At 67.7% G+C, this 56,855-nt stretch carries 51 protein-coding genes (1 of these 51 running past the window's edge); 24 read left to right on the top strand and 27 right to left on the bottom strand.

The genetic code is table 11. From position 1 onward, the window contains the following. On the bottom strand, window positions 1-332 hold the 5' portion of the coding sequence (locus ACFXKN_RS02960) for a helix-turn-helix domain-containing protein (RefSeq protein WP_358072240.1). 238 nt of this gene lie to the left of the window's left edge; the window shows 332 of its 570 coding nt (coding positions 1-332); it begins with the start codon at window positions 330-332; its stop codon lies beyond the left edge, outside the window. Between the two features lie 131 nt (window positions 333-463). Next, window positions 464-3,277, bottom strand: a complete 2,814-nt coding sequence (gene acnA / locus ACFXKN_RS02955) for an aconitate hydratase AcnA (protein ID WP_379432269.1) — start codon at window positions 3,275-3,277, stop codon at window positions 464-466. Between the two features lie 283 nt (window positions 3,278-3,560). Between acnA and ACFXKN_RS02950 the strand changes: the two genes are divergently transcribed. Both ACFXKN_RS02950 and ACFXKN_RS02945 read left to right on the top strand, forming a co-directional pair. Continuing rightward, on the top strand, window positions 3,561-4,112 hold the full coding sequence (locus tag ACFXKN_RS02950) for a DUF6676 family protein (RefSeq protein ID WP_379432268.1): 552 nt from the start codon (window positions 3,561-3,563) through the stop codon (window positions 4,110-4,112). Window positions 4,113-4,377: 265 nt separating this feature from the next. Beyond that, complete coding sequence (locus tag ACFXKN_RS02945; RefSeq protein WP_378945903.1) at window positions 4,378-5,802, top strand: NlpC/P60 family protein; 1,425 nt, start codon at window positions 4,378-4,380, stop codon at window positions 5,800-5,802. Between the two features lie 8 nt (window positions 5,803-5,810). Here the strand turns inward: ACFXKN_RS02945 and ACFXKN_RS02940 are convergent, their stop codons facing one another. Continuing rightward, entirely contained in the window at window positions 5,811-6,413 is a 603-nt protein-coding gene (locus tag ACFXKN_RS02940) for a TetR/AcrR family transcriptional regulator (protein WP_379432267.1), read from the bottom strand. A gap of 91 nt (window positions 6,414-6,504) precedes the next feature. Between ACFXKN_RS02940 and ACFXKN_RS02935 the strand changes: the two genes are divergently transcribed. The 9 genes from ACFXKN_RS02935 to ACFXKN_RS02895 all read left to right on the top strand — a co-directional run bounded on the left by ACFXKN_RS02935 (window position 6,505) and on the right by ACFXKN_RS02895 (window position 14,776). Beyond that, on the top strand, window positions 6,505-7,623 hold the full coding sequence (locus tag ACFXKN_RS02935) for an FAD-dependent oxidoreductase (protein WP_378945919.1): 1,119 nt from the start codon (window positions 6,505-6,507) through the stop codon (window positions 7,621-7,623). A 216-nt stretch (window positions 7,624-7,839) separates the two neighbouring features. Then, window positions 7,840-9,000: an AAA family ATPase gene (locus ACFXKN_RS02930; RefSeq protein WP_378945922.1), complete on the top strand. Its 1,161-nt coding sequence runs from the start codon at window positions 7,840-7,842 to the stop codon at window positions 8,998-9,000. A gap of 29 nt (window positions 9,001-9,029) precedes the next feature. Beyond that, window positions 9,030-9,980 (top strand): DUF58 domain-containing protein, encoded by a 951-nt coding sequence (locus tag ACFXKN_RS02925; protein ID WP_378945925.1) that lies wholly within the window; start codon window positions 9,030-9,032, stop codon window positions 9,978-9,980. Then, window positions 9,977-10,981, top strand: coding sequence for a VWA domain-containing protein (locus ACFXKN_RS02920; RefSeq protein WP_378945928.1), 1,005 nt, complete (start codon window positions 9,977-9,979; stop codon window positions 10,979-10,981). Before ACFXKN_RS02925 ends, ACFXKN_RS02920 begins: the two co-directional genes overlap by 4 nt. Before the next feature lie 85 nt (window positions 10,982-11,066). Beyond that, window positions 11,067-11,783 carry a 3-oxoacyl-ACP reductase FabG1 gene (gene fabG1 / locus ACFXKN_RS02915; RefSeq protein ID WP_378945932.1) on the top strand — a complete coding sequence of 239 codons (717 nt, stop codon included), beginning with the start codon at window positions 11,067-11,069 and terminating at the stop codon, window positions 11,781-11,783. Window positions 11,784-11,857: 74 nt separating this feature from the next. Then, window positions 11,858-12,694, top strand: coding sequence for an NADH-dependent enoyl-ACP reductase InhA (inhA, locus tag ACFXKN_RS02910; protein WP_378945935.1), 837 nt, complete (start codon window positions 11,858-11,860; stop codon window positions 12,692-12,694). Next, on the top strand, window positions 12,694-13,743 hold the full coding sequence (locus ACFXKN_RS02905; protein ID WP_378945938.1) for a ferrochelatase: 1,050 nt from the start codon (window positions 12,694-12,696) through the stop codon (window positions 13,741-13,743). The genes inhA and ACFXKN_RS02905 overlap by 1 nt, the downstream gene beginning before the upstream one ends. Before the next feature lie 87 nt (window positions 13,744-13,830). After that, on the top strand, window positions 13,831-14,226 hold the full coding sequence (locus tag ACFXKN_RS02900; protein ID WP_378945941.1) for a hypothetical protein: 396 nt from the start codon (window positions 13,831-13,833) through the stop codon (window positions 14,224-14,226). A 103-nt stretch (window positions 14,227-14,329) separates the two neighbouring features. After that, window positions 14,330-14,776 carry a hypothetical protein gene (locus ACFXKN_RS02895; protein WP_378945946.1) on the top strand — a complete coding sequence of 149 codons (447 nt, stop codon included), beginning with the start codon at window positions 14,330-14,332 and terminating at the stop codon, window positions 14,774-14,776. 72 nt (window positions 14,777-14,848) lie between these two features. Here ACFXKN_RS02895 and ACFXKN_RS02890 read toward each other — a convergent pair whose 3' ends face one another. Further along, on the bottom strand, window positions 14,849-15,661 hold the full coding sequence (locus tag ACFXKN_RS02890) for a hypothetical protein (protein ID WP_379432266.1): 813 nt from the start codon (window positions 15,659-15,661) through the stop codon (window positions 14,849-14,851). Between the two features lie 112 nt (window positions 15,662-15,773). Continuing rightward, window positions 15,774-16,598, bottom strand: coding sequence for a DUF3097 domain-containing protein (locus tag ACFXKN_RS02885; RefSeq protein ID WP_379432265.1), 825 nt, complete (start codon window positions 16,596-16,598; stop codon window positions 15,774-15,776). Between the two features lie 106 nt (window positions 16,599-16,704). Between ACFXKN_RS02885 and ACFXKN_RS02880 the strand changes: the two genes are divergently transcribed. Both ACFXKN_RS02880 and ACFXKN_RS02875 read left to right on the top strand, forming a co-directional pair. After that, window positions 16,705-17,136 carry an NfeD family protein gene (locus tag ACFXKN_RS02880; protein WP_378945957.1) on the top strand — a complete coding sequence of 144 codons (432 nt, stop codon included), beginning with the start codon at window positions 16,705-16,707 and terminating at the stop codon, window positions 17,134-17,136. A 2-nt stretch (window positions 17,137-17,138) separates the two neighbouring features. After that, a complete protein-coding gene (locus tag ACFXKN_RS02875) occupies window positions 17,139-18,380 on the top strand; it encodes an SPFH domain-containing protein (protein ID WP_378945960.1) in 1,242 nt (413 codons plus the stop codon). A gap of 80 nt (window positions 18,381-18,460) precedes the next feature. Here the strand turns inward: ACFXKN_RS02875 and ACFXKN_RS02870 are convergent, their stop codons facing one another. The 3 genes from ACFXKN_RS02870 to ACFXKN_RS02860 all read right to left on the bottom strand — a co-directional run bounded on the left by ACFXKN_RS02870 (window position 18,461) and on the right by ACFXKN_RS02860 (window position 22,628). Continuing rightward, complete coding sequence (locus tag ACFXKN_RS02870) at window positions 18,461-19,669, bottom strand: molybdopterin-binding protein (RefSeq protein ID WP_379432264.1); 1,209 nt, start codon at window positions 19,667-19,669, stop codon at window positions 18,461-18,463. Between the two features lie 310 nt (window positions 19,670-19,979). Continuing rightward, window positions 19,980-21,053 (bottom strand): tartrate dehydrogenase, encoded by a 1,074-nt coding sequence (locus ACFXKN_RS02865; RefSeq protein ID WP_379432263.1) that lies wholly within the window; start codon window positions 21,051-21,053, stop codon window positions 19,980-19,982. Window positions 21,054-21,062: 9 nt separating this feature from the next. Continuing rightward, complete coding sequence (locus tag ACFXKN_RS02860; protein WP_378945969.1) at window positions 21,063-22,628, bottom strand: NAD-dependent succinate-semialdehyde dehydrogenase; 1,566 nt, start codon at window positions 22,626-22,628, stop codon at window positions 21,063-21,065. 106 nt (window positions 22,629-22,734) lie between these two features. On the opposite strand from ACFXKN_RS02860, the gene ACFXKN_RS02855 reads away from it, so the two are divergent. Together ACFXKN_RS02855 and ACFXKN_RS02850 are read left to right on the top strand one after the other, a co-directional pair. Then, window positions 22,735-23,976: an aspartate aminotransferase family protein gene (locus ACFXKN_RS02855; RefSeq protein WP_378945972.1), complete on the top strand. Its 1,242-nt coding sequence runs from the start codon at window positions 22,735-22,737 to the stop codon at window positions 23,974-23,976. A 170-nt stretch (window positions 23,977-24,146) separates the two neighbouring features. Continuing rightward, on the top strand, window positions 24,147-24,641 hold the full coding sequence (locus tag ACFXKN_RS02850) for a DUF3830 family protein (RefSeq protein ID WP_378945975.1): 495 nt from the start codon (window positions 24,147-24,149) through the stop codon (window positions 24,639-24,641). Between the two features lie 61 nt (window positions 24,642-24,702). On the opposite strand, the gene ACFXKN_RS02845 is transcribed toward ACFXKN_RS02850, so the two are convergent. After that, complete coding sequence (locus ACFXKN_RS02845) at window positions 24,703-26,097, bottom strand: amidase (RefSeq protein ID WP_378945978.1); 1,395 nt, start codon at window positions 26,095-26,097, stop codon at window positions 24,703-24,705. A gap of 12 nt (window positions 26,098-26,109) precedes the next feature. Next, complete coding sequence (locus tag ACFXKN_RS02840) at window positions 26,110-27,075, bottom strand: D-2-hydroxyacid dehydrogenase (protein WP_378945983.1); 966 nt, start codon at window positions 27,073-27,075, stop codon at window positions 26,110-26,112. 86 nt (window positions 27,076-27,161) lie between these two features. Here ACFXKN_RS02840 and ACFXKN_RS02835 point away from each other — a divergent pair, with 86 nt between their 5' ends. The 4 genes from ACFXKN_RS02835 to ACFXKN_RS02820 all read left to right on the top strand — a co-directional run bounded on the left by ACFXKN_RS02835 (window position 27,162) and on the right by ACFXKN_RS02820 (window position 30,330). Then, a complete protein-coding gene (locus ACFXKN_RS02835) occupies window positions 27,162-27,902 on the top strand; it encodes an Asp/Glu/hydantoin racemase (RefSeq protein WP_378945986.1) in 741 nt (246 codons plus the stop codon). 124 nt (window positions 27,903-28,026) lie between these two features. Next, window positions 28,027-28,758, top strand: coding sequence for a maleate cis-trans isomerase (locus ACFXKN_RS02830; protein ID WP_378945989.1), 732 nt, complete (start codon window positions 28,027-28,029; stop codon window positions 28,756-28,758). Further along, window positions 28,745-29,401: a GntR family transcriptional regulator gene (locus ACFXKN_RS02825; protein ID WP_378945992.1), complete on the top strand. Its 657-nt coding sequence runs from the start codon at window positions 28,745-28,747 to the stop codon at window positions 29,399-29,401. The genes ACFXKN_RS02830 and ACFXKN_RS02825 overlap by 14 nt, the downstream gene beginning before the upstream one ends. 74 nt (window positions 29,402-29,475) lie before the next feature. Continuing rightward, window positions 29,476-30,330 (top strand): isocitrate lyase/phosphoenolpyruvate mutase family protein, encoded by an 855-nt coding sequence (locus ACFXKN_RS02820; protein ID WP_378945995.1) that lies wholly within the window; start codon window positions 29,476-29,478, stop codon window positions 30,328-30,330. Between the two features lie 143 nt (window positions 30,331-30,473). Here the strand turns inward: ACFXKN_RS02820 and ACFXKN_RS02815 are convergent, their stop codons facing one another. Together ACFXKN_RS02815 and ACFXKN_RS02810 are read right to left on the bottom strand one after the other, a co-directional pair. Continuing rightward, window positions 30,474-31,100 (bottom strand): DUF305 domain-containing protein, encoded by a 627-nt coding sequence (locus ACFXKN_RS02815; protein ID WP_378945998.1) that lies wholly within the window; start codon window positions 31,098-31,100, stop codon window positions 30,474-30,476. Continuing rightward, a complete protein-coding gene (locus tag ACFXKN_RS02810) occupies window positions 31,097-32,752 on the bottom strand; it encodes an LVIVD repeat-containing protein (protein ID WP_378946003.1) in 1,656 nt (551 codons plus the stop codon). The genes ACFXKN_RS02815 and ACFXKN_RS02810 overlap by 4 nt, the downstream gene beginning before the upstream one ends. A 227-nt stretch (window positions 32,753-32,979) precedes the next feature. On the opposite strand from ACFXKN_RS02810, the gene ACFXKN_RS02805 reads away from it, so the two are divergent. After that, a complete protein-coding gene (locus tag ACFXKN_RS02805; RefSeq protein ID WP_378946008.1) occupies window positions 32,980-34,728 on the top strand; it encodes a BCCT family transporter in 1,749 nt (582 codons plus the stop codon). Here ACFXKN_RS02805 and ACFXKN_RS02800 read toward each other — a convergent pair. Continuing rightward, a complete protein-coding gene (locus tag ACFXKN_RS02800) occupies window positions 34,725-35,645 on the bottom strand; it encodes a 3-methyladenine DNA glycosylase (protein WP_378946011.1) in 921 nt (306 codons plus the stop codon). The two genes, ACFXKN_RS02805 and ACFXKN_RS02800, sit on opposite strands and share 4 nt — an antisense overlap. A gap of 46 nt (window positions 35,646-35,691) precedes the next feature. Then, entirely contained in the window at window positions 35,692-35,898 is a 207-nt protein-coding gene (locus ACFXKN_RS02795) for a hypothetical protein (protein WP_378946014.1), read from the bottom strand. Window positions 35,899-35,919: 21 nt separating this feature from the next. Between ACFXKN_RS02795 and ACFXKN_RS02790 the strand changes: the two genes are divergently transcribed. Next, window positions 35,920-36,762 carry an acyl-CoA thioesterase domain-containing protein gene (locus ACFXKN_RS02790; protein ID WP_379432262.1) on the top strand — a complete coding sequence of 281 codons (843 nt, stop codon included), beginning with the start codon at window positions 35,920-35,922 and terminating at the stop codon, window positions 36,760-36,762. A 100-nt stretch (window positions 36,763-36,862) separates the two neighbouring features. On the opposite strand, the gene ACFXKN_RS02785 is transcribed toward ACFXKN_RS02790, so the two are convergent. After that, window positions 36,863-37,513 (bottom strand): TetR family transcriptional regulator, encoded by a 651-nt coding sequence (locus ACFXKN_RS02785; RefSeq protein ID WP_378946022.1) that lies wholly within the window; start codon window positions 37,511-37,513, stop codon window positions 36,863-36,865. A gap of 123 nt (window positions 37,514-37,636) precedes the next feature. Between ACFXKN_RS02785 and ACFXKN_RS02780 the strand changes: the two genes are divergently transcribed. Further along, window positions 37,637-38,425: an SDR family oxidoreductase gene (locus ACFXKN_RS02780; protein WP_378946025.1), complete on the top strand. Its 789-nt coding sequence runs from the start codon at window positions 37,637-37,639 to the stop codon at window positions 38,423-38,425. Window positions 38,426-38,649: 224 nt separating this feature from the next. Then, window positions 38,650-40,254 carry an FAD-binding protein gene (locus tag ACFXKN_RS02775; protein WP_378946032.1) on the top strand — a complete coding sequence of 535 codons (1,605 nt, stop codon included), beginning with the start codon at window positions 38,650-38,652 and terminating at the stop codon, window positions 40,252-40,254. Window positions 40,255-40,596: 342 nt separating this feature from the next. Here the strand turns inward: ACFXKN_RS02775 and ACFXKN_RS02770 are convergent, their stop codons facing one another. The 10 genes from ACFXKN_RS02770 to ACFXKN_RS02725 all read right to left on the bottom strand — a co-directional run bounded on the left by ACFXKN_RS02770 (window position 40,597) and on the right by ACFXKN_RS02725 (window position 52,001). Beyond that, entirely contained in the window at window positions 40,597-41,661 is a 1,065-nt protein-coding gene (locus tag ACFXKN_RS02770) for a hemolysin family protein (RefSeq protein WP_378946035.1), read from the bottom strand. Then, window positions 41,654-43,009, bottom strand: a complete 1,356-nt coding sequence (locus ACFXKN_RS02765) for a hemolysin family protein (protein ID WP_378946038.1) — start codon at window positions 43,007-43,009, stop codon at window positions 41,654-41,656. The genes ACFXKN_RS02770 and ACFXKN_RS02765 overlap by 8 nt, the downstream gene beginning before the upstream one ends. Window positions 43,010-43,290: 281 nt before the next feature. Further along, complete coding sequence (locus ACFXKN_RS02760) at window positions 43,291-44,727, bottom strand: GuaB1 family IMP dehydrogenase-related protein (RefSeq protein ID WP_378946041.1); 1,437 nt, start codon at window positions 44,725-44,727, stop codon at window positions 43,291-43,293. Window positions 44,728-44,779: 52 nt separating this feature from the next. Beyond that, the gene (locus tag ACFXKN_RS02755) at window positions 44,780-45,640 is read right to left on the bottom strand and encodes a DMT family transporter (protein WP_378946044.1); all 861 of its coding nucleotides are present in this window, start codon (window positions 45,638-45,640) and stop codon (window positions 44,780-44,782) included. A 120-nt stretch (window positions 45,641-45,760) separates the two neighbouring features. Continuing rightward, complete coding sequence (locus tag ACFXKN_RS02750) at window positions 45,761-47,224, bottom strand: DEAD/DEAH box helicase (RefSeq protein WP_379432261.1); 1,464 nt, start codon at window positions 47,222-47,224, stop codon at window positions 45,761-45,763. A gap of 255 nt (window positions 47,225-47,479) precedes the next feature. Further along, window positions 47,480-48,418: a M56 family metallopeptidase gene (locus ACFXKN_RS02745; RefSeq protein WP_378946051.1), complete on the bottom strand. Its 939-nt coding sequence runs from the start codon at window positions 48,416-48,418 to the stop codon at window positions 47,480-47,482. 64 nt (window positions 48,419-48,482) lie between these two features. After that, window positions 48,483-48,872, bottom strand: coding sequence for a BlaI/MecI/CopY family transcriptional regulator (locus tag ACFXKN_RS02740; protein WP_279537543.1), 390 nt, complete (start codon window positions 48,870-48,872; stop codon window positions 48,483-48,485). A gap of 62 nt (window positions 48,873-48,934) precedes the next feature. Beyond that, complete coding sequence (locus ACFXKN_RS02735) at window positions 48,935-49,759, bottom strand: ABC transporter ATP-binding protein (RefSeq protein ID WP_379432260.1); 825 nt, start codon at window positions 49,757-49,759, stop codon at window positions 48,935-48,937. Next, the gene (locus ACFXKN_RS02730) at window positions 49,756-50,877 is read right to left on the bottom strand and encodes a FecCD family ABC transporter permease (RefSeq protein ID WP_379432424.1); all 1,122 of its coding nucleotides are present in this window, start codon (window positions 50,875-50,877) and stop codon (window positions 49,756-49,758) included. The genes ACFXKN_RS02735 and ACFXKN_RS02730 overlap by 4 nt, the downstream gene beginning before the upstream one ends. 77 nt (window positions 50,878-50,954) lie before the next feature. Further along, window positions 50,955-52,001, bottom strand: coding sequence for a FecCD family ABC transporter permease (locus ACFXKN_RS02725; protein ID WP_379432259.1), 1,047 nt, complete (start codon window positions 51,999-52,001; stop codon window positions 50,955-50,957). Window positions 52,002-52,111: 110 nt separating this feature from the next. Between ACFXKN_RS02725 and ACFXKN_RS02720 the strand changes: the two genes are divergently transcribed. Beyond that, entirely contained in the window at window positions 52,112-52,810 is a 699-nt protein-coding gene (locus ACFXKN_RS02720; RefSeq protein ID WP_378946060.1) for a hypothetical protein, read from the top strand. Window positions 52,811-52,899: 89 nt separating this feature from the next. Here the strand turns inward: ACFXKN_RS02720 and ACFXKN_RS02715 are convergent, their stop codons facing one another. Both ACFXKN_RS02715 and ACFXKN_RS02710 read right to left on the bottom strand, forming a co-directional pair. After that, window positions 52,900-54,330, bottom strand: a complete 1,431-nt coding sequence (locus ACFXKN_RS02715; protein ID WP_379432258.1) for a wax ester/triacylglycerol synthase family O-acyltransferase — start codon at window positions 54,328-54,330, stop codon at window positions 52,900-52,902. Next, window positions 54,327-55,352, bottom strand: a complete 1,026-nt coding sequence (locus ACFXKN_RS02710; protein WP_378946068.1) for an alpha/beta hydrolase — start codon at window positions 55,350-55,352, stop codon at window positions 54,327-54,329. The genes ACFXKN_RS02715 and ACFXKN_RS02710 overlap by 4 nt, the downstream gene beginning before the upstream one ends. Window positions 55,353-56,855: the final 1,503 nt, after the last annotated feature.

The following is a 56,855-nucleotide window of genomic DNA, read 5'->3' as shown; positions in this document are numbered from 1 at the left end:
TCGGGGTCGGTGCGGACTCGGCGGGCGATCTCGAGGCGGGTGCCGAGCCAGTTGAATTCCTCCGGGCGGGCGAGCATATCGCGCATCACCTGGACGATGCCCTGATTGGCGGCGACTTCGGCCATGCGTTCGGCGTCGTCTTTGGCCAGGGCGAAGAAGAGGGCGTCCTTGTCGCGGAAATGGTGGAAGATCGCGCCGCGAGACAGGCCGATGGCCTCTTCCAGGCGGCGCACGGTGGCGCCGTCATAGCCGTATTCGGCGAAGCAGCGTCGTGCACCGTCGAGGATCTGGCTGCGGCGGGCGGCGAGGTGGTCGTCGCTGACCTTGGGCATGATTCCTCCAACTAGCGGATACACGGACCCCCGCCCCGGCGAACCGAGACGGGGGCTGTCGCATTATTCATGGGCAAACGAATGCCCTTATGGCGCAACACCTTACGATGTCGCGCCATCGGGTCGAACAACTAGCCGCGGATCATGTTGCGCAGCACGTACTGCAGGATGCCGCCGTTGCGGTAGTAGTCGGCCTCACCGGGGGTGTCGATGCGGACGACCGCGTCGAACTCGGTGACCTTGCCGTCTTCCGCGGTGGCGGTGACCTTGACGGTCTTGGGGGTGACACCCTCGTTGAGGGCGGTGATCCCCGCGATGTCGAAGGTCTCGGTGCCGGTCAGGCCCAGCGACGCGGCGGACTGCCCGGCCGGGAACTGCAGCGGCACAACGCCCATGCCGATGAGGTTGGAGCGGTGGATGCGCTCGAACGACTCGGTGATGACGGCCTTCACGCCCAGCAGGCTGGTGCCCTTGGCAGCCCAGTCGCGCGAGGAGCCCGAGCCGTATTCCTTGCCACCGAGCACGACCAGCGGGATGCCCGCGGCCTGGTAGTTCTGCGAGGCGTCGTAGATGAACGCCTGCGGGCCACCGTCCTGGGTGAAGTCGCGGGTGTAGCCACCCGAGACGTCGTCCAGGAGCTGGTTGCGCAGCCGGATGTTGGCGAAGGTGCCACGGATCATGACCTCGTGGTTACCGCGACGCGAGCCCAGCGAGTTGTAGTCCTTGCGGGCCACACCGTTGGCGTCGAGGTACTGCGCGGCGGGGGTGCCGGGCTTGATCGGGCCTGCCGGGGAGATGTGGTCGGTGGTGACCGAGTCGCCGAGCAGTGCCAGCACGCGAGCGCCGGAGATGTCGGTGACGGGGGAGGGATCCATCGACATGCCGTCGAAGTACGGCGCCTTGCGCACGTAGGTCGACTTCTCGTCCCACGCGAAGGTGTCGCCCTCGGGGGTCGACAGTTCCTGCCAGCGCTTGTCACCGTCGAAGACGGTGGCGTAGGAGTTGCGGAACATGTCCTGGCTGATCGACGTCTTGATGGTGTCGTCGATCTCCTGGGCGGACGGCCAGATGTCCTTCAGGAAGACGTCGTTACCGTCGGTGTCCTGACCCAGCGCGTCGGTCTCGAAGTCGAAGTCCATCGTGCCCGCGAGCGCGTACGCGATGACCAGCGGCGGCGAGGCCAGGTAGTTCATCTTCACGTCGGGGGAGATGCGACCCTCGAAGTTGCGGTTGCCCGAGAGCACCGCGGTGACCGAGAGGTCGTTGTCATTGATCGCGGCCGAGATCGCCTCGGGCAGCGGACCGGTGTTACCGATGCAGGTGGTGCAGCCGTAGCCACCGACGAAGAAGCCGAGCTTCTCGAGGTAGGGCCACAGACCGGCCTTCTCGTAGTAGTCGGTGACGACCTGCGAACCCGGCGCCATGTTGGTCTTCACCCACGGCTTGGTCGCGAGACCCTTTTCCACCGCGTTGCGGGCCAGCAGGGCGGCGCCCAGCATGACCGACGGGTTGGAGGTGTTGGTGCAGGAGGTGATACCCGCGACCACGACGGCACCGTGATCGAGCACGAACTTGTTGCCGTCTTCACCGACGACCTCGATCGGCTTGGACGGACGGCCGTTGGCGCCCTTGGCGGCCGAATGGGCCGGGGTGTAGGTGTCGTCGGCGGCGTTGGCCGACACGGCAACCGAGTCCGACGCGGGGAAGGATTCCTCGCCGGCCTCGTCCAGCGCGGTGAGCTCACCTTCGCCGACGTAGTTGACGATGTCGGAGCGGAACGCGTTCTTGGAGTCGCTGAGCAGGATGCGGTCCTGCGGGCGCTTCGGGCCTGCGATGGACGGCACGACAGTGCCCAGGTCCAGCTCCAGGTACTCCGAGTACGCGGGCTCGGAGTCGGCGTCGTGCCACATGCCCTGTTCCTTGGCGTACGCCTCGACGAGCGCGAGCTGCTCGTCGCTGCGGCCGGTCAGGCGCAGGTAGTTGATGGTCTCACCGTCGATCGGGAAGATCGCCGCGGTGGAACCGAACTCGGGGCTCATGTTGCCGAGGGTGGCGCGGTTGGCGAGGGGAACCTCGGCAACGCCTGCACCGTAGAACTCGACGAACTTGCCGACGACGCCGTGCTTGCGCAGCATGTCGGTGACGGTGAGCACCACGTCGGTGGCGGTCACGCCGGGCTTGATCTCACCGGTCAGCTTGAAGCCGACGACGCGCGGGATCAGCATGGAGACCGGCTGGCCCAGCATCGCGGCCTCGGCCTCGATGCCACCAACGCCCCAGCCCAGCACGCCGAGGCCGTTGACCATGGTGGTGTGCGAGTCGGTGCCGACACAGGTGTCGGGGTAGGCCTGACCGTTGCGGGTCATGACCGTCGGCGCCAGGTACTCGATGTTGACCTGGTGGACGATGCCCATGCCCGGGGGGACGACCTTGAAGTCGTCGAAAGCGCCCTGGCCCCAGCGCAGGAACTGGTAACGCTCGCCGTTGCGCTCGTACTCGAGCTCGACGTTGCGCTCCAGCGCGTCGGCGCGACCGAAGACGTCCAAGATCACCGAGTGGTCGATGACCATGTCGGCGGGGGAGAGCGGGTTGACCTTGCTCGGATCGCCACCGAGGACGGTGACGGCCTCACGCATGGTGGCGAGGTCGACGATGCAGGGCACGCCGGTGAAGTCCTGCATGATCACGCGCGCGGGGGTGAACTGGATCTCGACGCTCGGCTGTGCCGAGGGGTCCCAGTTCGCGATCTCGCGGATGTGATCGGCGGTGATGTTGGCGCCGTCCTCGGTGCGCAGCAGGTTCTCTGCCAGCACCTTCAGGGCGTAGGGCAGCTTCTCGGTGCCGGGAACAGCCGAGAGACGGAAGATCTCGTAGGAGTTGCTTCCGACCTCGAGCGTGCCTTTGGCGCCGAAGGAATCAATCTTCGTCACGTCAGCTCCACTCATGTGTGAGGGTGTGCCGCCGGCGGGGCTGTGCCGGCGGCTCGCGTCTTCGGAGGGGGTATCCGGCGCCGTGAAGCGCCGGTTTCCTCGCCGTACGAGTCTAACAGTACGCTTGTCCTATGAAATACGCGGGGGCCATCGGTGGTGCCGTGCAGACGTAGTCGAGCGGTACGTCGCGTACTGTGCCTGACGAGCGAAGTCGGGGAAGACGCAGTGACGCTCACCTTGGCAGTGTTGGACGCCCGTCGCGACACCGGCGATCGTGGCTCGACAGACCGGATGGAACATGACCACTTTTGCGCCGATGGCGGCCGAACTGCCGCCGAACACCGTGCTGAGCAGCGTCGCGTCCGACCTCGCCGACAATCACGTCGCGACCCCCAAGGGTCAGGATCAGGAGAAACTGGCGGCGATCGTCGCGCAGGCGCGATCCGAGGGGATCCCGCTCAGCGTCGTTATCGTTCCCGGTAATCCCGGCCACGACTCGAGCCTACGTGATCTGGCAACCGAGGTCGGCGAGAGTACGCACGGCACCGTCGCGGTGTTCAGCGACGACTGGGTCGGTACCTACAGCGACAGCATCAGCCGGGTTCGGCTCGAGTGGGCCGAGGACTCGGCCAAGTACAAGGGCAACCATCCCGAACAGGCCGTGCAGGCCTTCGTCGACCGGCTCGAGCAGCCGGAGGGTGTCTCCTGGGGCGTCATCACCACGGTGCTGCTGACTCTCATGGCGCTGGTGATAGCCGGGCTGTACCTGGTCAAGGTCCGCCGCGGTCCCGATGCGGACGTGCAGGCCGTCGTCACATCGCCGCGCATCGACGCGAGTTCCACCAACTAACTGGTTTCACTCCAGTCACATTTCCAGACCATCGGTCTGTTTTTCGGGGTAGAAGACTGTCCCGTGTCAGGCAAATTCTGAGCAATCGATGAATTGTTGCCGCGCGCCACTGTGGCAGTTGTTTCCTTTGGGAACTATGTGTCGTACGGTGGCGGTGATCGCGATTGTGAATGCGGTGGTACAGGGGGCATTGGTCGACTCTTGTGGTCGGTGTTTCGGCTGATGCGCCGGTGGCGTATGTCGAGTCGAGATACTCGGAGGTGCCGTGCGCGGTACGGGCAGGCAGGACGAACCAGGTCTATTACGGATAGCGATCGGTTTGCTGGCGGTGCTGGTTGTTCTCGGCAGCGCGGGACCGGTCGCGGCGGTACCACCCCCGCCACCCAATCCGTCCGACGGCGAGATCGCCGGCGCGGGAGCCCAGGTCGACGCGCGGGTGAGCGAGATCGGCGTGCTGATCAATCGTGTCGCCGCGGCCGACCAGCAGTTGCGCGAACTCGACGACGAGCTCGCGGGCAAACGGGAAGCGGTCAACCGGGCGCTCGTCGACCTGCAGACCGCGCGCGACGCCGCCGACGCGGCCGCGGCCGCCGTCGCCGACAGCCAGACCCAACTGGCCGACGCGGGCGTGAAAGTCGGTGCGGCACGCCATGATTTCGATCAGGTCGCCACCCAGGCCTACGTGCGCCCCGCCACCAGTTCGGTCGTCACCTACCTCGCCTCCTCGACCCCGGATGCCGCGATGGACCGCGCGCAGGTGCTCGGGATGGTGTCGAGGAATCAGCGACAGGTCCTCGACGATCTGCGCCGCGCCCAGGTGGCCCAGGCCAATCAGAATTCCGCGGCCCGCCAGGCCAAGGTCGACGCCGACACCGCCGCGGCGGGCGCGGAGCAGAAGCGCGATGCCGCCCAGACCGCGGTGAACATCGCTAAATCCGAGTTCGACACCCAGGCCGTGGCCCGCGACGGCCTGCGCCGCGACCGCAGTGCCGCGCAGTCCGCCCTCGACGTCGCCCGCTCGACCGTAGCCGGGCTCCAGAGCCAGCGCGAGATCTTCCTGAACTGGGACGACCAACGGGAAGCCGAGGTGCTGGCCCTGCTGGCCGCGGCCAACGCCGCCGCCGCGCGTGCCGCCGCCGACAAAGCTGCCCGCGACCGCGCCGCCGAGCTCAACGAGGGCAGCCGCCCGCACACCGACCTCGAGTCGACCCCGGCGTCGCCGCGCAGAACCAAGCCACGCCCCTCCCAGCCGCAGGTCACCGGTTCGGCCGCGATCGAGACGGTGGTCGACCGCGCGATGTCGCAGCTCGGCGTCACCTACGCCTGGGGCGGCGGCGACGAGGACGGGCCGACCCTCGGCATCCGCGACGGCGGCACCGGCGACGCACACGGCGACTTCGACAAGGTCGGTTTCGACTGCTCGGGCCTGATGCTCTACGCCTTCGCCGGTATCGGCGTCTCGCTGCCGCACTACAGCGGCTACCAGTACAACGCGGGCACCCGGGTGAACGTCGAGGATCGCGAACGCGGGGACATGCTCTTCTGGGGCCCCGGCGGCAGCGAGCACGTGGCGATGTATCTGGGCAACGGCAAGATGATCGAAGCGCCCCAGTCCGGCGACATCGTTCGGATCTCACCGGTCCGCGAAGACGGCATCATGCCGTACGCGGTCCGCATCGTCACCGACTGAGCCGGTATTCAGCCCTGTGCGAGATGCGCGACGAGGGTGGTCGCCTGGTGGGCGTACTCGGTGGCGAAGTCGGCATTGCCGACATCCAGATCGAGCGCGCGGGCGATCTGTGGGAACACCGCCGGCGCGGCGGCCAGCCCGAACAGGGCGAGCGCGGCGTAACGCGGATCGAGGTCGGCCGCGAGTTCGCCGTCGACCTTGCGGCGACGGAAGTCGTCGAGCATCACGTGGAATCGGGCGAATTGTTCCTGCTGATCCGGAGTGCCGGCATCGTGCTCCAGGCCTTCGCGGACCAGTAGTCGCAGCAACTCGGGCTGCTCGAGCGCGGCGACCGCGTACGCCCCGACGAGCTCGGCGAGGGGCCTCTCGGGTGCGGTGACCGCCGGCTCGCCGGCCTGCCAGCGGTCGGCGACCGCCCTGTAGAGGCCCTCTTTGCCGCCGAAGTAGTACGAGATCAACTGCTTGTTGACACCGGCCCGCGCGGCAATCGCGCTCACTCGCGCGCCACGGAACCCGTGCGCGCTGAACTCGGCAATCGCCGCGTCGAGCAACTGCTGCTTACTGCGTTCGGGGTCGCGCTGGCGTTGCTCGGGGTCCGGTGATCTCCGCACCACGCCAGCCTAGCGGACTCTCACCCGGCATGGTAAATTAATCAACCAAATGGATGAATGAATCAACCCATTGGATGAAGGAGGGTCGGCAATGAAGGTCGCGATCGTGGGTGCGGGGATCGGTGGATTGGCGCTCGCGCAGGGGCTGCGCGCGGCCGGGCTCGGAGTGACGGTGTACGAGCGCGATCGCGCCTCGGAGTCTCGCCGGCAGGGATATCGGCTGCACATCAGCTCGGTGGGGGAGCGGGCGCTGGCGGTGACGCTGCCCGACGCGGTACTGCACCGGGTGATCGCGACCGCTACGCGGCCGGGTGACCTGGTCGCGGGCTTCGACGCACAACTGAACTCGCGGTTCGAGCAGGTCTTCCCGGTCTCGGTGCCCGGCGCGGTGACCTCGGTCGACCGATACGCGTTTCGGCGCGCCCTGATGACCGGGCTGGACGACGTGCTCGAATTCGGGAAGCAGTTCAGCTCGTTCCTCGAGACATCCGACGGCGTCGAGATAACTTTCGCGGACGGGACATCGGCGGCGGCCGACGTCCTGGTCGGGGCGGACGGCTGGGGTTCGCAGGTGCGTGCTCAGCTGGTGCCCGGCAATGACATCGTCGACATCGGAGTGCGTTGCGTCTACGGGAAAGTGCCGTTGACCTCGGCCGTTCGCGAGCTGGCGCCCGCTGCGTTCCTGCGCGGGTTCTGTTTCGTCAGCAATGACGCGGGAGTCGGCCTCGCTGTCGCGCCGGTGCTGTTCCGGGAGCCGCCGCCGGAGTACGGCGACTATCTGATGGCGGTACTGACCGGGACGAACGACAAGCTCGGTGTCTGCGACGATGACCTGTTCGCGAGGAGTCCCGAGCGATTGTGGGCGATGGTCGCACGGTCGGTGGCCGACTGGCATCCGGCGATTCGCGCGCTGGTCGACGCGGGGGACCCGGCGGTGGCCTTCCCGATCACCTTGCGGACCTGTCTGACCGTGCGATCGTGGTCGTCGTCTCGGGTGACGCTGCTCGGCGATGCGGTGCACCCGATGACCCCGGCCGCGGGGGCGGGCGCCAACACCGCCCTGTGGGACGCGGCCCGGCTGACCAAGGCGCTGACCTCCGGCACCGACCTCACGACCTACCAGCGGGAGGTGATCGCCAACGGTCAGACGATCGTGACCGAGTCACTGCAGAACGCCGAGCGGATGTTCGACGTATCGATCGCACGCTGACCGCGGGTGGGTAACCGCGCGTCGTCGAGGCCACTGCAATGCGTTCGCCGCACTGGTCGGACCGTGTTTTCGGGGGATCGCAAGGGGGTGTGGGTGTGCTGGCGCGTCACGCCGCCCATATGACGAAATGCTGTGTAGTCCCGGCCGGTTGCGGCGCGCTGGGCGATTCAATGGAATAGTTGGTGCCGCACGCACAGGACCAAAGCGAAAGCGGGGATGTTGGTGACTTCGACGGAAGGTGTGAGCGGGCCGAAGCTGGCGAAGGACGCCGGTACGGCTACGCCGAGCACCCTGGAGCGTGACGTCCAGACTCTCGAGAAGGCGATCTACGAGGTCAAGCGGGTTATCGTCGGTCAGGATCGGCTCGTCGAGCGTTTGCTCGTCGCCGTGCTGGCCCGCGGACACGTGTTGCTCGAAGGTGTGCCGGGCGTCGCGAAGACTCTTGCGGTGGAAACCTTCGCCAAGGTCATCGGTGGCTCGTTCTCCCGGGTGCAGTTCACCCCGGACCTGGTGCCGACCGACCTCATCGGTACCCGCATCTACCGGCAGGGCCGCGAGGAATTCGACACCGAGCTCGGCCCGGTCGTCGCGAACTTCGTGCTCGCCGACGAGATCAACCGCGCTCCGGCCAAGGTGCAGTCGGCACTGCTCGAGGTCATGGCCGAGCGCAAGCTGTCGATCGGCGGCAAGACCTACCCGATGCCCGATCCGTTCCTGGTCATGGCGACCCAGAACCCGATCGAGAGCGAAGGCGTGTACCCGCTGCCCGAGGCGCAGCGCGACCGCTTCCTGTTCAAGGTCCTCGTCGACTACCCCTCGGTCGAGGAAGAGCGCGAGATCATCTACCGGATGGGTGTGAGCGCGCCCGAGCCGAATCAGATTCTCGAGCCCGAGGACATCATCCGCCTGCAGAAGGTGGCCGCCAACGTCTTCGTGCACCACGCGCTCGTCGACTACGTGGTCCGCGTGATCACCGCGACCCGCACCCCGGCCGAATTCGGCATGGACGATGTGGCGAGCTGGATCTCCTACGGCGCTTCCCCGCGTGCGAGCCTCGGTATCATCGCCGCGGCGCGCTCGGTCGCGCTGATCCGTGGCCGTGACTACGTGGTGCCGCAGGACGTCGTCGAGGTGATCCCGGACGTGCTGCGGCACCGTCTGGTGCTCTCGTATGACGCGATGGCCGACGAGGTTTCGCCCGAGGACGTGATCAAGCGGGTGCTGCAGACCGTCGGTCTGCCACAGGTCGCCCCGCAGGCCGTCAACGGTCAGGCCGCACCGCAGCCGGTACCGCAGCCGCCCGCCCAGCAACAGCCTGTTCCCCAGCCGGTGAACGGGCAGCAGTCCCAGCCCGCCGGCAACGTCGCATCCAAGTGAGTGCGCCGGAACCCGTTGTCCGCGTGCCCATGTCGTCTCACGCTCCGCCGTCGTTCCGTGCCGGTGAACTGACCGACCCGAAGCTGGCCGCCGCGCTCAAGACTCTCGAGTTGACCGTGCGGCGCCGTCTCGACGGTGTGCTGCACGGTGATCACCAGGGTCTGATCCCCGGTCCGGGTTCGGAACCGGGGGAGGCGCGGCTGTACCAGCCGGGCGACGATGTGCGACAGATGGATTGGTCGGTCACCGCCCGCACCACCCATCCGCACGTGCGGCAGATGATCGCCGACCGCGAGCTCGAGACCTGGCTCGTCGTCGACCTGTCGTCCAGCCTGGACTTCGGCACCGGCCGGGTGCACAAGCGCGACCTCGCGATCGCGGCGGCCGCGGCCATCACCCACCTCACCTCCGGCGGCGGCAACCGGATCGGCGCCGTCGTCGCGACCGGTCAGGATCTGGTGCGCATTCCCGCCCGCAGCGGGCGCATGCACGCCCAGACCCTGCTGCGCGGCATCGCGACCACCCCGCACGCCCGCGACGGTGTGCGCGGCGACCTCAAAGCCGGGATCGAATCGCTGCGCCGTCCGCAACGCAAACGCGGTCTGGCCGTGGTGATCAGCGATTTCCTCGGTGATGTCGACTGGCAGCGTTCCCTGCGCGCGATCTCCGCCCGCCACGACCTGCTCGCGGTGGAGGTGCTCGACCCGCTCGACGTCGCCCTGCCCGACGGCGGCGACGTGGTGCTGCACGATCCCGAATCGGGCCGCACCCGCGAGTTCAGCGTCACCCCCCAGCTGCGTGCCGATTTCGCGGCCGCGGCCGGAGCCCAGCGTGAGCAGGTGGCGCAGGCGCTGCGCACCTGTGGCGCGCCGGTGCTCACCTTGCAGACCGACCGGGACTGGATCGCCGACGTGGTCCGGTTCGTGTCCACCCGGCGCCACAGCCTCGGCGCCCCGAGCGGGCGGGTGCCTCGCCAGTGAGTATTTCGCATTTCACGGCCGTCGTCTGGCTCGGTTTCCTCGCGGTCGTCGCCCTGCTCGTGCTCGGTTATGTGCTGGTGCAGCGCGCCCGGCACAAGCGGATGCTGCAGTTCGGCAATATGGCCATCCTGGAGCGGGTCGCCCCGGCGCGACCGAGTCCGATGCGGCACGCGCCGATCGCGCTCATCCTGGTCGGGCTGGTCCTGCTGACCATTGCCGCCGCGGGCCCGACCGCCGTGCAGAAGGTGCCGCGCAACCGCGCGACTGTTGTTCTGGTGATGGATGTTTCGCTGTCGATGGAGGCTACCGATGTGGAGCCGAACCGGCTGCAGGTCGCGCAGAAGGCCGGTAAGGAATTCGTCGAAGGCCTGACCCCGGGCATCAACCTCGGTTTCGTCACGTTCGCCGGCACGGCCTCGGTGATGGTGTCACCGACCACCAACCGTGAAGCGGTCAAGCACTCGATCGACAACATCAAGCTGGCCGAGCGCACCGCCACCGGCGAGGGCATCCTCACCGCCCTGCAGTCGATCGACACCCTGGCCGCCGTGCTGGGTGGCGCGGAGACGCCCCCGCCCGCGCGCGTGGTGCTGATGTCGGACGGCAAGCAGACCGTGCCCGACGACAAGGACGTCGACAACCCGCGGCACGGTTTCACCGCCGCGCGCCTGGCCAAGAACAAGGGCATCCCGGTCTCGACGATCTCCTTCGGCACCGAATGGGGCACGGTCGAGATCCCGGACTCCGACGGCAAGGGTTCGCAGCGGGTGAAGGTGCCCGTGGACAACGACTCGCTGCGCGAGATCGCCGAGCTGTCCGGCGGTGATTTCTACACCGCCTCGTCGCTGGCCGAGCTCACCGCGGTCTACGACACCCTCGAGGAACAGATCGGCTACGAGACCACGCGTGGCGATGCGAGCAGGCCCTGGCTGTTGCTCGGCATGCTGGCCATCGCGGCGGGAGTCGTGGTCAGTTTGCTCTATCGTCAACGCCTGCCCTAGCTCCCTACCGCCCCGCGTTGTGAGCTGTCGCAACGGCGCGACCCTGACGCGGGGCGCACGAATCCGAACAGATAGGTTGGACCCTATGTCGAACGTCACATCCCGGTCGGTCCTGGTCACCGGCGGTAACCGCGGAATCGGTCTCGCGGTCGCGCAGCGTCTGCAGGCCGACGGCCACAAGGTCGCTGTCACCCATCGTGGATCGGGGGTGCCCGAGGGTCTGTTCGGTGTGAAATGCGATGTCACCGATAGTGATTCGGTCGATCGTGCGTTCACCGAGGTCGAGGAGCACCAGGGTGCGGTCGAGGTGCTGGTCGCCAATGCGGGCATCACCGACGACACCCTGCTGATGCGCATGACCGAGGACCAGTTCGAGCGGGTCATCGACGCCAACCTCACCGGTGCGTTCCGCTGTGCCAAGCGCGCCAACCGCGCCATGCTCAAGGGTCGCTGGGGCCGGATGATCTTCCTCGGCTCCGTGGTCGGCATGGCTGGTCAGGCCGGTCAGCTCAACTACGCCGCGTCCAAGGCCGGCGTCATCGGCATGGCTCGGTCGCTCACTCGGGAGCTGGGCTCGCGTTCGATCACCGCCAACGTGGTCGCCCCGGGCTTCATCGAGACCGACATGACCGCGGACCTGCCTGAGGATCTGAAGACCATGGCGAAGAAGTACATTCCGCTGCAGCGTCTCGGCCAGCCGGAAGACATCGCCGCTGTGGTCAGCTTCCTTGCCTCTGAGGACTCCCGCTACGTCTCCGGAGCGGTCATCCCGGTCGACGGCGGCATGGGTATGGGTCACTGATCCGCTAACGGATTGCCCTGCGCCACCGACATGGTGGCGGCACACCACACTTATCTCAGGAGAACCGAAAACTCATGGGCGGACTGCTCGAAGGCAAGACCATCCTGGTCACCGGCATCATCACCGACTCGTCGATCGCGTTCCACGCGGCCGCGATCGCGCAGGAGCAGGGCGCGAGGGTGCTCATCACCGGTATCCCCGACCGCCTGCGGCTCATCGATCGCATCGCCAAGCGGCTGCCGCAGGAAGTGCCGCCTGCCATCGGCCTCGACGTGACCAACGAAGAGGACCTGGCCGCGCTCACCGAGAAGCTGCGTGAGCTCGCGCCCGAGGGCATCGACGGCGCGCTGCACTCCATCGCGTTCGCGCCGCGTTCGATCATGGGACCCGGCGCGCTGCCGTTCCTCGAGGGCCCCGGCCCCGATGTCGCCAAGTCGTTCGAGATCTCCGCGTGGAGCTACGCCTCGCTCGCTCGCGCCGTGCTCCCCGTCATGAACGAGGGCGGTTCGCTGGTCGGCATGGACTTCGATCCGCGCGTGGCCATGCCGTACTACAACTGGATGGGCGTGTCCAAGGCCGCGCTGGAGTCGGTGAACCGTTACGTGGCGCGTGAGGTGGGTGCGGCCAAGAAGGTGCGCTCCAACCTGATCGCCGCGGGCCCGATCAAGACCCTCGCCGCCAAGGCCATCGCCGGTACCGCCACCGACGATGCCAAGCAGCTCGTCCAGCTCGACCAGTACTGGGACGGTGCGTCGCCGATCGGCTGGGACGGCAACGACCCGCGCGCGGTCGGCAAGTCGATCGTGGCACTGCTCTCGGATTGGCTGCCCGCCACCACCGGCTCGATCATCTACGTCGACGGCGGCGCCAGCCACAACATGTGGTTCCCGGAGAACATGTCCCTGAGCTGATGCCGGACGCACTGCTGCTGCTGTCCTTCGGCGGCCCCGAAGGTCCCGAGGACGTGATCCCCTTCCTGGAGAACGTCACTCGGGGCCGCGGGGTACCCCCGGAACGGCTCGCCGAGGTCGCCCAGCACTACCTGCATTTCGGCGGGATCTCGCCGATCAACGCGTTGAATCAGCAGATCATCGCCGCGCTCGAGGCCGACCTCGCAGCAGCCGGAATGGATCTGCCGGTCTATTTCGGCAATCGCAACTGGCACCCCATGGTCGAGGACACGGTCGCGCGGATGACCGCCGACGGTGTGCGCTCGGCGCTAGTCTTCCCGACCTCCGCCTGGGGTGGATATTCCGGTTGCCGCCAGTACGACGAGGACATCGGCCGCGCCCGCACGGCGGTGGGTGCGGATGCCCCCGAGCTGGTGAAACTGCGCCAGTACTTCGATCACCCGCTGCTGATCGAGTCCTTCGCCGACGCGATCACCGCTGCGGTGCAACAGATTCCGGCCGATCGCCGCGCCGGTGCGCGTCTGGTGTTCACCGCGCATTCCATCCCGGTCGCTGCCGACATCGCCGCGGGACCGCCCGCCGACGGTGGCCGCCTCTACAGCAGGCAGGTCGCCGAAGCGGCCCGACTGTGCGCTGCCGCAACAGGATTCGCCGAATACGACGTGGTGTGGCAGTCGCGCTCGGGCCCACCGCAGGTGCCGTGGCTCGAACCCGACATCGTCGACCACCTGGATGTGCTGCACGGCAAGGGCATCGACGCAGTGGTGGTGTGCCCGGTCGGTTTCGTCTCCGATCACCTCGAGGTGATCTGGGACCTCGACAACGAGGCGTCGACCCGCGCCGCCGAACTCGGCATGGCCTTCGCTCGCGCGGGGACGCCCGGCACCGACCCGCGGTTCTCCCGGATGATCGTCGAACTGATCGCCGAACGCGTGCGTGGCGGCCCCGTGCGTGAACTCGGCGAAGTCCCCGGTTACGGCTGCACCGCCGATGGTGCCCTGTGCGCTCCCGGTTGCTGCGAACTGCCCGCGCGACCGGTCCGGCGCTGAACACAACCGGATAACCATTCACCGGTGGTCCCCAGTTCGAGGAGTAGCCTTTCCACAGTTGCGCTCGACTGATCGGAGGATTTGTCGATGATCTCGACACCGCCGCACCGCGCTGCCGGGTTCGCCCTGGTACTGACCGCCGCCGCGCTCGGCCTGACCGGGTGTGGCAACGACTCCGGCTACCAAACCCAGCCCCCGCAGCCCACCGAGCCCACGATTTCGCAAGCCTCGGTGCAGGAACTGTGCGGCATCCTCGACGGTCAGAAGGGCACGTGGAAGGCACTGGGCCCGAAGGTCGCGCGGGTGGCGTTCACCGGCGCGATGAAATTGTGGACAGTGAACGACCTCGTCGCCAATGCCGCCATCTCCTACAACCGCCGCATCGTCGACACCGTCACCATCCGCACCTGCCCCCGTGTCCGTGACGCCACGTTGAAGTCGCTCGATGTCCCCGACCTGAAGACCGCCCTCGGCGGATTCTGAACTGGCACTTCCCACTTCGAGTCAGCTCTGCGTTAGCATCGCCGCGGACCTTCGCCCGAAGGTCCGGTGACGCTACGGGGAGGGCCCGATGAACTATGCCGAGATGACAGCGACCGTACGATCCCGGGGAGGTGGTCTTCTCACCGGCGATGCGGAGGCGGTGCTGGCCCGTCGTGGGGGTGGCAGCAGCGGTGGCGGTGGCGGCGCTGTCCCGGGCTGGGTCTGGCTCCTGATCATCGCCGTGATCGTGCTCATCGTGGTGATCGTGGTGATCCGCGCGAACAGCGGTTCGTCGAATCAGGCTGCGCCACATCAGATGCCGCCGAACCAGATGCCCCCGCAGCAGATGGCGCCCCAGCCGTACCCCGCCCAGTATCAGCAGCCGTACCCGCAGCAGCATCCGTCCGGCCCCGGCTATCCGCAGGCCCAGTACCCGCCGCAGTATCCGCAGGGGCAGTACCCCCAGCCGTACCCGCAGCAGCAGCCGATGCCGTACCCGCAGCAGGCCCCGTACCCGCAGCCGCAGTACCAGCAGCCCTACCGCCGCTGACGAATCGGATCCCTCGGATTCGGCGTGCGCTGCTGGACTTCGGCGAGTGCGCGCCGACCCGAGGCGGCCGGTCTAGCTGTCGCGGCGGGCGGCGGCGTGGACCGCGACGAGGCGGGCTTCCCGGATCGTGTTCCACAGCGGGCGCAACAGGGACTCGTGCGCGCCGATCGCGGTGACCGAGGTGGGTGACGACGCCGGTTCGTGCTGGGCGACAGTGAGGATCGCGGCCACGTGGTCGGCGGTATCGAGAATTCGCTTGGCGCGCAACGGGATCGAGTCCGGATAGGCGTGGCGCGAGTAAGCCGCGAGCTGCGCCTCGATCTGCTCGCGCGGATCGTCGTCACCGTTGCCGACCGAGGTGGTGTGCAGCTGCATGAGCGCGTCGGCGGCATCGCGGACCGATTCGCGCATCGTGTACTCGGCCTCACCGAGCGACATATCGTGACCCGCGATGCGGGGGAGGTCGACGCCGTAGACGGTCCACTGCAGGGTCTCGTCGTCGTCCCACTGCGGGATCAGGCCGGTGCCCGGCTCACCGGGCACACCGAGCAGCAGACCTTCCTCGGCGTCGATCGCGTCGGCCGCGAAAGCGGTGCCGATCGGCAGCCCACGGACGTCACCCGGCGCGGGCAGAACCAAGCGCAACAGCGCACCGGTCGGCGCCATCGCCTCGCGGATCACTTTGAGCAGTGGCATGGCGCCGGTGCCCGCTTCGCCGCGTGAGGTCCACGGCAGATCGGTGCGTCCGCCGGTGACCGGGTCACCCGCCGCGATGGTGTGGCGCGGCGCCCAGGCATGGAGTGCCTCCAGCACGTCGTCGGGCGCGCTGGTACCGGCCAGCCAGGAGCCGGCCCACAGCGTCAGCGTGGCACTGGGAGAGCACATAATCATCGAGCATAAAGGTTCGCCGACGATCGCGTGCGCGCACTGAGCTCGCCGATGGTGTGTACGCGGGCCGTTGTTTTCGGCGCGAGGACCTGTCTGACCTGCTGTGCGATCACTGCGGCTCGGTGACGAAGTCGATGAGCCGTTCGACGGCGCCGATGAGCGGGGATTCCAGATCCCGGAACGAGCCGACCGCATCGTAGACACGGCGCCAGCCCTGCTGTGGTGTTCCCCAACCCAGACGTGCGCAGATTCCGGTCTTCCAGTCCTCGCCGCGCGGCACCGTCGGCCAGGCGTCGATGCCGAGCGCGCCGGGGCGAACCGCCTGCCACACGTCGATGTAGGGATGGCCGGTCACGAGCACATGCGGGCCGAGGCCGGTGGTCAGGTGCGTTTCCTTCGAGCCGGTCACCAGATGGTCGACGAGCACCCCAACGCGCGCGCCCGGACCGGGTTCGAACTCGGTGAGCCGGGCACCGAGATTGTCGAGGCCCTCCAGATGCTCGACTACCACGCCCTCCACCCGCAGGTCGTGGCCCCACACCCGTTCGACGAGCGCCGCGTCGTGCACGCCCTCCACCCAGATCCGGCTGGTGCGGGCGACCCGTGCGCGCAGGCCCTCGACGCGAGTCGAGCCCGACGCCGACCGTGTCTGCTGTTTCGGCGCGGTGGCGGTGGGCCGGGTCAGCGTTACCGGTTTCCCGTCGATCAGGAAGGCCGCTTCCCGCATCGCGAACAACCGCACCGCACCGCGCCCGTCCTCGAGTTTCACGAACTCGCCGTCGTAGCTGCGGTCGAAACCGACTACGGCACCGCAGAATCCGCTCGCCGCGTCCTCCACCACCAGGTCGCGCTCGGCGCTCACTGTCGGCACCGGCTTCTTCTTGGTCCGATCATGTCCGGAATAGATATCGCCGTAGCTGTCTCGTGCACTCACGCCCCGAAACTACCGCGCACGGAACCCACTTCGCCGCACCGCCGCACCGGACCCACTGATCACGCGAGGCCGCCCGTAAACGGGTCATCAGGGCTAGGCTGGCAGTGTGGCCGCAATAGTCTGGCTGATCGCGGGCATCGTTCTCGCGGCGGCGGAAATGCTCACCGGGGATCTCATGCTGCTCACGCTGGGCGTGGCCGCACTCGGCACCGCGGGCGTCAGCGCCGCTACCGACCTACCGGTGTGGGGCGACGCGTTGGTGTTCGCCGCGATGGCCGGTGTGCTTTTTCTCGGGGTGCGCCCGTTGCTGCGGCGCAAGTTCGGCACCCCGCCGCCCACGCCGACGAATGCCGATGCGCTGCCAGGTAAGTCGGCGCTCGTGCTCGAGCAGGTCGGCGAGTATTCGGGTCAGGTCAAGCTCGGCGGGGAAGTGTGGACGGCGCGTCCGCTCGACCCGACCGAAGTGTACGAAGCCGGTGTGACTGTCTATGTGATGAAGATCGATGGCGCTACCGCCGTCGTCTGGAAGGGTCCCTAGAAATGGTTGCCTTGATCGTGGCCGCCGTCCTCGTCCTGTTGGTCGTGGTGGTGGTTTTCAAATCGATCGCACTCGTCCCGCAGGCCGAGGCGGCGGTGATCGAACGGCTCGGGCGCTATTCGCGCACCGTCTCCGGTCAGCTGACGTTCCTGGTCCCGTTCGCCGATCGCATCCGCGCGAAGGTGGATCTGCGTGAGCGGGTCGTGTCGTTCCCGCCGCAGCCGGTGATCACCCAGGACAACCTCACCCTGCAGATCGACTCGGTGGTGTATTTCCAGGTCACCAGCCCGCAGGCCGCCGTCTACGAGATCAGCAACTACATCGCCGCGGTCGAGCAGCTCACCGTCACCACCCTGCGCAATGTGGTCGGTGGCATGACCCTGGAAGAGACGCTGACCTCGCGCGATCAGATCAACAACCAGCTGCGCGGTGTGCTCGACGAGGCCACCGGCCGCTGGGGGCTGCGCGTGGCCCGGGTGGAGCTCAAATCCATCGATCCGCCGCCGTCGATCCAGGAATCGATGGAGAAGCAGATGAAGGCCGATCGCGAGAAGCGCGCGACGATTCTCACCGCAGAAGGCAACCGTGAAGCGCAGATCAAGACCGCCGAGGGCGCCAAACAGGCGGCGATCCTGACCGCCGAGGGTGGCAAGCAGTCCTCGATCCTGTCGGCCGAAGGTGAACGCCAGAGCCGCATCCTGCGCGCGCAGGGTGAACGTGCCGCCTCCTACCTGCAGGCCCAAGGTCAGGCGAAGGCGATCGAGAAGGTGTTCGCCGCCATCAAGAACGGCAAGCCGACCCCGGAACTGCTTGCCTACCAATACATGCAGACCCTGCCGATGGTCGCCAAGGGTGACGCGAACAAGGTGTGGCTGGTCCCCAGCGATTTCGGCAAGGCCCTGGAAGGTTTCGCCCAGAACTTCGCCACCAAGGGCGAGGACGGCGTCTTCCGCTACGAGCCGTCCGCCGAAGAAGCCCCGGTGAAGATCGAAGACGACGCCGATGTGGCCGACTGGTTCGAAACCGCCTCCGACCCGAAGATCGCCGAGGCCGTCCGCGCGGCGGAAGCCACCGCGCGCACCCCCGTCGAAGGTTTCGACACACCCGTGCCGCGCCCGAAAACCTCGGTGGCCAAGGCCGACCCGGAGCTGCCGACCCCGCCCCCGATCGCCCCTCAGGAACAGCTGGCCCCTCGCCCCGAGGACCCGTACGGTCGCCCCTGGCAGCCGCCGCAACACGGCTGATCCTGTCGGATCCAGCAGATTACGGCCCCGGTGCGAGTACCGCACCGGGGCCGCTGCTGTTGTGCGGCAACGCCGTTGAGTCAGTGGGGAAGGGGGAGGAGTTCCACGAGGGAGCCTCGGCCGGTGCCGGGCGGGAGGATGGCAAGGGCTTGGCAGGCGATGAGGCCGGCCAGGTGGGGGGTGTGGGCGGGGCCGGTGCTGCGCCAGACGCCGCCGGGGTGTTGCTGGACGCCGACGATGCGGGTGGCTTCGCCTTCCATGACGCCCGCGTCGGAGAGGCGGCCCCACATGGTGGGTCCAGGGGAGCGCAGGGTGAGCGCGTCGACGATGGCCGGACCGACGGCCAGCAGGGCTGCGACGGCGGCGAACGGGTTGCCGGGTAGGCCGAGCAGGACCCGGCCGTCGGGGAGCTGGGCGACCAGGGTGGAGCCGCCCGGGCGGATCGCTACGCGTTCGACGATGATGCGGGCGCCGAGGTCGGCGAGCAGGGTGCGCAGGTGGTCGGCGGCGCCGCGGCCGGTGGCCCCGACCATGACGACCAGGTCGGCGTGGGATTTCAGGGTGAGCCAGGAGCGCAGCAGGTCACGGCTGTCGGCGAGGTGCCACAGGCCGGTGCTCTCGATATCGCAGCAGCGCAGGAACTCCGGTAGCACGGGGCCGAGGGAGTCGCGGGTTTCGCCGGGGCCGAGCGGGCCGACGGCGCGGATCTCGTCGCCGGTCATCACCACATCGGCTCGCAAAGGTCCACGCACGGTGACGGTTTCGGCCTCGGCGCTGAGCGCCGCCGAAGCCAGTGCCGCCGAGACCCGGGCACCGGCGCGAGCCAATTCTGTTCCGCTGCTCCAGTGTTCGCCTTGGCGGCGGGTGTCGTCGCGCACCGGGGCGCCGGGCGCCCGCATCACGACCGGCTTGCCGGACACGGTCGTGGTCACGATGTGTTCGTCGCGCAGGGTCGCGGTGGTGCCCAGCGGGGTCGCGGCCCCGGTCGCGATCCGCACCGCCTCACCGGGCGCCAGCACCACCGAGCAGCCGCGTCCGGCGTAGCTGACCTGTTGGTGCAGCCGCCACCACGGCCCAGGGCCCGCGACCGCGTAGCCGTCCATGGCGGCGCTGTCCACCCGCGGCAGGGGAGTTCCCGCGGCGAGGGCAAGGGCGAGGGTCGCCCCGACCGCCTCGGCCACGGGTCGCTCCCGCACCGCGATCGGTTCGAGATCGGCGGCTATCTGCGCGCGCACCCGACCCAGCCCACACTGCACTGCCGGAACTACGCCCACCCGTGCGCTCGTCACCACGTCTCGCCTTCCGAGGAACCGTCACCGACACTGCGACTCATCGTGCGCACCACCGATTGCCTGCGATTTTCTTGGCAGTTGCCTCGCGATGACGTTGTGCTCACGAGCGGGCCCACCGCATGGTGCGTAATGCGGCGGGCACGCTTCGCCGAGCGCATCAGCGACGGGCCGCGTCACACTCGGTCGACGCGGCCTCGGCGATGGGCCTGCGAGTTCGGCGCCACGCTTCGGTGCGAGCGTCCGCCAACGCCACGCCACATCGGTCGGCGCCGCACCCGCGCCCGGTCAGCCATCGGCGAACTCGGTGTCAGGCCTCGGTCAGCGCGCCCGCGAGTTCGGCGGCGCGGTCGGCGATGGCGGTGCCGAGGTCGGCGGTCGTGGCCGTACCGCCCAGATCGGGTGTGCGGACCGTGCCCGCTGCGAGCACATCGCAGACCGCGCGGTCGACGGCGGCGGCCGCGGTGTGTGCGCCGAGGTGCTCGAGCAGCATCGCGCCGGCGAGTATCTGGGCGACCGGGTTGGCGATTCCCTGACCCGCGATGTCGGGTGCGCTGCCGTGCACCGCCTCGAACATCGACGGTGCGTCCGCCGCGGGGTTGATATTGCCCGAGGGCGCGAGCCCGAGTCCGCCGGTGACGGCGGCGGCGAGGTCGGAGAGGATGTCGCCGAACAGGTTCGAGCCGACGATCACGTCGAGGCGGTCTGGGTGCAGCACGATTTCCGCGGCGAGCGCGTCGACGTGCATCTGCCGTGTTCGCACGGTGGGATATTCGGCCGAGATGCGTTCGAAAACGCTGTCCCAGTAGGGCATCGAGTGGATCAGGCCATTGGATTTCGTCGCCGAGCAGAGCTTTCCCGAGCGTTCGGCGGCGCGGTCGAAGGCGTAGCGGATGATCCGTTCGCAGCCGGTCCGGGTGAACACCGATTCCTGCAGCACGAATTCATCCGGCCTGCCCGGGTTGTGGATGCCGCCGATCTCGGAGTACTCGCCCTCGGAGTTCTCGCGGACGATCAGAATGTCGAGGTCGTCGGCGGTACGGTCGCGCAGTGCCGATTCCGTGCCGGGCAGCAGCCGCACCGGCCGCAGGTTGACGTACTGGCCGAAGGCCCGCCGCAGCGGAATCAGCAAGCCCCACAGCGAAATATGGTCGGGCACTCCGGGGAATCCGACGGCGCCCAACAGGATCGCGTCGAACTCCGCGAGCTGCTCGGGCCCGTCGGCCGGCATCATCGCACCGGTCCGCAGATAGTTCTCACACGAGAAGTCGAACTCGGTCCAGCTGATTCCCGGCAGGACCCGGTCGAGCACCTTCACCGCCTCGATGGTCACATCGACGCCGATTCCGTCGCCTGGAATGGTCGCGATCCGGTATGTGCGCACAGTGTCTCCCTAAACCTTGACGCCGATGTATTTGGTCTCGAGGAATTCGTCGATCCCGGTGAATCCGCCCTCGCGGCCGAGCCCTGATTCCTTCATCCCACCGAACGGTGCGGCCGGATTGGAGACCACGCCCTGATTCAGGCCGACCATCCCCGTTTCGAGAGCTTCGCAGACGCGCAGTCCCCGTCGCAGGTTCTCGGTGAACACGTACGCGACCAGCCCGTAAGGGGTGTCGTTGGCACGGGTGATCGCCTCGTCCTCGGTGTCGAAAGTGGCGATCGCGGCGACGGGACCGAAGATCTCGGTCCGGCACAACTCGGCGGCGTCGGGGACGGCCGTGAGCACGGTCGCCGGGTAGAAGGTGCCGGGTCCGGCGATGGCCGTGCCACCGAGCAGCACCTCGGCCCCGCGCTGCCGTGCGTCGGCCACCAGATGCTCGACCTTGGCAACAGCGTCGGCATCGATGAGTGGCCCCACAACGACGCCGGGCTCGGTGCCACGGCCCATCGGCAGAGCCGCCATCCGGGCGGCCAGTCGTGCGGCGAACTCATCGGCGATGCCGCGCTGCACGAGAATTCGGTTCGCGGCGGTACAGGCCTGGCCGATATTGCGCATTTTGGCCGCCAATGCACCCTCGACCGCTTCGTCGAGATCGGCATCGTCGAACACCAGCAGCGGTGCGTTGCCGCCCAGTTCCATGGAGGTGCGCATGACGGTGCGTGCGCACTGCTCCAGGAGGAGTTTCCCGATGGCGGTCGACCCGGTGAAGGAGAGTTTGCGGGAGCGGGGATCGGCGATGAGCGGTGTCATCAGCGCGCCGGGGTCGGCGGTGGTGACGACATTGACCACCCCGGCGGACACGCCCGCATCGGCCAGTATCGCCGCGAGCGCCAGCATCGAAAGAGGCGTCTGTTCGGCGGGTTTCACGACGCAGGTGCACCCGGCGGCCAGGGCGGGCGCGATCTTGCGGGCACCCATCGCCATCGGGAAGTTCCACGGCGTGATGAGCAGGCTCGGCCCCACCGGCTGTTTCGTCACCAGAAACCGTGAACCGCCCGTCGGTGCGGGCATGTACCCGCCGTCGAGGCGAACGGCCTCCTCGGCGAACCAGCGGAAGAACTCCGCGGCATAGGCGATTTCGCCGCGCGCCTCGGTCAGCGGTTTGCCCATCTCGAGAGTCATGATCAGGGCCAGGCGTTCGGTGTCGGCGAGAAGCGCGTGGTGGGCGCGCATCAGGATGTCGCTGCGGGTGCGCGCTGGGGTGTTCGCCCAGTCCGCCTGGGCCCCGGCCGCGGCGGTGAGTGCGTCGAGTCCATCGGTCGCGGTCGCATCCGCCACCGAGCACAGCTCCACGCCTGTCGCGGGATCGAGGACGGGCAGCGTGGCGGGGGAGTCGTTCCATGTGCCGCCGATGAACAACCCCTTCGGGACGCTGTCTATCGCCGCGCGCTCGGCGGCGCTCAGGCTGTCGAGCAGCAGCGCGCTGCGCCCGGACTCTGCTGTCAGGAGCCTTTGTTCCTCGTTGGTAAGGAGCCTTTGTTCCTCGTTGGTAAGGAGCCCTTGTTCCTCGTCCATGCGGTGCCTGCCTCCCGACGCGGTGGATCACCCATTGCTGTGAACCCTGCCGCCATGTTATGCATATTGTCAACAATCCGACAATAGACAATCTGGGGAGTCTTTGATGACCGAGCTGTCTCCCGTCCTCAAGCAGGCCACGCCCGTCCACGTCGACCACGGCGCAGGCTGCTACCTCTACGACACCGACGGTCGCCGCTACCTGGATTTCACCGCCGGGATCGGCGTCACCAGCACCGGGCACTGTCATCCCACCGTGGTCGCGGCCGCGCAAGCCCAGGTCGCCAGCCTGATCCACGGCCAGTACACGACGGTGCTGCACCGGCCACTGCTGGAACTCACCGAGCGCCTCGGCGCCGTCCTGCCCGAGGGTTTGGACGCGCTGTTCTTCGCCAATTCCGGCAGCGAGGCGATCGAGGCGGCGCTGCGCCTGGTGCGCCAAGCCACCGGGCGGCCGAATGTGATCGTCTTCCACGGCGGTTTTCACGGCCGTACTGTCGCCGCCGCGACCATGACCACCTCGGGGACCCGGTTCTCGGCGGGATTCAGCCCGCTGATGTCGGGTGTGCACGTCGCCCCGTTTCCGACCGCGTTCCGCTACGGCTGGAGCGAGGAGGAAGCCACCGATTTCGCGCTGCGTGAGCTCGATTATCTGTTCGCCACCCTCACCTCGCCCGCGGAAACCGCCGCGTTCATCGTCGAACCGGTGCTGGGCGAAGGCGGTTATATCCCGGGCAACACCCGGTTTTTCCACGGTCTGCGCGAGCGCGCCGACCGGCACGGGATCTTGCTGGTCTTCGACGAGATCCAAACCGGCTTCGGCCGGACCGGACGGTTCTTCGGCCACCAGCACTTCGATGTTCGCCCCGACGTGATCACCATCGCCAAGGGTCTGGCCAGTGGCTTCCCGCTGTCGGGCATCGCGGCGTCGCGGGAGTTGATGGCGAAGGCCTGGCCGGGGTCCCAAGGTGGCACGTACGGCGGCAATGCGGTGGCCTGTGCCGCCGCTGTCGCGACACTCGAGGTGATCGAGGCCGAGGGGCTGGTCGACAACGCCGCCGTGCGCGGCACACAGTTGCTCGCCGGTGTCCGCGAGCTCGCCACCAAGGCGATCGGCGATGTGAGAGGTCTCGGCCTGCTGGTCGGCGCCGAATTCACCACGGCGACAGGTGAACCCGATACCGAAACCGCGTCGGCGGCGCAGAAGTCGGCCGTCGACAAGGGGTTGCTGCTGCTCACCTGCGGCGCGCAGATGAACGTCGTGCGCATGATCCCGCCGCTGATCGTCACCGATACCCAAGTCGAGGACGCTCTGGCTATCTGGTCGGAGGTCCTCGCCGAGCTGTAGTCCCGCCCCCTGATCCCGCCTCGGATTCCTAGCGGGATCAGGGGGCGAATCCGGGTACTCCGGAATTCGATGGGTAGTTCGCACGCTGACGCCCGCCGCGTCGGTCAGTTCACACCGGCAGGGCCCGCGGCGACCCGGCTCTGCTCGCATCGCACAGGAAGCAGGACTCGATGGCCCGCTACATGAGCATCACCCTCACCAAAGCCGGCGTCACCTGCCGCGCGCGCCTCCTCGACGACGAAGCCCCGCTCACGTGTGCCGCCGTCTGGGATGCGCTCCCGCAGGAGGGTGACGCCTTCCACGCCAAATACGCCCGCAACGAGGTCTACGCGCTGGTGCCCCGCATCACCGCATCACCGCATCGTGAGAACCCCACCGTCACACCGATTCCCGGCGACGTGTGCCTCTTCGATTTCGAACCGTGGGAAATCGGCAACCCCGCCTACGGCTACGAACCCGGCTCGGCCGCCCACCACGCCCAGGGCGCCACCGACCTGGCCCTGTTCTACGGCCGGAACAATTTGCTGATCAACGGCGACCTCGGCTGGGTCCCCGGCAGCGTCTTCGCCACCATCGAGGAAGGCCTCGCCGACCTGGCGACTGCCTGCAACGGGCTGTGGTTGCGCGGAGTCGAAGGCGAGACGTTGGCCTTCGCCCGCGCTTGAAGGCATTCTTCGGCGCAGCCGAACCGATACGGTGCCGAAATTGGCTGGTGCCCAGTCTATTTCAGGAGTTCAGTACGAATTCGGCGTGCCTGGCGACCGCGAGAACCAAGTCGTCGGAGTGCCGTGGTCCGACGATCTGTAGGCCCACCGGCATTCCGGCCCGGGTTCTGCCGACGGGGATGCTGATGGCGGGCTGCTGCGTCATGTTGAACGGGTAGGTGAACGGGGTCCAGTCGGGCCAGCCGTTCAGTCCACTGCCCGGCGGCACATCGTGTCCGGCTTCGAACGCGGTGATCGGCATGGTCGGGGTGATCAGGACGTCGTAGGCCGTGTGGAAGTTGCCCATCGTGATGCCGACTTCGGCGGCGACGTGGCGGGCGTCGAGATAGTCGATGGCGCTGACGGATTCACCGCGCGCCCACACCGCGCCCAAACCGGTATCCACCTTCTCGCGGGATCCGGCGGGGAACTTCGCCAGCATGGTCGCCGCACCCGCGGCCCACAGCGTCTCGAAAGCTTCCCGCGGATCAGCGAATCCGGGATCGACCGCGTCGATGGTCAGCTCGGCCTCGGCCAACCGCGCAACCGCGCTCGCGACGATCTCGGCGACCTCGGGGTCGACCCGCGCGTACCCGAGCGTGGCGGAGTAGCCGACCGACAGCCCACGCACATCCCGCTGCATCTGACTGCGGAAGGGCGTGAAGGTGGGCGCCAACGCGGTCGGGTCGCGCGGATCGGGCAGCGAGAGAATGTCCATCAGCAGGGCCGCGTCCTCGACGGTGCGCGTCATCGGCCCGGCGTGCGCGAGGGGTCCGAACGGGCTGGCCGGGTAGAGCGGAATCCGCCCGTGCGTCGGTTTGACACCGACGATCCCGCAGAACGAGGCCGGAATCCGGATGCTGCCACCGCCGTCGGTGCCGACCGACACCGGCGTCATCCCACCCGCTACCGCCGCCGCACTGCCCCCCGACGATCCACCGGCCGTTGTCGCGGGATCGGCGGGATTGCGGGTGACACCGGTCAGCGGGCTGTCGGTGACGCCCTTCCAGGCGATCTCCGGCGTGGTCGTCTTGCCGACGAACACCATCCCGTCCTCGCGCAGCCGAGCGGCGACCGGACTGTCCACCAGCCACGGCCCGCCCGCGTCGACACAGGTGGAACCGCGCAGGGTCGGCCACCCCTCGGTCAGAAAGATGTCCTTGATCGAAATCGGCACACCGTCGAGCAACCCGCGCGGATTGCCCGATTGCCAGCGCGCCTCGGAGTCCTTGGCCTGAACCAGCGCCCGATCCGGATCCACCAGGCAGAACGCGTTGAGCGCGCCGTCGCGGGCGGCGATGGCATCCAGGCAGGCCTGCGCGGCCTCGACGGGGGAGAGCTCCCCGGCCGCGTAGGACGAAACCAGCTGAACCGCCGTCATCGCGGTGGGATCGGTGGGGAGATCGGGCTGCGTCATGGCGGGGCTCCTTCAGCCGGGCACGTACCCGAGCGTCTTGTCGACAACGTTGTGCAGCGGCAGACCCGCTGCCCACCTGCCGAAGTTGTCGGTGAATGCGCGGACGATCTCGGTGCGCCAGCCGTGGAAATCGCCCGAATTGTGTGGTGTGAGGACCACATTCGGCAGATCCCACAGCGGATGATCGGCAGGTAGTGGCTCCGGGTCGACCACGTCCAGTGCGGCCCCGGCGATCGAACCGTTGCCGAGCGCGGCGACGAGATCGTCGGTAACCACTAGTTCCCCGCGCCCGACATTGACAAACCTGGCATGCGGTTTCATCGCCGCGAACGCGGCGGCATCGAACATGTGCCTGGTCTGCGCGGTGAGCGGCGCGATCGCGATCACGTAGTCGGCGCCGGGCAATTCGGCGTGCAGATCGTCGCTGATGGTGTCGAAATCCGGGTCCCCGGTGCGCGCACGGCGCCCGACCCCGCGCACTGTCATTCCCGCGGCGCGCAGCAGTCGCGCGATGGTCCGGCCGATCGAGCCGGTCCCCACGATCAGCGCGGTGGCGCCGGCGACACGTTCGGATTCCCGGTGCCGCCACTCGTGCCGCTGCTGCAAACGGATCGACCCCGGCAGATCCTTGGCGAACGAAATGATCTGTCCGAGAACATATTCGGCGATAGCCGTATCGAAGACATTGCGGGTGTTGGTGACCACCACATCGGATGCCCGCAGTTCCGGGAACATCACCGGATCCACGCCGACACCGCCCATGTGCAGCCAGCGCAAACGGTCGGCACTGTGCCACGCACCGGGTACGGCGCGGGTCTGGAAGTCGTAGACGAACAGCACATCGGCGCCGCGTAGCGCATCGGCGAGCCCGTCGGCCTCGGTGTAGCGCACGTCGGCGCGTTCGGCAATGGGGGCCATGAGGTCCGATTCGGGCACACTGTCACGATGTAGGACGGTGACAATCGGCCCGTTTTCCACATTGACACCGTACGATCAGATCGTATGATTGTCAACAATCCGATCGTGTTCGGAGGTCTGCCCGGCTGAGCGCGAGAGGGGCCGCAGTGGAGTTCAGCTTCCCCGACATCGACGGGCCGGTAGCCCAACGAGGCATCGGCGTGATCGCGCCGTTCGACCTCGCCCTCGAGCGGGAACTGTGGCGGTGGGCGCCCCTGGAGGTGAGTCTGCACCTGGCCCGCACCCCCTATGAGCCGGTGCCGGTGTCGCTGGCCATGGCCGAGCTGGTGTCCAACCCCCTGCACCTCACCGCGGCTACCCACGATGTGCTGCACGTGGAGCCGGAAGTCGTTGCCTACCTGTGTACTTCGGGCAGCTTCATCAACGGGCTCGCCTACGAACGATCCCTGCGGGAAACGATCTGTCTGGCGGGCGCACCCGACGCGGTGACCACTTCCGGTGCTCTGGTGGAGGCGATCAAGCACCTCAACATCACCCGGATGTCGGTGATCACGCCGTATGACGAGGTTCTCACCGGCAAGCTGCACGACTTCCTCGACGAAGCGGGATGCACCACGATCAAGTCCGATCACCTCGGGCTCGGCGGCGGTATCTGGAAGGTCAACTACCGCACCATCGCCGAACGGATACTCGGCGCCGATGACCCCCGCTCGGAAGCGATCTTCGTCAGCTGCACCAACCTGCCGACCTACGACGTGATCGAGCCGCTCGAACAGGCACTCGGCAAACCCGTTCTCACCGCCAACCAGCTGACCATGTGGGCCTGCCTCGGCCGGATGAAACTGCCGATGATGGGCCCAGGAAAGTGGCTCGTCAATGTCTTCTGAGCAGTCTGAAGTCCAGACGCGACATTCTGCCCAGGAAAGTGGCTCGTCAATGTCTTCTGAACGGGTACTGACGCGACATTCTGCCCAGGAAAGTGGCTCGTCAATGTCTTCTGAACGGAGCGAGATGTCTATGCCGACCATCGGATTCATTTACCCCGACCACGCCGCCGAGGACGACTACCCCCGCGCCGCGGCCCTGCTCGACGCCGCCTTGCCGGTGGCCCACGTCTACGGCACCGATCTGCACGCGGTCGCCGAGCTGCTCGACCTGGGCAGCCCGGAGAAGCTGCGTCACGGTGCGTCCTTGCTGGCACCCGAGGAACCCGCCGCGGTCGTATGGGCGTGCACCTCGGGCAGTTTCGTCTATGGACCCGAGGGCGCTCGCGGTCAGGTCGAGGGCCTCGCCGAGGCGGCCGGCGTGCCCGCCTCGAGTACGAGTTTCGCGTTCGTCGAAGCGGCGCGGGCGCTCGGTGTGCGGCGGGTGGCCGTCGTCGCGAGTTATCCGGAGGAGGTGGCGCGGTTGTTCGTCGACTTCCTCGCCGACGCGGGCATCGAGGTGGTGTCGATGTCGAGCGCGGGCATCGACACCGCCGCCGAGGTCGGCACCCTCACAACCGACCAGGTCCTGACCCTGGCCGTCACCAACGACCACCCCGACGCCCATGCACTGCTCATTCCGGATACGGCCATGCATACTCTCGAGGTGCTCCCGAAACTCGAAGCCGCGCTCGGCAAGCCGGTGCTCACGGCGAACCAGGTCACCATCTGGGAAGGCTTGCGGCTGGCCGGGGTCACCGCCTACGCCCCGGAACTCGGTGCGTTATTCGCGGAGGGGAGTCGGCATGTCGATCACTGATTTCGAGCCGGTCAACCAGCAGTCCACCGCGGAGATGATCGCCGACCGGCTGCGCGAGGCGATCATGCGCGGTGCGCTCGCGCCCGGCGCCCAACTCGGTGAAGCCGATCTGGCAACCAGTTTCGGCGTCTCCCGCGGACCCGTGCGCGAGGCGATGCAACGCCTCGTCCAGGAAGGCCTGCTGTTCAGCATTCGCAATCGCGGCATCTTCGTCATCGAACTCACCACCGACGACGTCATCGACATCTACCGCGCCCGCACCGCCCTGGAGGGCGGCGCCCTCGACCTCATCCTCGACGGCCGCCGCGACATCGCCTACGCCGCACTCCAACCCAGCGTCGCCGCGATGCGGCTCACCGCCGAAGCAGGCGACGCCCCCGGCGTCTCCGACGCCGACCAGGCCTTCCACGAAGCCCTGGTCACCGCCGCCGACAGTCCCCGCCTCGTCCGCGCCGCCCGCACGCTGCTCATCGAAACCCGCATGTGCCTGGGCGCACTCCAAACCACCTACCCCGACCTGCGCGAACAAGCCCGCGAACACGTCGAACTGCGCGAAGCGATCGGTACCGGCTCGCCCGAGCGTGCGCGCGCCCTGCTCGTGGAACACATGGACGACGCCGTGCGTCGCCTGCGTGCGCGCTAGGTCCTGTCGATCACTCCGGTGGTGCGGGCAGAATGGGCTCGGTAAGGACACTGGCGATTCCGGCAGGAGCTCTCGTGGACAACGAACAGCGAATACGCGCACAGGCGTTCGTCGACCTGCACCGCGCGGGTTGTTTCCTGTTGCCGAATGCCTGGGACGCGGGCAGCGCGCGGATTCTCGAGTCGGTGGGATTTCCGGCGATCGCCACCACCAGCGCGGGCGTCGCGTTTTCCTTCGGTCGTCCCGATCACGACTTCTTCACCGAGCACGGTGCGCACGGTCGCGTCGATCGTTCGACGATGATGCGCCGGATCCACGAGATCACCGGCGCCGTGCGGGTACCGGTGAGCGCCGACCTCGAGGAGGGGTACGGACCCGACCCGCAGGAAGTGGCGACCACGATCTCGCTCGCTCTCGACGCCGGCGCGGCGGGCGGCAATATCGAAGACTTCACCGGCGACCGAACCACCCCACTGTTCGACGAGGTACACGCGGTGGACCGGGTTCGGGCGGCGCGCGCGGCGGTGGCTGCCAGCGGTGCACCGTTCGTGCTCGTCGGCCGCACCGACGCTCTGCTCGTGGACGCGGGTCTGGACGAAGCGATTCGCCGCGCCAACTCCTACCTCGCCGCGGGCGCGGACTGCGCCTTCGTCCCCGGCGCCGCCGACGCGACCACGATCGCCACCCTCGTCGACGCGCTCGACGGACCACTCAATGTCGTCATGGGACTGACCGGTGGCGCCCTGTCGATGGCCGAACTCGCCGACCTCGGCGTCCGCCGGGTCACCGTAGGCGGCAGCATCGCGCGCCTGCTCTACCGCCACCTCCTCGACGCCGCCAACGAACTGGCCGACCACGGGACCTTCACTTACGGCAACAGCCAACTCACCCAATCCGTGCTCAACGACCACTTCACCGACCACACCTGACCGGTGCCAGGTCGGAGCGTTCCGCGGTCTTTCGCACAGAGCGCGGGCGAAGGCACAGGTACGACAACCTGGACGATTGATGACCAGGACTTCAGGTAAGCATCGCCCGAGAGCCGATCTGCGCCAGGGCCTGTCGATCTTGATCAGGAGGTGGGCCGGGCACCCCGGAGGTCCAGGAGCATGCCGAGGTAGCCCAGTTCCTGGCTTTGGGACTGGGCCATCGCGCGAGCGGCCTGTTTGACGGGGCCCGAGGTGAGGAGGGTGTCGGCGGCGCGGGCCATCGTGATGCCGCCTGCGTGGTGGCGGTACATCAGTTGCAGGAAGAGTGTTTCGGCGTCGGCCGCGCGGGCCGCGGCGAGGGCGTCGAGGTCGGCGGTGGTAGCCATGCCCGGCATCGTGGCCGAGGCCGTGGTCGAGTGCTGGTGGGTGTGTGCCATCCAGGTCATCGGGACGGCGGCAGTGGGTGCGGCGCGGGCGAGTTGGGTCCAGCCGAGCAGCGTGCCGATCTCCATCCGCTGGGTGTCGGCGATCTGGTCGGCCAGTCTGCGCACGGTGGGGTCGGCGGCCGGGTCGAGGCGTTCGGTGAGGATCAGCGCCTGCTGGTGATGGGCGGTCATGTCCTGGACGAAACCCAGCTCCGTCGCGGTGAGAACCGGAGCGGGCGTGGCTGTTTCGGTGACGAAGAGCGGCCGCAGGGCGGCACCGAGCGCCAGCAGGAACAGGGCGGCGGCGCCCGCGAACGCCAGGCGGATCACCCGGTTCACGGTCACGACCCGACCGTGGACTGCTGATTCGCGGGCGGTGTGTACACCTCGTTGTCGAGTTGCAACACCATGAACCCATTGTCGGAACAGGTGACATACAGCTGATCGCCACGCCACTCCGGCGGCGACAGACACCAGTCCGTGGACAGGTCACCGAACGCGATATCGCCGGCTCGGGCGGTCAGCACCTGCGCCGGATCGAACAACCCCTCGGCCATCGACCGCAGTGCCGCCGGGGCGCTCATCACCGGAATCCCGATGATCGAGGCCAGCGCGTGGGGCGAGTTCCAGATCTCGAGGTTGCGCCCGGTGCGGGCAGGCGGGTTGAAGTAGGCGATCTCGCGGATGTCGCCGGGGTCGCGGACGTCGAAAACCCGGATACCGGAGGAGATCCAGCCGCAGGCCAGCGCGGTCGGGTTGTCGGGGCGGTCGGCGGTGCAATAGTGCGATTCGTAGGCGAACGCCGAACCACCCATCGACGAACCGATACCGGCGTCGATATTGTCGGGCAGGTTGATCTCGAGTTTGATCTTCGCGGTGATGCGGGGCGCGCTGTCGTCGGACACGTCGATGAGTTTCACCCCACCGGAACCGCCCTCGTCGACGGTGAACAGATGTGCCACGCCGTCATAGGTCACGGGCACGCTGTGCTGGGTTGCCCAGCCGTCGGTCCAGAAGGTGCGGCCCAGATGCGGCACGTGCGGATTCGGGTCGCGCCGCTGCACCGCGCTCACGTCGAGCACGGTGAATCCGCCCAGCGCGGAGATATAGAGCCGGTTCCCGTCGGGACTCACGCCGAGCCCGTGTGCCTCGATCCCCGTCAGTCCCTGCCAGATCACCCGCGGATTCGCCGGATCGGTGAGATCGATCGCACTGAGAAATCCGGGCACGAGGCCCGACGCCCAGTACGTGCGTCCATCGGGTGAGAAGCCGCCTTCGTGCGTCGTGATCGGCAGTGGCATCAGCAGATTCGAGCCCGTCCCCGGATTGAGCAGCCGCGGATGTGCGCAATCGGAGATGTCGTACACCGACAGGTATCCGGCGCCGATGCCCACCGGCACGCCCGTCCCGACGAGCAGTTTGCGAGTCGTGTTGACCTTCAACGTCTCCCATGTCCCGGCCAGCATGGCGGGCTCGGCGAGCGTCGCGGTGTGCCGCGGCTCGGTGGGATCGGAGACATCGAGGACCTGGACGCCGGGGTGCTCGCTGAGCATGTTCCCAGGGAAGAAGGTGCCGACGTAGGCGCAGTGCTCGAAACTGGTGGAGGTGATGCCCGCGCCCCGGCCGGTATAGCCCCCGATCATGGACATGTTGCAGCGATAACCCTGGGTGCTGCGGCCACTGTCTCGGTCACCGGCGGGCACGTCACCCTGCAAGCCGGTCTCCGGCAGCGAACCAGGCCCGCAGTCGGCGCGTGGCACCGCCGTTCGACCCACCTCGAGAAATTCCTGCACCGCGCCGGTCAGGTCCGCGCCGAAATCCGCTGACGCACCCGACGGCAGGCCGAGCGCCACGAGTGCGGTGATCGCGGCCGCTGCCACCAGTCGCACCAGTGAATGTCGCCGGTCAGGGGGTTGCAATGTGCTTGCCCCTGGTCGGCTCGGCCGGATGGTGGCCTCGGCGTCGAACGGTGTGTCGGTGCGCGGTTCCGATGGCATCGTTGCCCTCCCGAATCAATGATGCGGACAACACAACTGGCTCAGACAGTTGTGCCATGAAACGAATGGTATGCCGGACGAATGATTGCGGAGGGGTGTTTCGGGGAACAGGGTGTTGGGCGGGCTCGTGCTTACCTAGGGTGTCCGCCGATACGCTGTACGGTTGCTCTGCACGACCAGCGTCTGTCAAGGCGGGGAGTTTCCGCGCTCGGAGAGGACTCGGATCCATGTCGAACGATGTCGTAGGAAGTTCCGGTGGCACACCGCCGCCCGGAGGATCGGTAGCGGGTTGGTCGCCAGGGAAACCCAGGCTGGATCTGCTCATCTTCTGCGCCACCGCGATCGGTGCACTCGCCTTCGTCGCCTGGGGTGTCTTCGACGACGAGAGCCTCGCCTCCGCGGCGAGCACCGCTCAGAAATGGGTCATCACCAACACCGGCTGGTTGTTCGTGCTCACCGCGACAGCGTTCGTGTTCTTCGTGATCTGGCTGGCGATCAGCCGCTACGGCCGGATTCCGCTGGGCGCCGACGACGAGAAACCCGAATTCCGCACCGTGTCATGGATCGCGATGATGTTCAGCGCGGGCATGGGCATCGGTCTGATGTTCTGGGGTGTGGCGGAACCGCTGTCGCACTTCGTGAATCCGCCGCCGCACACCGCCGAGCCCGGTTCACCGGCAGCCGCCGAGGTCGCCATGGCCACCACGCTGTTCCACTGGACACTGCACCCGTGGGCGATCTACGCCGTCGCGGGTCTGGCCATCGCCTACGGCACATTCCGAAAAGGCCGCTCGCAGTTGATCTCCGCGGTGTTCCGGCCGCTGCTCGGTCGCCACGCCGACGGCATCGGCGGCCGTGTCATCGACATGATGGCGATCTTCGCCACCCTGTTCGGCTCGGCGGCGTCCCTCGGTCTCGGGGCGTTGCAGATCGGCGCGGGCATGGAATTCAACGGCTGGATCGACAGCATCGGCAAAATCGGCCTGGTCGCGATCATCTCGGGCCTGTGCGTCGCCTTCGTACTGTCGGCGGTGTCCGGTGTCGCGCGCGGCATCCAGTGGCTGTCCAACATCAATATGGTGCTGGCCCTGGCCATCGCGGCCTTCGTATTCATCGCGGGGCCGACGCTGTTCATCCTCAATATGCTGCCGACCTCGCTCGGCGACTACATCGAGAGCCTGCCGACCATGGCTTCGCGCACCGGCGCCGGTGACGAGGCGATGCAGACGTGGCTGTCGAGCTGGACGATCTTCTACTGGGCCTGGTGGATCTCGTGGACGCCGTTCGTCGGCATGTTCATCGCGCGGATCAGCCGAGGGCGCACCATTCGCCAGTTCGTCACCGGCGTGCTGCTGGTGCCGAGCGTGGTGAGCCTGCTGTGGTTCGCGATTTTCGGCGGCGCCGGCATTGCCGAACAGACCAAAGACGGTGCGCTCACCGAAGCAGACGGCTCGGTGGACTCCAACTTCGCGCTGTTCCACCTGCTCGACCAGTACCCGATCACCTCGGTGACCACGGTCGTCGTGATGATCCTCGTCGCCATCTTCTTCGTCTCCGGCGCCGACGCCGCCTCCATCGTGATGGGCACCCTGTCCGAACGCGGCAATATCGAACCGTCGAAGTGGGTCGTCATCTTCTGGGGCGCGGCCACCGGTGCGGTCGCCGCGATCATGCTGGTGATCGCCGATTCCGACGATCTCGGCGGCGCTTTGACCGGCCTCCAGGCGTTGACCACGGTGGTGTCACTGCCGTTCCTGGTGGTGATGGTGGCGATGTGCGTGTCGCTGTACAAGGACCTGCGTGACGACCCGCTGATCGTGCGCATGGATCGAGGCATCGAACTGGTCGAGGTCGCTGTCGACCAGGGCACCGAAATGCACGACGGAGATTTCGCCCTCGTCACCGAACCGTCGGCGGAGGAGGCGGAAGGTCCGACCCTCGACAAGGGCGAGCCCCGGTCCGCTGATCGAGGCTAGTCGGTAGCGTCGAATCCGGCCTGCGCTGAGGACAACTCGGCGCAGGCCAGTCGCATGCGGTCTCGCAGTGTGTCTGCGGATTCGGCAATCGCTGCTTGGGCGCGGACGTAATCGGCTCGGCCGGTAGGGGTTTCGATGCAGACCGGTTCATAGCCGAATTCGGACAGGTCATAAGGGCTGGCGCGCATGTCGAGTTCGCGTGCGGTGCAGGCGAGTTCGAAGCAATCGAGCAGCAGATCCGAGGGGATCAGCGGGGCGAGTTTGAAACCCCATTTATAGAGATCCATATTCGCGTGCAGACACCCGGGCTGTTCGCGCGCCACTTGGTCTGCGCGCGTGAGCGGCTCGGCATTGCGCCCCACCGCCTCCGGCGTGAAGAACCGAAACGCGTCGAAGTGCGTGCACCGCAACGACATCGACTCCACCACCGCGTCGGTGCCCGCCGATCCGAGCCGCAACGGCACCTGCTGATGGCGCACCTCGTCCGTGCGGTAAACCATCGCCCACTCGTGCAGCCCGAAGCACGACAACTGTGCCGGGCGTTGTGCGGTGGCCGCGAGCAGCCGGGAGACGAACTCGATCGTCTCGCGCCGCTTCGCCAGATATGCCGGATCGGCAGTGAACACGCCCCGCTCCTGCGCAAGCTCGTAGTACCCGCGCGCCCCCTTGTAGTCGCCCGCATCGCGCAGCCCGATCCCGAACCCCGGATGCCAGCGGCGCAACTGCGCGGGCTTGTTGCCATAGTAAGTAAACAGAAAATCCACGACCGGATGGGCGGTGCCCGCCGCCCGCCGCTCGAGATACGGCCCGACCAGCCGATCGAGCCGGTCCCGGTGTGCGCGAGCCGCGGCCTGCCACTCCGTGACCGGCAATATGCGCAGGTCAGTGGGGTGGTCGAGGTAGTCGGGGGTGCTCACCTAGCCATTGTCCCGCACCGGCGAGGAACCTCTGAACCGGCCTGAATCAGGGTTCGGTGCGCGCCAGTTGCAGAAGCTGGGAGTTGTCGACTCCGCGAATGTGGACCCGGTCGGCCTCGTGCGCAACGATGATCAACTTGCGGATGCACTGGACAGGGCCAGATTCGAGCGTGCGGAAGACCTCCGCAGCCAGGCGTTCGCGCACACGATCGGGGAGGGCAAGCTTGATCGAGGCACTCGCACCTTCTCGCATGCTATTGATGGGCGGTTCACTATGACGTTGTCGCTGCAGATTCCGACCCCGCTCGGGGACGTGTGCCTCGAAGAGGACGGCTCCGGGTTCCGGTCGGAGATGCCGCCCGAATTGTGCTTCCAGGGATTGGGTTTCGGCGGGTACTCCGCGGCGGTGGCCGCGTTGGCCGGGTTCACGCGGATGCCCGGTCGCGCATTGCGAAGTATGCACGCGGTGTTCACCGCGCCCGCCAAGCCGGGCAGATTGGAGGTGGCGGCGCGCGTGCTGTCCACCGGCCGCAGCAGCGGACTGTGTGAGGTCACGCTCGAACAGGGAGGTGCCCTGGTTCTGACCGGCTTGGCCTGGTTCGTCGACCCGCGGATGATGAACGGCCCCGCGGGCACCGCCACGCAGCCGATCTCCTACGACGGCTGCGACAGCGTGCCGTGGGTCACCGAATTGGCGCCGTTTCTGAAAGGACTGAACGTGCGGGCGGTCGACTACCCGCTGACCTACGACGACTTCCATGATGGGCAGGCCCGTGTCGCGATGTGGGCGGTACCGGACGCCCCCGCTGGGGCGGATCCGCGAATCGCCGAGATCTCCGGGCGCCTGACCGACATCATGTTCTTCGATGCGTTTCTTCTGGATGCCGGAATGCGGACCGAGTCTCCGCAGACCCGCATGATCAGCCTGGATCTGTCCGTCATCTGGTCCGCAGGACATGAGGCACCCGCTCCCACTCTGTTGGAAGCCGACGGACGAATCGACCACAAACTGGCCACCATGCAAGGGACCCTGCGCGGCACGACCGGGCCCGCGCGGGCATCGGCTACCTCCCAATGCCGCGTTTTCCGGGCCCAGCGCGAAAGCCTCGATTCGTAATGCGACACCGGTAACCGTGCTCGCCGATGTCCTTGTGCAGAGGTTCGGGGCTGTGCGGGAACTGTCCACGTTGGTGGAGGTCTGCGGCGCATCGGCAATGTCATGTCATCCGAGCGCCGCGCGACACGACGCCAGGTGCGCTGACGGGAGCGGCGAGTGATCCGGCGAGCATATCGATGATTTCTCCCCAAGCCCGCGCATTCCCGGCCCGTGCGTCGCCCGCTTCCGCCGCACGTTCGTGATCGGCCAACAGTGCGAAAAGCATGGTGGTCAACGCCCGCAGCCGCCGCTCGCGCAGCCGCGGTGGCAAGGCGGTGAGCTCGCGGTCGAGGCCGGCCATGATGACGCGCACCGAAGTGCGCTCCGCAGTACCGAGATTGGCCGCATCGGAGAGCACCGGATGCGGGTGGATCTGTTCGAGAAATCGCGCGTAGTGCCGAATTCCGTGCCGCTCGCCGAGCTCGAACATCGGTACCGCGAGGGCTTCGAGTAGTCCGTGCACGCCTGGCGGCCGACCCGAACCCGCTTGTTCGGCGAGCAATTCCAGCCGCCGCACCTCCAACGTCGCCAGCCGGAACTCGACCACCGCTTCGATGAGCCCGTCGCGGGATCCGAAGTGATACTGGATCGCCGAATTGTTCCGCTGACCTGCGGCAGCGGCGATATCGCGCAGCGGTACCGACCGTCCGTGCTCCGCGATCAGGCGTTCCGCCGCGACGATGATGCGTTCCCGCGCTGCTGTTGCTGCCACAGTCCGCACAGTAGCCGTTCACCAGTAAGGATGAGAACTAGTCCTTGACAGTTAAGAGTATGCGCTTAAAACTGCTGTGTGACCGCAGCCACATGCGGCCATCTCAGAGAGGAAACTTGCGCCATGATCCTGGATGCCTTCCGACTGGACGGTCGCGTTGCCATCGTCACCGGAGCGGGCCGCGGCATCGGCGCGGCCACCGCGCTCGCGCTGGCCGAAGCCGGTGCCGACGTTGCCATCGCCGCCCGCACCCCCGAGCAACTCGACGAGGTCGCCGGGAAGATCCGGGCACTCGGCCGCCGTGCTGTCACCGTGCCGGCCGACCTTTCCGACCTGGCCGCGGTGAAAGCCTTCGCCGACACCGCTGCCGCCGAACTCGGCGGCATCGACATCGTGGTCAACAATGTCGGCGGCACCATGCCCAATACCTTCCTGACCACCTCCCCAGAGTTTCTGGAGGAGGCTTTCCGCTTCAATGTGTCCACCGCGCACGCCCTCACCCAGGCCGCGGTGCCGCACCTCTTGAAATCGGACGGCGCATCGGTCGTCAGCATCTCCTCGATGTTGGGCCGAACCGCCGGCCGTGGCTTCCTCGCCTACGGCACCGCCAAAGCCGCCCTCGCGCACTGGACCCGGCTGGCCGCCACCGACCTGTCCCCGCGCATCCGCGTCAACGCCATCGCGGTCGGCTCGGTCCTCACCTCCGCACTGGATGTCGTCGCGGAGCAACCGGAGATCAAGGCCGCCATGGAAGGCGCGACCCCGCTGGGTCGACTCGGCGAACCATGGGAAATCGCGGCTGCCATCGTCTACCTCAGTTCGCGTGCGGGCAGTTACGTCACCGGCAAGGTTCTCGAGGTGGATGGCGGCATCGAAAGCCCCAATTTCGAAATCGGCCTGCCTGACCTGTGATCCACTCCCGCACAAAGGATCTGATATGACCTACCGCGTCATCCAAGGGAGCACCTGACCGCCACCGACCTTCCCTTGACTACCGGCCGCAGGCTGATGTAGCCGGGAATCGAGGCTCGATCCGGCGACTCGACGCCTGCCGAATCTAGAACACGTTATAGTTCGACTAGAACACGTTACAGTCGGCGGCGATGCGGTCGGCCTCTGCTCGAAAGGTGATACAAGTGCGTGCCTGGGATGATGCAGCCGATGTCGTGGTCGTCGGATACGGCGGGGCGGGGGTGGCCGCGGCGCTGGCCGCGCGGGAATCCGGCGCCGAGGTCTTGGCCGTCGACCGGTATCTGGGTGGCGGTGCCACGGCACTGTCCGGTGGCATCATCTACGCGGGCGGCGGCACCTGGGTGCAACGCGACGCGGGCATCGACGACGACGTCGACAATATGCTCGCGTATCTGGAGGCTGAGGTCGGTGACGCCGTGAGCGCCGCGACGTTGCGCCGATTCTGCGAGGAATCCCCGGCGATGATCGACTGGTTGACCGAGCACGGCGTTCCTTTCCAGCCCTCGGTGTGCCCGTACAAGACGTCCTACCCGACCGATGACTACTACCTGTACTACTCGGGCAGCGAAAACTCCGGTGGCTACCGGGATCTCGCGAAGCCGCGCCAACGCGGTCACCGCGCCCACGGTCCCGGTGTCTCGGGCAAGGCGCTGTTCGGGCCGCTGGCGGAGTCGGCGGCCGGGCACGGCGTTCGCGTCCGGACCGGTACCAGGGCTACTCGGCTCGTGGTCGAGGACGGGCGTGTGACAGGGATCGAGGTGGTCACGATCGACGGCGCGCCCGCGGCGGTGCGCCGTCGTTTCGCCGCCCTCGCGCGGCTCTCGGCGAAACCTGGTGTGTATCACCAGGGTTTGCGCCGGGCGGTGGAAGCGCTGCTGGCTCGGATCGAGCGCAAATACGGCCGGCCGGTCAGGATCCAGGCGAAAACCGGCGTTGTGCTCACCACGGGTGGGTTCATCGCGAACGGGGAGATGGTCGCTCGGCACGCCCCCGCGTATCCGTGGTCGCAGGGACTGCCGCTGGGCAGCGCCGGTGACGACGGCAGCGGCATCACCATGGCGCTCGACATCGGCGCGGCGAGCGGCAAGATGGACGCGCTCTCTACATGGCGTTTCATCGCTCCGCCCAGCGCCTTTTTCGGCGCTGTCGCGGTGAATTCCCTTGGCCGCCGCATGATCGACGAATCCCGCTATGGCGCGGCTTTGGGCGCGGCCATCGCCGCCAGTCCTGGTCACCGCGCCTGGTTGCTCGTCGACGCCGAACTCGAGGCCGAGGCCCGCAGCCAGATCGGTGCACAGTCGGTGTGGTTCCAGCGAATGCAGACCGAGCGTTTGCTGCGGATCGGGCGCGTCTCCGGCAGCACCGTCGAAGAGGTTGCCGCACGTGCCGGGATCGACCAGTCCGCGCTGCGCGAAACCGTGGACGCCCACAACCGGGCCATCGAAGACGACCGCCCCGATCCGCTGGGTAAGCCCGACGACATCCGTCGTCCGGTTCGCACCGGACCGTTCGCCCTGCTCGACATCTCGTTCAAGGCGCGGGTCTCCTATCCCATGCCGATGCTCACCCTCGGCGGTCTGCTGGTGGACGAGGACACCGGGGCTGTGCGCACCGAGGACGGGGGAGTCGTCGTTGGGCTCTTCGCCGCTGGGCGTGCGGCGGTCGGGGTCTGTTCGAACTCCTACGTCAGTGGGCTGTCGCTGGCCGACTGTATTTTCTCCGGGCGCCGGGCGGGCACCCATAGTGCCCAGCCGCTACTGCGCAAGTGAGGACACCAGGGTAGGACCAGCGCCAGACCGGACGGTCGTTTTTACGAACGGCCTAGCCTGACGCACCGGTCGGCCGAGGGTCCGCAGGGACGCGGGACGAACATCGAGCCGACAGATGACGTCGATGCTGCGGCCGTACAGAGGTCGCCGTCCGGCTGGCGGACGGCGGCTACGACTACACCCTCGTCGAGGAGGACTTCGGACGCAGCATCCGGGTCACCGATCCCGACGGTGTCGTCATCCAGATCCAGGAGATCGACCCCGAAACCGTTCGCCGCTCGCAAGCTCGGCTCTGACCCGGACGTGCGGCCCGGCGCCCTGGTGCGGCGCCGGGCACGGAACTCAGTCGGCGATGCGGTGGGTTCCGTCGCGGACGGTGCCGACGAACTCCTCGATCAGGTCCTCCAGGGCGACCACACCGACGGTGTTGCCGCGACTGTCGACCACCCGTCCCAGATGGCTACTGGTGCGGCGCAATCGGGCCAGCGCTTCGTACAGCGGAGTCCCGGTGCTCACGGTGGGCAACGGGCGGATATCGGTGCGGGGGATGACGGTGTCCGGGCCCGCGTGGTCGTCGGCGACCTCGTCGAGGACGTCCTTGATGTGCAGGTACCCCACCAGGGAGCCGTCGGAGGCGCGGACCGGGTAGCGGGAGAACCCGGTTTCGGAGACCGCTGCTTCGACCTCGCCGAGGGTGGTTCCGCTGCCGATCAGTGGCACCGATCTGGCTCGGGCCAACGGCACCATCACATCGCCGACGACCTGATCGGAGGTGCCGAGGGCCTGGGTGAGCCTGCGGTGTTCCTCCTCGTCGAGGAGTCCTTCGGAGCGGGATTCGCCGATCATCTCGGCCAGTTCCACCGTCGATACCGTGGCGTCGAGTTCGTCCTTCGGCTCGATCCGCAACATCCGCAGCGTCATATTGGCGGCGAGGTTGTACAGCGCGATCAGCGGTCGGGCGATCCGCAACCACATCAGGTGGATCGGCACCAGCAGCAGCGCCGAGCGTTCCGGACCGGCGAGAGCGATGTTCTTGGGCACCATCTCGCCGAGCAAGATGTGCAGGATCACCACGATGGTCAGCGCGAGCGCGAAGCCGACCGGGTGCAGCAATTGCTCCGGCAGACCGAGCAATTCGAACGGACGCTCGATCAGGTGCGCGATCGCGGGCTCGCCGACCCGGCCGAGCAGGATCGAGCAGATGGTGATGCCCAGCTGGGCCGCGGCCAGCATCATCGACAGGTTCTCGCCTGCCTCGATCACCGTCTGCGCCTTCTTCTTCCCCTGTGCGACAAGGGCTTCGAGGCGGTCGCGGCGGGCCGAGATGAGCGCGAACTCGGCGGCGACGAAGAACGCGTTGCCCGCCAGGAGCAGGACGGTCAGCAAGATTCCGAACAGATCACCCATGAGTGTGCTCCCGTGCGGAGAGGTTGGCCGCGTCGACGGGGATCAACCGCACCCGGTCGATGCGTCGTCCGTCCATGCGTTCCACCCTGGCGATCCAGCCGCCACCGGCGCCGCGCGATGCGGGCAGCACCACTTCGTCAGCGGTCACCGGGATGCGGCCGAGCTTGGTCAGTACCAGCCCGCCGAGGGTTTCGTATTCGCCCTCGGGTGCGTCGTAGCCGGTCGCGCGCGACACCTCGTCGATGCGCAGCAGACCCGAGCAGTCCCAGCCGTCGGAGACCCGGCGCACATCGCGTTCCTCCTCGTCGTGCTCGTCGCGCACGTCGCCGAGGATCTCCTCGATCAGGTCCTCCATGGTCACCATGCCCGCGGTGCCACCGTATTCGTCGACGACCAGCGCCACCTGCATGCCGTCGGCGCGGACCCGTTCGAGGACTTCGTCGCCGTCGAGGCTGGCGGGCACGATCGGCACCGCGACGGCCAGCTTGCTGAGCGGGATCTGCTTGCGCAACTCGCCGGGATGGGTGAACGCCTGCTTGACGTGCACCACCCCGAGCGTGTTGTCGAGGTCGCCGTCGATCACCGGGAACCGGGAGTAGCCGGTGCGCGCGGAGGCGGTGATGAGATCGGCGATGGTGTCGTCGCGGTCCAGCGATTCGACCTTCACCCGCGGTGTCATCAGGTCCTCGGCACTGCGTTCACCGAATTCCAGCGAGCGGTCCATCACCAGCGCGGTGCGCTGATCCATCGCGCCACGCATGGCGGAGGTGCGCACCAGTGAGCCGAGTTCCTGGGGCGAGCGGGCCGAGCGCAATTCCTCGGCGGGTTCGATGCCCAGTCTGCGGACGACCCAGTTGGCGGAGCCGTTGAGGAAGCGGATGAGCCACTTGAACAGTGCCGAGAACCCGACCATCGGGCCCGCGGTGAGGCGGGCCACCATCATCGGCTCGGCGATGGCGATGTTCTTCGGTACCAGTTCGCCGTAGATCATCGACAGCGAGGTGGCAATGATCAGGGCCAGCGCCAGTGCGATGCCGTGCGAGGCGCTTTCGCTCACACCGATGCCGCTCAGCAGCGGATCGAGCAGGCGGGCCAGCACGGGTTCGGCGATGAAGCCGGTGATCAGGGTCGTGATGGTGATACCGAGCTGGGCGCCGGAGAGTTGGAAGGACAGGGTGTGATGGGCCTGTTTCACCAGTCGTGACCGGGTGTCACCCTCGCGGGCGGCCGCTTCGACGGTGCTGCGTTCCAGTGCGGTCAGAGAGAACTCGGCGGCGACGAACAGTGCCGTTCCGAGGGTGAGGGCTACGAAGCCGAGCAGGCTGAGCACGGTCAGAACGATGGACATCCTCAGCACCACCCGAGTGGTGCGGCAGGGAAACCGGGAGATCGAACAGAGGCTGCGGAAAGGAGGACGCCGGGTTTGTCACCCGGCTCCGTAGAGGAGCCCTCCTGTGTGGCGCCCTTGGACGCGGGTGACAACTGGATCCTTTCGAGGCGGGGGTAGAGCAGGTGCCGTGATCGGCAACCCCATAGTAATCCGTGCCCACCCATGAGGTGTCAGCGGCGGCGCCCGGCGACGACGACGGCGGCCGATCGAAGGATTCGATCGGCCGCCGCGTGTGGAGTTCACCAGCCGCGGGGCAGCGGCCTGCCTTCGGCGAAGCCCGCGGCGGACTGCACGCCGAGCACGGCCTTGTCGTGGAATTCCGGCAGTGAGCGAGCACCGGCGTAGGTGCAGGAGCTGCGCACACCCGAGCAGATGTGGTCGATGAGGTCCTCGACGCCGGGGCGCTCGGGGTCAAGGCGCATCCGTGAGCTGGAGATACCCTCTTCGAACAGCGCCTTACGGGCGCGGTCGAAGCTGCTGTCGGCGGCGGTGCGGGCGGCGACGGCACGCTTGGACGCCATGCCGAAGCTTTCCTTGTACTTGTTGCCGTCGCGGTCGATACGCAGGTCGCCGGGGGACTCGTAGGTGCCCGCGAACCAGGAACCGATCATCACGTTCGACGCGCCGGCGGCCAGTGCGAGGGCCACGTCGCGGGGGTGCCGAACGCCACCGTCGGCCCAGACGTGCACACCGAGTTCCTTTGCCGCGGTGGCACATTCGGCTACCGCAGAGAACTGTGGGCGACCGACCCCGGTCATCATCCGGGTGGTGCACATGGCGCCGGGGCCGACACCGACCTTGATGATGGTCGCGCCCGCCGCGGCCAGCTCGCGGGTGCCTTCGGCGGAGACCACGTTGCCCGCGACCAGCGGCAGGCCGAGGCCGAGATCGGCGACAGTGCGCAACGATTCGAGCATTTTGGTCTGGTGGCCGTGCGCGGTGTCGAGGACGAGCACGTCGGCGCCCGCCTCGGCCAGTGCCTTCGCCTTGGCGGCGACGTCACCGTTGATGCCGACGGCGGCCGCCACGCGCAGCTTGCCGTCGGCGTCGACGGCGGGGGTGTAGATGCCCGCGCGGACGGTGCCGGTGCGGGTCATCACGCCGGCGAGAGTGCCGTCGGTGTTGGTGAGCACCGCGAGCTGGGCGTGGGCTTCGGCGAGGCGGTCGAAGATATCGCGCGGGGACGCCTCGACGGGCACCTGGACGAAATCGGTGACCGCTACCTCGCGCAGCCGCGCGAACCGGTCGACATCGGCGCAGGCGGCCTCGGTCACCACACCGACCGGCTTACCACCCTCGACGACCACGACGGCACCGTGCGCACGCTTGTGCATCAGCGCCACCGCATCGGACACCGAACGGTCGGGGTCGAGGGTGACGGGGGTATCGGCGGTGAGCGAGCGGCTCTTGACGAACGCGATGGTGTCGGCGGCCGCCGGAATCGGCAGGTCCTGGGGGAGCACCACGAGGCCACCGCGGCGAGCGACGGTCTCGGCCATCCGCTTGCCCGCTACCGCGGTCATGTTCGCGACCACGAGGGGGATGGTGGTGCCTGACCCGTCGACGCTGGCAAGGTCCACATCGAACCGGGACGCGACATCGGTCCGGTTCGGGACCAGGAAGAGGTCGTCGTAGGTCAGGTCATACGGCGGCTGGGGTCCCGGAAGAAATCGCACTTGATTGATAGTAGCCCTGTGAGCACCGCGGCGTGGGAATCCCCGCAGCGCGTCAGCGTGCGGGCTCGTCGGTGACCGCTCGGGTGTGGCACAGAGCCACCGTCGCCGCGCACATCACCATGACGCAGGCGCCGACGACGACCAGGCCGAATCCGTCGGTGCGTAGGTGCTCGTCGAGGGCGGTGAGACCGAGGAACGCGGCGGCCAGCGGTTCGGCGATGGTGGCCGCGGGCAGCGAGGCAGCGAGGGGTCCGGCCTGGAACGCGCGCTGTTGCAGGTACACGCCGAGCAGCCCGGCGGCCACCAGCATCCAGGTCTGCCAGCCGCCGAGGACCGCGCCGATCCCGTCGCCGAACAGGGTGACCACGCGATCGGTGAGTGCGGCGGCCGTGCCGAACAGGGCGCCACCGGCGAGACCGAGAGCGAGCGCGCGTCCCGATGGGCTGGTGATCGTCAGCCCGGTGAGAGTCGCGGCCACGATGGCTCCGAGCAGAATCGCCAAGGGCACCAACCACTCTCGGAAGGGCGCGGTGTCCTCGCCTGCCGTCGGTCGCCCCACGATCAGGAACAGCGCGAGCGCCGCGACGAGGATCAGTGCTGTCGTGGCGGCACGCGCGGTGATCCGCTGCCCGTTGAGCCGCGCGGACAGCGGGAGCGCGAAGACCAAGGCGCTCACCAGGATCGGTTGGACCACCAGCACCGCGCCGAACGCCAGCGCGAGCACCTGCATCGCGTAACCACCGGCGTCGCCGACGACGCCGGACCACCAGCGTGGGCTGCGGAGCAGGCTGCGCAGCAGGGACGTGCCTTCGGGCACTGCCGCGGCCGCCCGCTGTTGCGCGACAGCGGCCAGCGCGATCAACATGGCCGCGATCAGCGCGCACACGATGGTGGCGATCTGATGGTTCGTCACGGGCTCAGTGTGCGGGATCCGATCCTGGTCGGCGCTGATCTACGAGCGGAAAGTCGCGATGTTCGGGCACCCGGAAAAAGACGCGTGGCCGAACCGTAATCGGTTCGGCCACGCGATAATTCAGTTTGCCGTGCGGTTGCGGGTCACGGCCGGAGATGCCGGACGCGCGGCACGACGACGAGAATTCGTCGGCGTGTCGCCACTGCGGGCGTGTCCACCGGTCCCCGCGGGCTTACGGCTACGCGACTCGTGTGCCGGACGCTCGCGGCGCGGTGCACCGCCACGTCCCGCCTCGGCGGCAGGCGCGCCACCGGTGCGCGGACGACGGGTCCGCCCGCCACCGGACGCCGACCTGGTCGGCTGCGCGGGTGCGGCGGGTGCGGCCAGTGCGATGCCGCTCGGCTTGCGGGCGCCGGTGATCTCCACCAGGTTCCGGTCGCCGGGGCGCACGTCGACACCGTCGGTCCGCACGCCCGCCTTGCGGGTCATCGCGGCGACGTCCTTGCGCTCCTCGTCGGTGACGAGGGTGACCACGACACCGTCCTCACCGGCGCGCGCGGTGCGGCCGGCGCGGTGCAGGTAGGCCTTGTGCTCGGCGGGCGGGTCGAAGTGCACGACCAGCGAGACACCGTCGATGTGGATGCCGCGCGCGGCGACATCGGTGGTGACCAGCACCGGAACCGAACCGTCGGCGAAGGCCGCCAGGGTGCGCACGCGGTTGTTCTGGGCCTTGCCGCCGTGCAGCGAGCCCGCGTCGACACCGGCGCCGCGCAGCTGCTTGGCCAGGCGGTCGGCGCCGTGCTTGGTGCGCACGAACATGATGGTCAGGCCCTCACGGGCGGCGATCTCGGTGGCCACGGTGCGCTTGATGTTCTTGTCGCGCACGTAGAGCAGGTGGTGGGTCATGGTGCTGACCGATGCCTCGGGGGGCGCGGTCGAGTGGGTCACCGGGGTGTTCATGTAGCGCTTGACCAGCTTGTCCACGTCACCGTCGAGGGTGGCCGAGAACAGCAGACGCTGACCCTGCTTGGGGGTGCGGTCGAGCAGGCGGGTGACCTGGGGCAGGAAGCCCATGTCGGCCATGTGGTCGGCCTCGTCGAGCGCGGTGATCGTCACGTCCGACAGGTCGGCGGCGCGCTGCTTGATCAGGTCGTCGAGCCGGCCGGGGGTCGCGATGAGCAGGTCGACACCGCGCGCGAGGCGATCGGCCTGACGCTTGATCGGCGCTCCGCCGACGACGGAGGCCACGCGCAGGCCCAGCGAGCGAGCTGCCTCTTCGAGGGCCTTCTCGATCTGGGTCGCGAGTTCGCGGGTCGGCACCAGCACGAGGCCGCGCGGGCGGCCCGGCTTGGACTGCGAGCCCTTGGCCAGGCGGGTCAGCATCGGCAGGCCGAAGGCGAGGGTCTTACCCGAGCCGGTCGGGCCGCGACCGAGCACGTCGCGCCCGGAGAGGGCGTCGCCGATCGTGGCCGCCTGGATGGGGAAGGGCTTGTCGATGCCCGCGTTGCGCAGGGTCTGCACCAGTTCGACGGGCAGGCCTAGTTCGGCGAAGGTCGGTTCGTTGGGCACGGCAGAGTTGGTCAAGGTGGCCTTTCGTTGGGCTGCGAATCGCGCCGAACGATGATCGGCGCCGATTACCCGAATACGCGCCTCGGCGTGGACGGGGTGCGGCCCAGCAGGAAGGACCGGTCTCCCAGGATAGGCGTGTTCTGCCGCTGTTGGGTAAACAGGCTGGTCAGGTAAGCGGTTGTGGCAACGTCTGTTCCGCCGCGAAACAGCGAGCGACTGCGCGATCGCGGCGCCGCGAACGCGGGCGAGCGGGGACGGGGGATCGCCAGGTCAGCCGTGGAAGAGCCGGTTGAGTTCCTGGAGCCACGGCACCGCGACGGCCAGTGTCGGCACGACCAGAATCGCGGCCGAGCCGAGGTAGGCGGCGGTGGCGACTCTCACGTCTCCGGTGCTGCTCGCGAGGCGTTGGATGCGGATCAGCGTGCTCGGTCCGCCCGCGGCGAGCGCGCCCTGCGGTGCGGTGGACTTGGCGCAGGCGATCAGGGCGCGGGCGAGGGGCTTGGGGCCGGTGACCTTCACGGCGGAGTCGTCGGCGAGCAGTTCGATCAGCAGTTTCACCTGGCCGAGCGCGGCCTTGCTGCGGACCACCCGGGGAAAGGCCTCGTGGACGGCGGTGAACGCCTCGAGCACCAGATCGTGGCGGGCGCGCAGATGCGAGCGTTCGTGGCTCACGATGGCGGTGACCTCGGAGTCGTCGAGGCTGGTCAGCGTCCCTTCGCTGATCACGACCCGCTGGCGGAGGCCCGGCAGGCAGTAGGCGATGGGTTCGGTGGCGGCCAGCACCCGGATATCGGCGGCGCGGCGCACCGGGCCGCTCTGATCGAGCAGGTCGACCAGCATGCGATGGCGGGAGCGACGGCGCCGGGTGTGCACACCGACGCGCACGATGGAGAACATCAGCCGGGCGCCGACCATCAAGGTGAGCGCGAAGACCAGCACGTACACCGTCCACAGCGGCAGACCGAGCGCGTCGATCTCCTTGGTGGGCGAGGTGGTGGGCCTACCGTCGGGGCCGGGGACCAGCAGCAGGCTGGCGATGGCCAGCCCGGATCCGAAGGCGCTGAGCACCGCGGCCAGCGCGATCGCCTGCCACAGCACCAGTGCCGCGCGCGGGCTTTTGTGCACCCAGGTAGCGCGACTGAGCAGCGCTGGTACCGGCCCTGCGAGAAGCAGGGCGAGACCAGCAAAGACTGCCGCGGTTGCGTTCATCGACTCTGCTCACTGCGTTGTGGGACCAGGGGCACTCACCCCATTGTGAGAGCCGCCAGGGAGTCTAGCCGCTGTTTTCGTCGGATTCGAGCTTGGCGAGCGCCTCGCGCAGGGCATCGGCTTCGTCCTTGCCGACCTGCTCCACGAAGTGCACCAGCGCCGCGGCGCGACTACCTGCGGCGTCGGCCTGTTGCAAGGCGTCGACCATCAGGCTCGCGACCAGTTCGTCGCGGCTGTGAACCGGTGCGTATCGATGCGCGCGATCGTCGCGTCGCTGTACCACCAGATCCTTTTTCGCCAGTCGTTGGAGCACCGTCATCACCGTGGTGTACGCGAGCTCGCGCCGCGCGGCCAGCGCTTCGTGTACCTGCCGCACCGTTAGTGGCTCATCGGCCGACCACAACTGGTCCATGACCGCTTTTTCGAGTTCGCCCAGACCTGCCATCCCACCGATTTTACGGCCTCAACGACAAACATGCGTACTACAGATTGTCGTAACGGGGTGTTTGCTGTGTGTCATTCGTCATAGCCGGCCGCGCCGTGCACGTGTCGGGTGCCGATCGGGACGATCATCGGGCGCCCCGAGACCGGATCTGTCAGCACCGTTGCCTCGAGCCCGAACACCGCGGCCAGCAGTTCGGCCGTGACGATATCGGCCGGTTTGCCCCGCGCGACGATCTTGCCCGCGCGCATCACCACGAGCTCGTCGCTGTAGCGGATCGCGAGGTTGAGATCGTGCAGCACCATCACCACCGTGCGCCCGTACTCGGCGTGCAGCCGGTCGACCAGGTCGAGGACTTCCAGGGAGTGCGCGAGATCGAGGTAGGTGGTCGGCTCGTCGAGGAGCAGGATGTCGGTGCCCTGGGCCAGCGCCATGGAGATCCAGGCGCGCTGACGCTGGCCGCCGGAGAGCTCGTCGAGGGTGCGGTCGGCCAGGTCGGCGATGCCGGTCTGGGCCAGCGCGGCGGCGACCTCGGTCTCGTCGTCGGCCGACCACTGCCGCAACCAGGACTGATGCGGATGACGTCCGCGCGCGACGAGGTCGGCGACGGTGAGTCCTTCGGGCGCGACCGGGGTCTGCGGCAGCATGCCGATCACCCGGGCCACGTCCTTGGTCTTCATCGACGAGATGGCCTTACCGTCGAGCACCACCTGTCCCGCCCGTGGGCGCAGCAGCCTGCCGAGTGACTTCAACAGCGTCGACTTGCCGCAGCCGTTGGGACCGATGACGGTGGTGACCACGCCGGGCGCGATGTCGAGGCTGAGCTCGTCGACGATCACCCGCTCGCCGTAGCCGAGGGAGACGGCGTCGGCGGCGAGACGGCGGACGGGGCTGGTCATGAGAGCGTGGCCTTCCGGTTCATGCGGACGAGCAGGTAGAGCAGGAACGGTCCACCGAGCGCCGCTGTGACGATACCGACCGGCAGATCGACGGGAAGCAGCGCGCGAGAGATGATGTCGGCGCCGGCGACCAGCGCGGCGCCGGTCAGCGCCGAGGCGATCAGCGGTTCGCCCGGGGTCCGCAGTGCCATGCGGGCGATCTGCGGCGCGGCGAGCGCGACGAACCCGACCGGCCCGACGGCCGCGGTCGCCACCGAGGCCGCCACCACCGACGCCCCGATGAGTAGCGCCTGCTGCGACTGGATTCGCACGCCGAGCACCCGGGTCGACTCTTCGCCCAGACGCAGTGCGGCCAGCGTCCGCGCGGACACCAGCGATACGACGGTCACGACCGTCAGCGCGAGCGCGGCGGGCACGACTCGAGCCATATCCGCCGAGTTCAGCGACCCGTTCAGCCAGACCTGGGCACGCGCGGCGTCGGTGAGGGTGGCCCGGGTGAGCAGCCAGCTGATCACCGACATGAGCACCGCGTTCACGCCGATGCCGATGAGGACGAGACGGAATCCGGTGACACCACGGTCGCCGCCGCGTCCTCGTCCCCAGGCCAGGAGATAGATGACGACGGCGGTGAGCAGTCCACCGGCCAGCGCGGCGAGCGGTGTGCCCACGGTCGCGATCAACCCGGTCGTCGCCCCACCGCTGCCGACCAGCACCGCGACCGCACCCACGCTGGCGCCGGTGGTGATGCCGAGAACATCCGGCCCGGCGAGCGGGTTGTGCAGGATCGATTGCATCAGCGCGCCGGAGAGGCCGAGCGCGGCGCCGACCACAACAGCCGTGAGCGCTCGCGGTAGCCGCGATTCGATGATGATGAAGCGTTGCGATCGGGAACCGCCGCCACCGAGCACGTCGAGTACCCGCCCGAAGGGGATGTGGGTGTCACCGACGGCGATGTCGAGGCAGAACAGCAGGAATACCGCGACCGCCAGCGCCAGGACGACACCGAGCAGCACCGGCCGCAGGACCAGCGACACCGGCCCGAACCGCAACGCGGGACGCACCTTCCGCAGCCCGGCCGGTTCCGCGACCGCGTGATCTACGGCCGCCGTTGGATCGATCTGATCGGTGCTCACCCGGCCGGTGCCCGCACGGTCGGCGTCGCCCGAATCGGTGGCGGTGTTCGATTCGATCTTGCTCACAGCGACACCAACTTCTTGCGACGCACCAACGCGATGAAGAACGGCGCGCCGACCGCGGCCAGCATCACCCCGACCTGCAGTTCTCCCGGCCGCGCGATAACCCGCCCGGCGATATCGGCCACCAGCAGCAACAACCCACCCAGCAGCGCCGAGTAGGGGATCAGCCACCGATTGTCCGGCCCGGTGATCGTGCGCGCGATGTGCGGCACCACCAGCCCGAGAAACGCGATCGGCCCGACCGCGGCGGTCGCGGCACCGCTGAGCAGCACCACCGCGCACAACCCGAACGCCCGCGCCCGTCCGACGTCGACCCCGAGCCCGCGCGCCACGTCGTCACCGAGGCTCAGCAGATTCAGCCCCGGCGCCGCCGCGACGGCCATCGCCATCCCGACCACCAGGAACGGCAGCACCTGCCAGAACACCCCGGCTTCACGCCCGTTCACGGTGCCGACCACCCAGAACCGGTAGGTGTCGAGCGCCGCGTTGTCGAGCACGATGACCGCGTTCGTCATCGCCTGCAGGAACGCGGTCACTGCCGCGCCGGCCAGCACCAGACTCAGTGGACTCGCTTTGCCCCCGCCGATCGAGGACACCCCGAACACGATCACCCCCGCGATCGCCGACCCGGCGAAGGCGAACCAGATGTACTGCGCGGGCGCGGTGAAACCGAAAAGAAAGATGCTCAGCGCCGCCAGAAAGCCCGCGCCCGCATTCAGTCCTAACAATCCGGCATCAGCGAGCGGATTCCGGGTATACCCCTGGATGAGCGCGCCCGCGAGGCCCAACGCCATCCCGGCGATCAGGGCCAATGCGGTGCGCGGCAGACGAAGCTCACGCACGATTTCCTCGGCGGTGGAGCGGGCCGGGCATCGGAACGGGCCGCCGTCGCAGCCGAGGGCGTGCGAGACGGCGTCGAACACCGTGGTGGGTGCGAGCGAGCGGGTGCCGATGGCAATGCTCGCCACCACCGCCACGGTGAGCAAGACAACGAGCAGTAGAAGCCCGGTCAGACGACGACGTCTGACGGTGCCAGGGTGGATCACGGCGACGAACTTCTCCTGCCTCGAAACCGGACACGACTTGTGAAGTCTGGTAAGCCTAACCTATGTTCCGAGACATCATCGTCACGGGAACCAACGTTCGAGGAGGTTCGATGTCCGAGCCCGTCACCACCGCCACGTCCCGCACCACCGCCGCGTTCGACCGCGCCTGTGCCAGGTTGCAATCGCTGCAACCCGAGCATCCGCGGGTGTATGCCGTCGCGGATATGAGCGGGCAGGGCAAACGGCGATGGTGGCATGTGCCCAACGGGCTGTCCGAGGGCCGCGTGGAACTGATGTACCGACGCCACGCCGCGGAAATGATCAACGACGAGATCGCCGCCGAAGTGGTGGCCACCGCGCTCATCCACGCCGTAGCGGGCCGGGTCACCGCGCTGTTCGTCATGGACGCGCAGGCCTGGGACCCCGGCCGGGACAACCTGTGGATCCACCACGACAACGACGGCGGCATCGACTGGGCCGGGCTGACCGACACGACGATCCGCGTCGTCGACTCCGACCCTGAACCCGGCGCGGTGGCCTTCCCCTGCGAAGCCGCCATGGCGGTCTGGCTCGCCCAACGCTGCGCCTCCTCGCTGATCCCGTTGCAATCGGTTCTCACCCGCTGCTCCGGCCTGCCCGCTCGCCGTTTCTGGACTCTCGTCGGTGAATCCATCATCGGCGCTGCGACTTACGTCCCCGACCTGGCGCGCGCCGACATCGCCGCGGGCGCGCGTCGCGGCCAACTCGTGCTCGGTGCCTTCGAGGAACGCGGCCTCCCGGTTCGCCGCAGCAGTTGCCTGCAGCGCTAGTGAGGATAACCTGGACGGTTGATCATCAGGGTGTCGGATGAGCATTCGCCGAGCGGGAATCTGGGGAGCAGCCCACTGATCGAGTGCCCTCAGGCGCCGGACGGGGCCGGATTTCCGAGGGCGTGCAGGGCGGCGGCGAGTTCGCGGAACGATGCGAGGATCAGCTCGTCGTAATGGTCGGGGTCCGGCATCATCGCGGCGTTCGTCGTGATCGCGATGACGATCTCGTCACCCTGCGAGCTGATCAGGTGACGCAGGCCGTCGCCGTCGAGAATCGGCAGCGAGCCGACCGCTCGGCGAACCGGCCTGCCACAGAAGATCAGGGTGTCCGTCACCGGCGGCACGTTGCTGATCGTGGTGTTGCAGAACGGCACCGTCGCCGAGTCGTCGAAACGCCGTTGCGCCCTTGCCCATCCGGCGGCGCGCAGTAGCAGGGCAGGTGCCGTCTCCACCCGCAGTTCGGTGCGTTGCACCACCGGATCGGCGGTGCGTTGTTTGGCACGGCTCGCGGACTGCTTGATCGCGGTGAGCCGCTGGATCGGGTCGCCGATGTCGGTGTGCAGGTCCACGATCATCTGGCTGAGCTGATTCGCCGAATCCCATTCGGCGACACCGCGCATCGACATCGGCACCATCGCGGCGAGCGAGCCGTCGGGCACCTCGTCGTGCTCGGCGAGGTAGGTGGCCAGCGCGCCGGAAATCGTCGTCAGCATCAGGTCGTTGATCGTGACCCGCTGTGTCGCCGCGCCTTTCGCGGCGAGCACCTCCGACATCGGGATCGGGACCAGGTGAAAGGTCAGCGCCGCGTCGATGTCGCGGTTGAACCGGGTCGCGGGGCGCAGCGGGGCGGGATCGTGGACCGTGCCCGCGTCGACCAGCGCCCGCAGTTCCTCCCGCGCCACCCGCGCGCGACGCAGACCGGCGCCGAAGCGCACCGGCGCCGACGCGAGCGCGGCGGCCGTGCGCACCGCGGTGGTCAGCGGCCGTGCCATGTCCAGCTGGACCGAAGGCGCGGATCGCGTGCCGAACAGGCGCTGCTCGAGCGCTCTGGTCGCGACCCCGTCGCCGGCGCTGTGATGGAACTTCAGCACCACGATCGTGGTTGTGCCCGGCATCGCCGGTACGCCCTCGACGCGATCCAGCACGTGCACTTCCCACGGCGGTCGCGTCAGATCCATCCGGGCCGAGGTGATCTCGGCTATCCGTGCGCGGGCGTCTTCCCAGGTACCAGGGCCCTCCAGGGTGAGGTGGTCGCGCACCGACAGGTCGGGATCGGGCTCCCAGTACGGCAGATCGAGGTCCATCGGTACGTGCCGCAAGCGCCGGTGGAACAGTTCGGCGTGCCCGATACCCGCCCGCGCCCAGTCCAGCACCTGCTCGAACGTCAACGGTGGGTGCCCCGACGAGTCGGCGAAGTAGACCGCGACGATGTTCGACAGGTGCCGGTCGGTCTCGTCGTAGACGAACACCGCGTCGCGTGGGCTCAGTCGCTGGGCGCCCACCCGGAGTTCGGCGCTCATATGCCCAGGGCTGTCGCCATCATCGGCCAGGAGGCGTGGAGGTCGTCCTCCCAGTAGCCCCAGGAATGGGTGCCGGTCGGGCGGATGTTGTAGGTGATATTCGTGCGGCCGAGTTCCCGGGTCCGCTGCGCCAAGCTCGCCGTGCAATACGCTGTCGCGGCTTCGATACCGCCGCCGACGAGCATTTGATTCGTCAGAATCGACGTCGGATTCTTTCCGTTGATATGCACGCGCGGATTCGACAGCGTGTCGTGTGGCCCCGGCAATCCGGTGCCGGCGGAAATATAGATCGGGATGTTCGGCAAACGATGAGCTTGCACGTAGGGATCGTGCTCGCGCCACGCGGCGTCGGTCTCCGGTCCCCACATGTTCTCGACATCCCCGCCGCCCATCCGCACGACGAGCGAGACGAAGGCTCGGCCGATCGGATCGCTGGTCATCGCGCAGCCGCTGTAGGCGGAGATGCTGCGGTACAGGTCAGGTGCCTGAATCCCGAGATCGAGGACCGAGGTCCCCGCCATCGAGATGCCGGCCAGGGAGTTGATGCCGTTGGTGGCGAAGGCCGCGTCGATCACGGGCGGCAGTTCCTCGGTCAGGAACGTGGTCCACATGTTGTTGCCGTTGTTCTCGAGGTTCTTCGCCAGGCCGGGGTCCGGTCGCTGCCAGTCGGTGTAGTAGCTGAACGCGCCTTCCATCGGGATGACGACGTTGACGTGCTTGTCGGCGAAGAACCCACCGGCATCGGTCTGTCCTGGCCAGTTGGCCGAATCCTCGCCGCCGCCCGCGCCGTTGAGCAGGTAGAGCGTCGGTGCCGGGACCGAGGTGTCGACCGGTCGCAGCACTCGCAGCGCGATCGTGCGATCCATCGCGGGGGAGTAGACGCTGATGTCGGCGACCTGGTTGGCTTGCGTCTGGCTCACCAGGCGCGCGCCGGGCGCGGCTGATGCCTGCGCGCCGTCGACGAAGACGGGCGTCGAGGCCACCGCCAGGACGCAGACGGCCGACATGATTGCACGGAGCATTTCGTTCTTCATGGGTTGCGAGCCTGCTGACTTCTCGGGCGGGAGCGGGGGTCGGCCGCGATGGCCGACCCCCTCACCGCGCTGAACTACCTGCGCTGGAACTACTTGCCCGGGGTGGGCGTGCCACCGCTCGCGCTGATCAGCGCCTGGATGAACGGCGTGACCGCTTCGCTCAGGCTGCCGGCGCCGGTCGCCATCAATTCGTACAGGGAACCCATGCTTAACTCCTGGTGGTGAGGTGAATCAGGCTCGCCGAGCGAGCCGAAGTGCTGTTGCGGCTGGGATTACGGGAAGAAGGCTTCTACCGAACCCAGGAAGACGCCGAGCAGGCCGTCGCCTTCGGCCGCGGAACCCAGTCCGGCGATCGCGGCCATCATGATCTCTTCCAGTGAACCCATGGTGAATCTCCTTGCGTGATATGAGAAGTGATATCACAGCCGCGTAACCACTGTGATATCGGGAATGCGGTTGTCTGTTCCAGCCGGTGGTGGCTAGATGCCGCCGGAGGGTGGGGAGCCGCTCGCGCTGAGCAGCACGTCGACGAAGGGCTGTGCGCCTTTACCGAGGCCGGCCATGCCCGTCGCCAACTATTCGTAAAACGATCCCACTTGGTACTCCTGACGGGGCCGATTCAGCGTTGGGCAGAATCGTCAGGTGTCGACGGGTTGTCGAACTACGGGAACAAGGCTTCCACCGAGCCCAGGAAAGTCCCGAGGAGCAGATCGCCCGAGTTCGCGGACGCCATTCCGCCCAGGACGCCGAGCAACGGCTCCTCGAATGAGCCCATGCTGTATCTCCTTGCACAGTTGTCCAGCCCCCAAAACTGGGGTTTCCCCTCGGTTCGGGTGGGTATCACAATCAGTAGCTGATGTGATGCCCGTAACGTAGCGCCGTCGCCGGAGTGTGGCAACCCGATGTTTCACTCAGTGTGATTTGTTCATTTTTTTCATTCCTGATGGAAGCGTCTAGATGGTTGCCGCGGCGTTCGATCAGACTGCGTGCGACCTGTAGTTACTGCGACTGTCTGGCACAGTAACTGAGCGATTCGTTGTGAACGGCCTCGTTCGCCGCGGGCGTGTCAAGGGGGATTGATATCAACGGCAAATCGGGATGATCTGCGGCTACTTCGAGGCGCTCGTAAGCGGACTTGATGCTCGGCGCGCTGCGGTTCGCGAGCGGTTGTGTTCTGGTTGCGGTGGTCGAATCGGTCATGTTGGTGTAGCTGCAGGTTGTCGGGCGGTTCGCCAGGGCCTGACTTCCCAGCGGTTGCGACGTTGCCGGGAATCCTCTTATTTCTCATGGCCGCCGACGGTTCATCATGTGCATTAGCTATCAAAATGCGGCGTTGACACGGCGCTGGGAAGTCGGTAGTAATGGGTCGGGGGGGGGGCGGGGGTCGGGCGCCCCCCCCCCCCCCTAAACCCGCAGTAAATAACCCACCCCCGGGGCGGGCCCACCCCACACACCCCGGCCGCAAATACAAATAAAAAGATACGCGAAGGC

Source organism: Nocardia sp. NPDC059195 (assembly GCF_042754695.1).
Lineage (GTDB): Bacteria > Actinomycetota > Actinomycetes > Mycobacteriales > Mycobacteriaceae > Nocardia.
Note: the sequence above shows the minus strand (reverse complement) of the source record. Positions and strands in the feature narration are given on the sequence as shown.

What these genes read in the sequence shown, in the direction of transcription:
- acnA (WP_379432269.1), bottom strand. Translation starts at nt 3,277, where the DNA reads ATGAGTGGAGCTGACGTGACGAAGATTGATTCCTTCGGCGCCAAAGGC.
- ACFXKN_RS02950 (WP_379432268.1), top strand. Translation starts at nt 3,561, where the DNA reads ATGACCACTTTTGCGCCGATGGCGGCCGAACTGCCGCCGAACACCGTG.
- ACFXKN_RS02935 (WP_378945919.1), top strand. Translation starts at nt 6,505, where the DNA reads ATGAAGGTCGCGATCGTGGGTGCGGGGATCGGTGGATTGGCGCTCGCG.
- ACFXKN_RS02930 (WP_378945922.1), top strand. Translation starts at nt 7,840, where the DNA reads ATGTTGGTGACTTCGACGGAAGGTGTGAGCGGGCCGAAGCTGGCGAAG.
- ACFXKN_RS02925 (WP_378945925.1), top strand. Translation starts at nt 9,030, where the DNA reads ATGTCGTCTCACGCTCCGCCGTCGTTCCGTGCCGGTGAACTGACCGAC.
- fabG1 (WP_378945932.1), top strand. Translation starts at nt 11,067, where the DNA reads ATGTCGAACGTCACATCCCGGTCGGTCCTGGTCACCGGCGGTAACCGC.
- inhA (WP_378945935.1), top strand. Translation starts at nt 11,858, where the DNA reads ATGGGCGGACTGCTCGAAGGCAAGACCATCCTGGTCACCGGCATCATC.
- ACFXKN_RS02905 (WP_378945938.1), top strand. Translation starts at nt 12,694, where the DNA reads ATGCCGGACGCACTGCTGCTGCTGTCCTTCGGCGGCCCCGAAGGTCCC.
- ACFXKN_RS02900 (WP_378945941.1), top strand. Translation starts at nt 13,831, where the DNA reads ATGATCTCGACACCGCCGCACCGCGCTGCCGGGTTCGCCCTGGTACTG.
- ACFXKN_RS02895 (WP_378945946.1), top strand. Translation starts at nt 14,330, where the DNA reads ATGACAGCGACCGTACGATCCCGGGGAGGTGGTCTTCTCACCGGCGAT.
- ACFXKN_RS02890 (WP_379432266.1), bottom strand. Translation starts at nt 15,661, where the DNA reads ATGTGCTCTCCCAGTGCCACGCTGACGCTGTGGGCCGGCTCCTGGCTG.
- ACFXKN_RS02875 (WP_378945960.1), top strand. Translation starts at nt 17,139, where the DNA reads ATGGTTGCCTTGATCGTGGCCGCCGTCCTCGTCCTGTTGGTCGTGGTG.
- ACFXKN_RS02860 (WP_378945969.1), bottom strand. Translation starts at nt 22,628, where the DNA reads ATGGACGAGGAACAAGGGCTCCTTACCAACGAGGAACAAAGGCTCCTT.
- ACFXKN_RS02855 (WP_378945972.1), top strand. Translation starts at nt 22,735, where the DNA reads ATGACCGAGCTGTCTCCCGTCCTCAAGCAGGCCACGCCCGTCCACGTC.
- ACFXKN_RS02850 (WP_378945975.1), top strand. Translation starts at nt 24,147, where the DNA reads ATGGCCCGCTACATGAGCATCACCCTCACCAAAGCCGGCGTCACCTGC.
- ACFXKN_RS02845 (WP_378945978.1), bottom strand. Translation starts at nt 26,097, where the DNA reads ATGACGCAGCCCGATCTCCCCACCGATCCCACCGCGATGACGGCGGTT.
- ACFXKN_RS02830 (WP_378945989.1), top strand. Translation starts at nt 28,027, where the DNA reads ATGTCTATGCCGACCATCGGATTCATTTACCCCGACCACGCCGCCGAG.
- ACFXKN_RS02825 (WP_378945992.1), top strand. Translation starts at nt 28,745, where the DNA reads ATGTCGATCACTGATTTCGAGCCGGTCAACCAGCAGTCCACCGCGGAG.
- ACFXKN_RS02810 (WP_378946003.1), bottom strand. Translation starts at nt 32,752, where the DNA reads ATGCCATCGGAACCGCGCACCGACACACCGTTCGACGCCGAGGCCACC.
- ACFXKN_RS02805 (WP_378946008.1), top strand. Translation starts at nt 32,980, where the DNA reads ATGTCGAACGATGTCGTAGGAAGTTCCGGTGGCACACCGCCGCCCGGA.
- ACFXKN_RS02795 (WP_378946014.1), bottom strand. Translation starts at nt 35,898, where the DNA reads ATGCGAGAAGGTGCGAGTGCCTCGATCAAGCTTGCCCTCCCCGATCGT.
- ACFXKN_RS02790 (WP_379432262.1), top strand. Translation starts at nt 35,920, where the DNA reads ATGACGTTGTCGCTGCAGATTCCGACCCCGCTCGGGGACGTGTGCCTC.
- ACFXKN_RS02780 (WP_378946025.1), top strand. Translation starts at nt 37,637, where the DNA reads ATGATCCTGGATGCCTTCCGACTGGACGGTCGCGTTGCCATCGTCACC.
- ACFXKN_RS02770 (WP_378946035.1), bottom strand. Translation starts at nt 41,661, where the DNA reads ATGGGTGATCTGTTCGGAATCTTGCTGACCGTCCTGCTCCTGGCGGGC.
- ACFXKN_RS02765 (WP_378946038.1), bottom strand. Translation starts at nt 43,009, where the DNA reads ATGTCCATCGTTCTGACCGTGCTCAGCCTGCTCGGCTTCGTAGCCCTC.
- ACFXKN_RS02745 (WP_378946051.1), bottom strand. Translation starts at nt 48,418, where the DNA reads ATGAACGCAACCGCGGCAGTCTTTGCTGGTCTCGCCCTGCTTCTCGCA.
- ACFXKN_RS02735 (WP_379432260.1), bottom strand. Translation starts at nt 49,759, where the DNA reads ATGACCAGCCCCGTCCGCCGTCTCGCCGCCGACGCCGTCTCCCTCGGC.
- ACFXKN_RS02720 (WP_378946060.1), top strand. Translation starts at nt 52,112, where the DNA reads ATGTCCGAGCCCGTCACCACCGCCACGTCCCGCACCACCGCCGCGTTC.
- ACFXKN_RS02715 (WP_379432258.1), bottom strand. Translation starts at nt 54,330, where the DNA reads ATGAGCGCCGAACTCCGGGTGGGCGCCCAGCGACTGAGCCCACGCGAC.
- ACFXKN_RS02710 (WP_378946068.1), bottom strand. Translation starts at nt 55,352, where the DNA reads ATGCTCCGTGCAATCATGTCGGCCGTCTGCGTCCTGGCGGTGGCCTCG.